Raw genomic sequence first — 57671 nt, forward strand, 5'->3', positions numbered from 1 at the left:
CAAGAATTAGCATCGGTTACCGTTACTGTGTAAGTTCCAGCACTAAGTCCTGTTGCTGTTGCAGCAGTTCCGCCAGATGGTGACCATGAATAGGTATATGAACCAGTTCCACCTGTTGCACTTACTGTTGCAGAACCGTTTGAGCCTGAATTACAAGATACATTAGTTTGTGCAGCTGCCGAAGCAATAAGTGATGTTGGTTCTGTGATAGTAAAACTTTGTGTTGCTGTACAAGAATTAGCATCGGTTACCGTTACTGTGTAAGTTCCAGCAGTAAGTCCTGTTGCTGTTGCAGCAGTTCCGCCAGATGGCGACCATGAATAGGTATATGTACCAGTTCCACCTGTTGCACTAACTGTTGCAGAACCATTCGAACCTCCATTGCAGGAAACATTAGTTTGAGAAGCGGCACTTGCTACTAAAGCAGTCGGTTGAGTTACTGTAAAGTTTTGGGATGCAGTACATCCGTTTGCATCGCTAACTGTACACGTCCAGGTTCCGGCAGTCAAGCCACTAACCGAAGTCGTTCCGTCACCCACAGGATTTCCTGGAGTCCAATTATAAGTATAACCTCCGGCACCACCAGTAGCAACATTTACAGCTGCCGCACCATTTGATCCTCCATTACAAGCAATATTAGTCTGTGAGGAAGCTGTTAAGGCTAATGCTGAAGGCTGAGTTACTGTAAAATTAACAGAAGCCGTACATGCATTTGCATCCGTTACGGTACAAGTCCAGGTTCCAGCTGTTAAGCCTGTAACCGACGTGGTTCCGTCACCCACAGGATTTCCTGGCGTCCAGTTATAAGTATAACCTCCGGCACCACCAGTAGCAACATTTACAGCTGCCGCACCGTTTGCTCCTCCATTACAAGCAATATTAGTCTGTGAGGATGCGTTCAGTGTGAGTGCCGATGGTTGAGTAATTGCAAATGTTCGAGTGGCTGTACAACTATTTGCGTCTGTTACGGTACACGTCCATAATCCAGCTGTTAAACCTGAAACTGATGCTGTTCCATCACCGGTAGGATTACCTGGTGTCCAGTTATAGGTGTAGCTTCCTGCGCCACCATTTGCACTTACAGCTGCGGCACCGTTTGCTCCACCGAAACAACTTACAGTTGTTTGAGAAACTGCTGTTAAAGAAAGTGATGTTGGTTGAGTTATTGTAAAATTAACTGAAGTTGTACAAGCATTTGCATCGGTAACTGTACAAGTCCAGGTTCCAGCAGTCAAGCCACTAACCGAAGTCGTTCCGTCACCTACAGGATTTCCTGGCGTCCAGTTATAAGTATAACCTCCGGCACCACCAGTAGCAACATTTACAGCTGCAGCACCGTTTGTTCCTCCATTACAAGCAATATTAGTCTGTGAGGAAGCTGTTAAGGCTAATGCTGAAGGCTGAGTTACTGTAAAAGTAACAGACGCCGTACATGCATTTGCATCCGTTACGGTACAAGTCCAGGTTCCAGCTGTTAAACCACTAACCGACGTGGTTCCGTCACCCACAGGATTTCCTGGAGTCCAGTTATAAGTATAACCTCCGGCACCACCAGTAGCAACATTTACCGAAGCTGCTCCATTTGAACCTCCATTACAAGCAATATTAGTCTGTGAGGATGCTGTTAGAGAAAGTGCTGGTGGTTGAGTTATTGTGAAATCAACTGAAGTTGTACATGAATTTGCATCTGTAACAGTACATGTCCAGGTTCCGGCTGTTAAACCTGTAACCGAATTAGTTCCATCTCCCGTTGGGTTACCTGGTGTCCAGTCGTATGAGTATCCAGAAGTTCCTCCGCTCACACTAACAGAAGCAGCTCCTGTTGCACCACCACTACAGGCAACATTTGTTTGAGAGACTGCACTTGCTGCTAATGCTGTGGGCTGAGTAATCGTATAATTACGTGTAGCAATACAACCAATATTATCTGTTACTGTTACAGTATAAGTTCCAGCAGAAAGACCGGTTGCAATAGAACCTGTACCTCCTGAAGGTGACCAGCTATAAGTATAAGGTGAAATTCCTCCTGTAGGAGTTACTGCCGCAACTCCATTGGATCCTCCGAAACAAGAAACATTACTTTGAGCCCCGGTAGCTGTAGAAATAGAAGAAACAGTTAAAGTTCCTGAATTAGAATTGGTACTACAAGAACCGTCCTTAGCCACACAGCGGTATTGATACCCACTCATTCCTGCTGTAGCTCCAGTGATATTCAAAGTACTTGTTGTGGCATTAGAGTAAACACCTCCATTAGTAATATCAGTAAAACCGGAACCGGTATTTACTTGCCATTGAAAAACCGTGGCACCAGTCGCAGTGATACTAAAAGTTGTATTATTACCATTACAAATTGTTCTGTTAGGTGGATTAGAACTTACAGTAGGATTTGTACATGAAGGAGCTTCAAATAAACGGAAGTTGTCGATTGCAAATTCTTGGGCCGCTGAACCATCGGCACTCACTCTGAAACGTAAACTTAAAATTGTACCAGTTCCAGAAATATTCCAGTTGAATTCCTGAAAAGTTTTAGAGAGTTGAGTTCCATCACCGTAATTATCACCATCAGTATCTTCAGAAAGATAACCTGCATTTGTTGATGATGTATCTCCATTAAAACCTCCAACTCTTGTCCAGGCGCCACCATCAATACTATATTCTACAATCAAAAAATCATAAGTAGCTCCAAAAGTTGGATTTTGCCATCCTTGATTTCTATGTGCTGCAAAAAAACCTTTAAAAGTCAGCCCTGTTTTACCACTAATATTGATTCCAGTCCATGTAATATTTTGTATTTTATCGTTTGTATCATGAACTCCTGTTTTAGCTCTATCTGTATCTTCTCCTGCCCAAAATTTTACTCCTTGAACATTCTGGTATGTTGTAAAAGGATCACCCGGGAAAGGAGCTTGTAAATTAAGATTAGTCCCATCTGTTCTCATGAAATAGTAGGCATAAGGAACGGAAGGAAATCCGGTATCGGTTGAAGGCGTTCTGGTTCCACTACTTGGAGCTCCTGTATCCTCGAAGGTATCACTCCAAAATTGTGTTTGAGCTGTAGTATTTAATGAAAAAACACAAAGCAACCATATTAACATAAAAGTAAAGTTGTTTTTCATAAGCATTTTTAATTTGGGGGGTTTAAAATTGTTTCTTATTACGCAAGAACAAACTTATAAAAAAAATGTAAATTTTAACATTTATATCTTAAGTTTATCTAAAATTTAATTTTATTACTTTTGGTCTGCATCACAGATGAATTTAAAAATGGAATGTCTAAAAAAAAAAATTACTTAATAGAAAAAGCATTACCATAATAACTATTTTTCTCCTAATATTTTATTTTTTTATATGAAAAAACTCTCCGTCATAATTCCTTGTTACAATGAGGAGAAAACAATAATCCAACTTTTGTCAAAAATCGAAACTGTTAATTTAGCTGAGAATACCAGTAAAGAAATTATAATTATTAATGATTGTTCTACTGATTCATCAGAAAAATTAATTCGAAATTTTATAGCACTGCATTCTGAACTTTCTATAAAATATTTTAAAACTGATAACAATAAAGGTAAAGGAGCTTCTATTCAAATGGGGATTGCTAATGCAACAGGAGATTTTGTAATCATTCAAGATGCTGATTTAGAATATGACCCTGAAGAATACAATCTCTTATTGAAACCCATTTTAGATGGTTTTGCGGATGTAGTTTATGGATCCAGGTTCATGGGAAGCAAACCGCACCGCATTTTATTTTTTTGGCATACTATAGGCAATAAGTTCTTGACGTTTTTATCCAATATGGTTACGAACCTAAATTTGACTGATATGGAAACATGTTACAAAATGTTTAATTCTTCGATTATCAAAAATATTTCTTTAAAAGAGAAAAGGTTTGGTTTTGAACCCGAAGTTACTGCTAAAATGGTTCGGTTTCCTAATATAAGAATTTATGAAGTTGGAATTTCCTACTATGGAAGAACCTATGCGGACGGCAAAAAAATTAGTTGGAAAGACGGTTTTCACGCTATTTTTTGCATTATCAAATACGGACTTTTTAAAGCTAAATAATTTTTCAAACAGTAAACAAAAACTGTTAAAAAACAAACCGATAAGTAGTAGTATGAGTAAAAAAAACATAACAATTGCAGATACATATCAAAAAGATAATTTAAATAAAGAACTTATTTTCCAAAAAATGACTTGGTTTTTAGCCATTGTTTCATTTTTACTGTACGCTAATACTTTGAACCACGGATTTGTTTTAGATGACATTGCTGTAATCGAACAAAATAAGTTGGTACAAAAAGGCTTAGCGGGAATTCCCGAATTATTCTCTACACTTTATTGGCAGGGATACTGGGATTCAAATGCAGGATTATATCGACCAATGTCCTTGATAGCCTTTGCCATCGAATGGCAATTAGCTCCTAATAATCCTTTTATCCATCATTTTTTTAATGTATTGTACTATGCTTTAAGTATTGTTTTATTATTCAAAGTCTTATATTATTATCTAAAGGGATACAATGTTTGGATTCCCTTTTTTATCGTTTTACTGTTTGCGGTACATCCTATCCATACCGAAGTAGTAGCCAACATCAAGAGTCGGGATGAAATATTTTGCTTCCTTTTTTTCACACTAAGCATTTATTTGCTTTTAATCAAAGAACAGAAAATTTTTCAGATTTTCGGAATCGTTTCCTTCCTTTTATGCTTACTGTCTAAAGAAGCCGGGATCTTATTTTTACCCATACTTGTTTTTTTATTTTGGTTAAAATATAAAAAAGAAAAAACTATTTTATTTTCCAAAATAATCCCAATTATTTCTATTAGCGCATTGTGGCTGCTATTACATCGTTACATTATTTTAAGCTCGCCATTCAAAAGAATTGAGTATTCATATTTGGATAATTCATTATTTGGTTGCGATGATGTAATGACTAAAACAGCAACTGGGTTTACTATATTTGCCCGGTATATTATTAAGTCTATTTATCCATACACAATGAGTTATGATTATTCTTTTAATCAAATTCCTTGTGTTCCGTTAAGTTCTTTATCATTTATAATAAGCTCACTGCTTATTGGAATACTTTTCTTTTTAGCTTATTTTTTTAGAAAAAGAAATAGTATCATCAGTTTAGGAATACTATTTTTCTTTACTACCATTTTTCTTGCTAGTAATATCGTTGTTCTTATTGGAACGACAATGGGAGACCGCTTATTATACACTCCTGTTTTAGGAATGATCATTGCTGTTGTCTTTTTATTACTTTATTTTTCAGAAAACAAAACATTAAAAACTTTTTATCATCCATCAATTTATTTTCTATGCTTTGTTTTTCTGTTGTTTGCATTTAAAACTTATAATAGAAATAAAGTTTGGAAATCAAATGCCACTTTATTTACTGAGGATCTATTAAATGCGCCCAATAGCGCAAGAGTAAATTTTAATTATGCAACCGTGCTATTTAACCAATTACCATCAAATGTTGAACTTCAGCAACAACAATTGCCTTTAGTTATTGATGCTTATAAAAAGGCCTTAGCAATTGATCCCAAAGATAAAGGATCTCTAACCAATTTAGGCGTTTGTTATTATCGAATCAAAGACTACGAAAAATCGATAGAAACTACAAAAAAGGCTTTGGCATTAGCAAAAGAGGATTATTCCCTGAAAGCTAATTTAGCCGATGCTTATTTTAGAAACAATAATTTAGACAAAGCCATTGCTATTTATAAAGAATTGATACAAAATAATTACATATTAGAAAACACATACAATTATTATGGAGCAGCTTTATTTAGTAAAAAAGAATATACTCAATCCATTGCAGTATTTAAAGAAGGACTAAAAATGAATAAAAGTTCTGTTGAATTATGGATGAATTACGGAAATACCTTAGCAGCATCTGGAAACCTTAAGGGGGCTATCACTGCTTTTGAAAAAGCTTATGAATTAAATCCAAATGAAAAAAATGCATTAAAATTTTTAACTATGGCGCATCAACAATTAGGAAATACAGAAAAAGCAAATCACTATTATGCCGAGTTTATAAAAAAATAAAATTGGTTTTATTTAATTCTGCTTTTTGATTAATATATAATCCGGATTGGAATCATTGGGTTATGAAACTGTAATCGATGAGCAATACTGTTTCAAGCTGTTATCATTTAGAGTTTTTTAAACAGCCCCATAATACCGATCAGTCCAGTCCCTTTTCTTATTGGTACGTTTTGAAATTTTATTCCAAAATTTCTAAAATATCAGAAATATTCAATGAATGGATCGGATAAAAGATCAGACATTTATATTCCATTTACTTACTTTGAATTTCTATAATATAAGACTGGTCATCAATCAGTACTCCATTTTTAAATATAACGAACAAATGTACTAAATCCATGTTGATGGGCAGTATTATATCCTCTTCAGCCGGAATGCCGATGTGGTAATGACAGGCCTTCTGCGGTATTGCAAAAAAGAAGAAAAATCCTTATTTTCTCAAACATTCCTGCGGTAGTTTCAATTATTTAGCTCATTTCTCCTGAAATCTTTCATTTCTTACTCTTACTATTTGATAAGTAACCGAAAAAGTCGTAGCGAAATTTTGTTACAATTTGTAACTAAAAATACAACTGTAATTGTTACAATATGTACTAATTTTGCAAAATGTAAAATGAGATGATCATGGAAAGAGCAATTGTACATATCGACATGAATACGTTTTTTGTTTCCTGCGAAAGACTGAGTAATGCTGCATTAAATGGTATTCCACTAATTATTGGCGGTGGCGATCGGGGCGTTGTGGCTTCCTGCTCCTATGAAGCCCGCAAATTTGGCGTACGCTCTGCTATGCCTATTGCTATGGCACTTAGACTTTGTCCACAGGCCAAAGTAATAAAAGGTGATATGGAATTGTATTCTCAATTCTCGCATACTATTACCGAGATTATTCAACAAAATGCACCTGTGGTTGAAAAAGCCAGTATTGATGAATTTTATCTGGACATTAGCGGTATGGATCAATTTTACGGCTGCTACAAATGGGCAAATGAACTGGCTGCGACTATTACAAAAGAAACAGGTTTACCCCTAACCTTTGCTTTATCGGTTAACAAAACGGTTTCTAAAATTGGTACCGGTGAAGGAAAACAAAAGCAAAACCTGGAAATACCACAACATTTGGTACGGCCTTTTTTAAACCCCTTATCCATTCAGAAAATTCCAATGGTGGGTGATAAAACCTTTCAGCTCCTTTCCCGAATCGGCATCCGGACCATTCAAACGCTCTCTGAAATGCCCGCTGAAGTTTTGCAACAAATGATTGGAAAAAATGGTATAGAACTGTGGAAAAAAGCCAATGGAATCGACACCAATCCTGTGGAACCTTACTCTGAAAGAAAATCTATATCGACGGAGCATACTTTTACACAGGATACTATTGATATTCCAAAACTTAAAAGATTATTACTGGGGATGGTGGAAAAACTGGCTTTTCAGTTGCGCTCAGAAGAATGGCTTACCTCTACTGTAGTGATTAAAATTCGATATGCCAATTTTGATACGGAAACCAAACAATGCAGGGTACAATATACCTCTGCTGATCACATTTTGACGAAAATCGTTACGGATTTATTTGATAAATTATACCAACGCAGAATGCGGCTTCGACTCATTGGAATCCGATTTAGCGGACTCGTTCGGGGAACCTACCAAATTGATCTTTTTCAGGATACGGAGCAAATGCTGGCATTATACGCCGCTATGGATAAAATGAAAACACGCTACGGTTTTGATGCCGTGATGCGCTGTGCAGGAGCTTCTTTCAAACCCAACAATAAAAATGAAATTTTAAAGCGTAAATCCTAATTCCATGTACCTCAACTGTCATTCGTTCCATTCTTTACGTTATGGAACAATCCCTCTGGAGGAATTAATTACACAGGCAGTTAGCTGTGGGGTTACTGCTATGGCGTTAACCGATATCAATACTGTAACGGGAATTTACGATTTTATTAAAGGCTGTGATGCTGCAGGTATAAAGCCCCTTGTAGGTATGGAATTTCGCTCAGAACAACGATTAAGGTTCATCGGACTGGCTAAAAATACTAATGGACTGGCGGAAATGAACCGCTTCCTGACCCAACATAATTTTGACGGAACTTCATTGCCTTTGGCAGCACCCAATTTTGAATCTGTTTTTGTTATTTATCCATTAGAAAATGTCCCGCCGTTTTTAAAAGAGCATGAGTATATTGGTATTCGTCCTGAACAATTACAAAAACTTATTTTGTCAGAATGGAAAGACAAACAGCAAAAAATGGTCGTCCTGCAACCGGTAACCTTTCGAACAAAAAAAGAATTTGAATTGCATAAAATTCTTCGGGCTATTGATCTGAATTGCATCTTATCGAAACTAACTCCTTCTGATTATTGCAGGAATTCTGAAATTATGGTTTCCGTCGGGCGGATTTTGAAATGCTATGAGTATTATCCCAAAATCATCAAAAACACCGAGAAAATCATTCAGGATTGCAATTTTGTATTTGATTTTAGTACTCCTAAGAATAAAAAATTTTATACCAATGACAGCGCAAGTGATCTTGCGCTATTGTCTACTCTTGCTGAACAGGGGCTTGTATGGCGGTATGGTAAAGATCATGTTGAAGCAAAAGCACGCATTGCAAAAGAATTAAAAGTAATCGACCAATTGCAATTCAGTGGTTATTTTTTAATCACCTGGGATATTATCCGATATAGTAACAGCCAGGGATTTATGCATATTGGCCGCGGCAGTGGTGCCAACAGTATTGTGGCTTACTGTCTTGGAATCACCGATATCTGTCCCTTAGAACTGGATCTGTATTTTGAACGTTTTTTAAACCTGAATCGCAAAAGTCCACCCGATTTCGATATTGACTGGAGCTGGAAAGAAAGGGATTGCATTCTCCAATATATATTCTCCCGCTATGGTGCGGAACACGTTGCCTTTTGTGGTACCAATGTGGAGTTTAAATATAAATCGATCTTTCGGGAAGTAGGTAAAGTTTTTGGTTTACCTAAAGAAGAACTGGACATACTGGCTAAAAAACCCATGAATTTACACGCTGGTAATCAAATCGTGAAACAGGTTCAGCACTTTGGTATGCTGCTTGAAAAATACCCCAACCAAAGGAGTATGCATTCCTGTGGTATTCTGATTTCTGAACAGCCTATAACCAATTACACCCCATTAGAGATGCCGCCCAAAGGTTTCCCTATTGCTCTTTTTGATATGCATATTGCAGAGGATATCGGTTTGGAAAAATTTGATATTTTGAGCCAAAGAGGAATTGGTCATATAGATGATAGTGTCAAACTGATTAAAAAAAACCGGGGGATTAGTCTCAATATTCGTGATACTTCCCTTTCAAAGAATGAGCTACGCTGTAATGCATTTTTAGCTTTAGGAAAAACAATTGGCTGCTTTTATATTGAAAGTCCTGCCATGCGTGGTCTTTTACGCAGGTTAAAGTGTGACAATTATAAAACACTGGTCGCCGCTTCTTCAATCATTCGTCCCGGGGTAGCTCAGTCTGGGATGATGAAAGAATATATCTTTCGCCACAATAACCCTACCGAATTCGAATATTTTCACCCGGTGTTTGAGCAGCAACTGGGCGAAACCTACGGCATTATGGTGTATCAGGAAGATGTAATCAAAATTGCTTTGCATTATGGAGGATTAGCTGCTGCAGATGGGGATATTTTACGTCGGGCAATGTCTGGTAAAGGACGATCTAAAGAGGCCTTACAGAAAGTAAAGGATAATTTCTTTAGCTGTTGTACCCAGAAAGGGCATCCATTAAAACTTTCTGAAGAAATATACCGTCAGATTGAATCTTTTGCCGGCTATTCTTTTTGCAAAGCACATTCTGCTTCTTATGCTGTAGAAAGCTATCAGAGTTTGTACCTCAAAGTATATTATCCGATTGAATTCATGGTGGCGGTAATTAATAATCAGGGCGGTTTTTACAGAACTGAAGTCTATGTTCATGAGGCAAAAATGTCGGGAGCTACAATACACAATCCTTGTGTCAATAAGAGTGAATTTGAAACCGTTCTCTATGGTACGGACGTCTATTTAGGGTTGATGCTGTTGCAGGGACTGGAATCGAAAACAGCTTTGCAAATACAACAAGAACGGGAGAAAAATGGTGTTTTTAAATCGTTAGAAGATTTTATTAATCGCATTCCAATTGGTATTGAAGGCATTCAGATTTTGATTTTTATTGGTGCTTTCCGTTTTACAGGAAAAACCAAAAATCAGTTATTAATAATTGCCCGATTGATACTGGTTAATTTTAAACCTGAAAACAGAAACCTGATGCTGATTCAGGAAGCGGTCAGAGAATATCAGCTGCCTGTATTAGAACGCTCGTTCTTTGAGGACGCTTTTGATGAGATTGAACTATTAAGTTTTCCCGTATCCTGCTCGCCCTTTGATCTGCTTAAAACCAAATTTCGAGGGGATGTGATGGCAAAAGAATTAGCGAATTTTCATAAAAAAACGGTTCGTATGCTGGCTTACTTAGTGTCCAGAAAACATGTTCCTACTAAAATGGGTGCGATGTATTTTGGTACCTGGATTGATGCTGAAGGTTCCTTTTTCGACACGGCGCATTTCACAGACAGCCTGAAAGAATATCCGTTTCAGGGCGGTGGCTGTTACTTGCTTATGGGACGTGTAGAAGTGGATTATCATTTTCCTACCATAACTATTTCTAAAATGACCAAAATGCCTTTTGTTGCTGATCCCAGATATTCCAATACAACGGACAGAGCCTACAAAGTACACCAACAACTGCGTGAAGATATAAGTATGACCCATCGGGCTCCTTATCCGCAGGAAAACGAAATCCATTTGCCACGCCATAAAATGACAAATAGTAATCCATAAAAGTGAAATGAAATTAGCAATCATTTGATAATTTTGTAATCTGGTGACTGAAATGAAAAAACTCGAATATGCCATAGTAGATATCGAAACCACAGGCGGAAATGCCAGTGGAAGTCGTATTACTGAAATTGCTATTATCATTCATGACGGAACAACGGTACTCGAACGCTTTGAAACACTGATAAACCCACAAAAAGAGATACCGCTTGCTATTTTTGCCTTAACAGGTATTACAAATGAAATGGTAGCCGATGCACCCATTTTTGACGAGGTGGCGGAGAAAATAAAACTCCTGCTTAGTGACCGTGTCTTTGTCGCCCATAACGTAAACTTCGACTACTCGTTTGTTCGTCATGAATTGGAGAAATCGGGATTTAAATGGACTGCCCGGAAACTTTGTACGGTGAGAGCAGCCAGAAAAATCAAACCCGGATTGGGGTCCTATAGTCTAGGAAAACTCTGTACGGCTCTGAACATTCCTTTAGAGAACAGACATCGTGCAGGTGGTGATGCGGATGCTACGGCTATTCTTTTTACACTATTACAGCAATGGGATTCTGAAAATGTAATTCCAACGATGCTTAAAAGTACCTCTCAGGATCAACGTTTACCTCCTAACGTTCCACCACAAGATTTTGAACAATTACCCGATAAACCCGGCATTTATTACTTCTATAATCAAAACAAAAAAGTAATCTATGTGGGTAAGGCTGTGAATATAAAAAAAAGAGTAGCTTCTCATTTTAGTGGTCATAAAGTTAATTCGCAAAGACAACACTTTCTGCGCGAGATTTATGCTATTTCTTTTGAAACCTGTGCTACTGAACTCATGGCTTTGATTTTAGAGTGTCATGAGATTCAAAAGCACTGGCCTCTATACAATCGCGCTTTAAAACGCTTTGAACCTCAATTTGGTCTCTATCATTATGAAGCCCGTAACGGTTATCAATATCTGGCTATTGGAAAACGAAACACATTATATGCCTGTTTAGAAACTTTTAATAGTCGCTATGAAGCAATTAACAAGCTCCGAAATCTCGCTGAGCAGTTTGAAATTGATCAAAAGTTTTGTCACTATGCAACGATTAATGAAGGGGCTGCTGTACGTCCCAATAGGCTGTTGGAGCTTCCCGATGTTAACCAACACAACCGGCAGATTGAAAATGCTATTGCTTTTTTGCGTAATAGTAAAAAAAGTTTTGCTATAATAGATAATGGGCGTTCTGAAGACGAGCGTAGTTGTCTCTGGATCGAAAAGGGACACTTTTATGGCATGGGCTATATATCTTTAGATACTGTTCTTACCGGTATTTCAGAAATAAAAGAAGTGGTTACTCCTTCTCGAAGTAATCATTACATCATGCAGTTAATTAATAGCTTCATAAAAAAATATCCCTCAAAAGTTTTCTTCCAATAACTTTTTTAAATTAAATATCCCAAAATACATGGATTCAAATAAATTAACTCGTTTTCTGGAAGCGCAAAACCAGGTGTATTTAAAAGCTCTTTCAGAAATCAAAAAAGGACAGAAAGAAACGCACTGGATGTGGTTTGTTTTTCCTCAACTCAAAGGTTTGGGCTTGAGCAAGACTTCTGTATTTTATGGAATTAACGATTTAAACGAAGCTCAACGCTATCTCTCTCATCCTGTACTGGGAAAACATCTGATTGAAATTTCTACAGCATTATCAGCCTTAAAAGATAAAACTGCTACAGCGGTTTTTGGTTCTCCTGACAATTTAAAACTCCACTCTTCGATGACATTATTTGCTGCTGTCCCTAATGCAAATCCGGTTTTTGCACAGGTACTGGATACCTACTTTGATGGAGTTCCTGACAACCGTACACTGGAATTATTACAAAAAAAATAATTTTTTTCTTATTACTCCTCAACAATACCAGACTGTTTAGTCATGGCATTGCTACTTAACTCTTGTTATGGGTGCTACTTTTGGGTTACTGTAGAACGATAGCTTATTCAAATATTTTTTTAAAGTCTGGTTTTCATGCTGAAACGGACTAAAAGGGCAGCTAAGATAGTAACGCCCCACTACCTCGTGCGCATAATGAGCTGCACTGCATTGGCTCACCCTTTGGGACTTATAGCCCGATGTACCGGATGCGCTACTTGAATCTGGCTTTCTTTTTTTCCGTTTTTTCTTTTGAAAACTTTTTTTGGTAACGGTTAAAGAGAAACAAAAATAGTAGTAACTCTTAATTCTCAAAGCTATGGAAATCATTGGACGATTAACCGCAGACGCCACTATTCATAAGGTGGGCAACAACAAAGAAGTAGTCAATTTTAGTATCGCTGTAAATGACCATTACAAACCTAAAGGCAGTACTGAAACCAAAGAAATTGTAACCTATATCGAATGTTCGTACTGGCTCAACACCAAGCTTGCCCAATGGCTTAAAAAAGGGACTCTGGTAGCACTCTTCGGACGTATCGGTCTGAGTGTGTACTTAAGCAATAAGGGCGAGGCTAAAGGAAGCCTGAACTTTCATACCAATACTATCAAATTTCTTGTCTTTTCCAAAAAGCAACAGCAAACCAATCTTAATGAGGTTTCGATAAATCCCCATAATGAAAAAGAACCGGATGACCTGCCTTTTTAATAGCTGTTAACCAACATGTATAAGCCTAAAAAATCAAGTTATGAAAGCCTTTAACAAAACCTCTTATCGAATCTATGAAGTAAGCAGCGTATTCAATAAAATTATTCTATCTCATATGGAAAGCTATGACGGCTCTAAAAAACAAAAACTTAAAGCTTTTTTGAATGACCTTAAACAGGCTGGCTGTATCAGCGGAATGATTGGAGAATTCATCTATCACAGCGATTGTAAAGCCTTTTACATCGCTCATCTGGAGGATTTGGAAAGTATTAAAACGGATGTAGAAGCCTCAGTGGGCGACTCTATTGCAAACCGATACGAATTGCCTCATTACACTTTTATGTGTTGGCTTTGCTTTGAAGAATATTGTTTTGACCTCTATGTAAACATCTTCGAATAATGCTACTGAAAATTTAATCTCATTATCATGAAAGTATCTGAAAACTTTAAAGCTATCATAGATAATTATCTTCAGCAAAAGGCAACTACTGATGTTGTCTTTGCTCCTGCTTTGGAAAAAACATCCAAAAGCCTGGACGATTGTATCCATTACATCCTAACTGAAGTCAAAAAAACAGGTTTATGTGCCTTTGCTGACAACGAAATATTTGGTCTGGCTGTCCAATACTACAACGATGACACTATAATCCCAACGGAAAACAAACACAATGTCAACATACAACACACGGCAACGCCTGATTTGTTTACGACTCCTATTGCAGCTACTCCAAAAACAACAGAAAAAAGGACTGTCCTTCCAACCCCTCAATCGAATCAAACCACCTTAACACTTTTTGACTGATGATACCTAAAACCAAAATCGAAAAAGAAATTACGGCATTAAGTGCTTCACTAACTCCTATCAATACCGAGATGAAAAAATGGGCAGAACAAAATATCTTTCTCAAATGGGCGGCTCTATCAAGAGGCAAATTTCACTGTCTGGAATGTGCACATTCCTGGAAACCTGACACTAAAAACACAGCTTGCCAAAATTTCACAAAGTGTACTGCCTGTAACTGTAAACTGAAAATGTTCCAATACAATCAGGTGCATTTTCACGAAATCGAATATTCAGCTGTTTTAGACACCAAAGCGAACTTTCAAGTGGTACGTATCATTTGTTCTTATAAAGAAATGAAAAAAAATTGTATGCCTACTTACACCCACAAAGAAGTGATGCAGCATTGGATTAATGCAAAAGGTGAAACACGTAGTTTATCACTTAGTACTAACCTATTTTCACAGGCATATGATGCCTGGAAACTGCATTCTACACTTGAAATTCGTCCAAAGAGTTTTCTAGACACTCCTAAGTACACTATCAATCCCTACAAGGTTTTTCCTAAAATGAAAATCCTGCCCATCCTAAAACGAAACGGATTTAAATCTTCTTGTTACAAAATAGCACCCCAACTTTTGTTTGTTGCTATTTTAAGTGATTCCATTGCCGAAACGCTTTTAAAATCGGGACAAACGGCTATGCTCTACTATTATATCCAAACCTCTAGACAACGTATCAAAGAAAATTGGAAAGCGGTTAAAACCTATTTGAAGCACCATTATATTATTGAAGATTATGATTTATGGTTTGATTATATCGAACTGCTGCATTGGTTTAAAAAAGACCTTTGTAATCCTGCTTTAGTTTGTCCTGAAAACCTCCATCAGTTACATGATAAATTGGTTTTGAAAAAAAGAACCATACAACATAAACAATACCTTGAAAAAATGCGTGCCGAAATTGCAAAGGCGCAAGCTTCATATACAGAGGAGAAAAAAACTTTTTTTGGATTAACTTTTTCAAATGAAAATCTCAAAATCGCTGTATTAGAAAACGTTCAGGATTTTTTAAAAGAGGGAGACGCTTTACATCATTGCCTTTTTACTAATGAATATTTCAAGAAAAAAGATTCGTTAATCTTCTCTGCCCGAATGGATGACACCCCCATAGAAACCATAGAAGTTTCTCTTTCTAAAATGAAAATTGTTCAATGCAGAGGACTGAAAAACAAAAACTCAAAACAGCATAAAATGATTCTGAATCTGATGAAAAAAAATCTGTATCAGATACGTAACCGAATTAAAAAGAATAAAACAGTAAAGTAATAATTTTTAATAAAAAAAGCCCGTGAAAAAGGGCTGAAAAATTTCGCCCCGTAATTGCTCTTACTTTCGTAAGCAATTACGGGGCGTCTTGATAATAACAAAAATCCTTTTAATTTATAACAATACAATTAGATTAATGTATTGGGCATAACAAAGATCTTTCGTATTCATTTCTTAAACTATTTAAACTTTTAAAGATCAAAGTTATTTGTTGATACTACAGAACCTTGAGACAGCAGTTTTACATTCGTTGAAAGCATATTGAAATCATTTAAGTATTTTATCGTTTATTTTTCTCCCAATTCCAATTCCAATATTTTTCCCACCTGCATCCATTTCTCTCCTGACTTTGCAAAAAGAAAAGCCTGCTGAAACTTCCAAATCAATTCTGCCCATTCCTGAAATTTAGGATTATTAGCATCTATAGTTGATTCATTTTCAAAATAAAGGCTACCATTCCCTTCAATTATCATAAACATACGATTACCTATAACATATATATCCAGAATCTCAATCGCAGAATCATTGATGTTTTTTGTAATTTCCGGTCAAACTTTTTTAGGGTGTGCTTTATATACTGCAATCAATTGTTAATCCTCTTTTAAATGGATATGCAAACAAAACTGCACTATAAAATAAGCCACATTTTTTTTGTAATTAATTTGATTATTATTTAGACTCCCATTTTCCATACTTTAAGACTTGTTTGTTCTGTGCTCATTTCATCACTTAAACTCCAGCCAATAATTCTTCTGTCATACCAAACCATAATATTCATCATTTATAGAAACCCTTCTTCGAATTGCATATAACTTGTTAAATGGTCGGGTCAGATTAAAACAGCAGAGGTAAAAAATGATCTGGTATCGAACCTTGATTTTGCCTAAAGGTTCTTAGATCTTGCTCAAATAACAATTCCTTCTGATATATAGGGAAGAAGTATCGTTACTATTTTACAAGGCAATACCCTTCTGGCGTAAAGCCCTTTACTATCATTATTACGAGCATTCTTCGGAGCATGACGTAAGTCGTCATTACGTTATCACTACCGTCAGGTACAAATTAATATATTGTACCCTTCCTTTTAATTCAATGATTATTTATATTCAATAGGTGAAATATTTGTTTTGACTTTGAATACTTTTAGTTCAGTTAGTATTAATCAAAAATATGGCTTTTCAATGATGCCTTTTTGATTCGTTTAACAGTGATTACTGCTAAAATAGCATCCAAAGGATATTAGCTTAAAGTTAAATGGATTTTGATTTTATTCGGAATTTTTTTGCGGTTGGAACTTTTATTAATTTTTAGGTTGTTTATGATTTCAATCATAAAAAAGAGTGTCCTGACAGCTTTAAATTTGTGAGTGTAGCAAACAAAGCGCTTTGAATAAATGCACTACAAATATTTACGAAATCCTATAGATTAAAAAAAATGACTCAAAATCAAAAAGTGCTCATAGGAGCCACAGTGCCCATTCTCCGCCAGAGCGGTGAAGTGCTGACAGACTATTTTTATGAAAGAATGTTTAGGCATCATCCTGAACTTAAAAGTATGTTTAACATGGGTAACCAAGCCAATGGTAGACAGAAATCAGCTTTAGCAAATGCTGTTCTTGCCTATGCCGAGAATATTGATAATCCTGCTGTACTGATTGACGTTCTGAAAGGAATTGGCTCAAAACACACAAGCTTGAACATCCAGCCTGAACAATACAAAATAGTCGGTACACATCTTATTGCTTCAATTAGAGAAGTAATCGGAGAACCTGCTACTGACGAAATTCTTGAAGCCTGGACCACGGCATTTTATCAACTGGCCGATATTATGATTAAAATAGAAAAAGAATTATATGCTGATAATTTAATAAAAGAAGGAGGTTGGAACGGCTGGAGAGATTTTGTAATCAAAAAAATCGACCAGGAATCAGCAGAAATTAAATCCTTTTATCTCTATCCAAAAGACGGTAAAGCCATTGCAGATTTCCATCCCGGTCAGTTTATCAGTATTCAGATCTTTATTAGGGAATTAAACCTACTTCAGCCAAGACAATACAGTCTCTCCAACTCTTATAATGCTGAATATTACAGAATCTCGGTAAAAAAAGAGTCCGGAATGCATTCAAATCCGGCAGGTACAGTATCCAACGCTTTGCATGCGAAGTCCGAGGGAGACATTGTTTCAATCTCGGCACCTTCAGGTTTATTTCATCTGGAAAAAGACTCAAAGAGTCCATTAGTGCTGATTAGCGGCGGTGTAGGGTTAACTCCTATGGTCAGTATGCTGGAAGCCAACATGAAATCGCTGCAGCACAAAAAGACAGTCTGGATCCACGGCTGCAGAAATGAATCGGTTCATGCATTTAAAAACCATATCGAGCATTTGAAACAAAATACTCAATGGCTTGAGACCTATACTTTTTATGATTCGGCAAAGAACCTTCAAAATCTTCCCGCAGATACTTTCATTGGAAGAGTTAATCTGGAAAAATGTCTTCATGCCGTACAGCTGCAGGATGCCAGGTTTTATATCTGCGGTCCGGAAATTTTCATCAAAGTACAGTATGAAAGCCTGATTAATTTAAATGTAAATGCTGAAAATATATTTTATGAAGAATTCGGCCCCCAGCTGATCAACTTAAATTAAATGAAAGTAAAGGATGGTTCTGCACGCAAAGTAATTCTGAAAATTTTAAAAAATCTTACTACAGCCTTCTTAATAACATTAATATTAGCGTTTATTAATTACAGCGATAACACTGATTTTATATTTTCATGGATGCGCTCCTGGGTAGTAGCATCATTAATTTCAAATTTTTTAACTTTTTTTATTTTCTCAGATAAAAAAGAAACCGTCTAAAAACGTAATCGAGACGGTTTCCTTTTTTGTTTAAATATTTTATTTTCTATTCAAGCAGGTTTCTACTTCTTCATAACAGCTGGCAATATGTTCCGCTATATATCTGGCATCTTGTGCAACATGAGAAAACCTTCCGGATCCCCAGGTGTGCAACCACGGTAAACCTAAAAAGTATAAACCAGGTTCTTTAGTAATACCGCGGTCATAGGTAGGAAAGCCTCGTTGGTCAAATACCTCAGGGAAATCAATCCAGTCATATTTTACTTTATAACCCGTACTCCAAATAACGGATGTAATAGAATCTTTTATACAATCTAAATCGGTTTTATTTTCTGCTGTAGGTTTCCACATAGCTTCATATCGGCGTCCTTCGGGAGCATCAATATTGTTTTTGCTTATATAGTTGTCAATATTGTCTAGAATTCTATTATAGGTTTTATCTGCTTCATCAAGATTGTATTCTAAATCATCTTGAAACATGATGGTAGTGTCTTTAACCTGATTAATTTGACCACGCAAGATAACGCCTTCGGAAGCTAATTTTCGTAAATCAATATCACGCCCACCATCTCTTCCTGTCAAATAATGATTGGTTTTATGTCTGGCTTCTTCCGGATCAGGATGCAATTCAATCGGTTGGTCATAATACCCCATTTCTTCTAACCATTCTACAGCATCTTTTCCTCGATATACTCTTGGTGCTCTTGGAGCCGTTCCAACACTAAGAATAACTTTCTTTCCAGCCAAGTGTAAATCCTCAGTAATTTGTGCGCCCGACTGACCTGATCCAACCACCAGAGTAATTCCGTCTGGAACTTGTTCTGGATTTTTATAATTATCAGAGTGTATTTGCACAACATGATCTGGAAAATCCTTTGATATGGGTAACATATTCGGAATATGATAGGCTCCTGTTGCTATAATCACTTTATCGGCAGTGTAGTTGCCTATTGAAGTTTCTATATTGAAAATAGATTCGTTTTCCTTTTTGTAAACATTATATACTTCTACCTTTTCTTTTATTGGTGGGTTAAAGGATTGTGCATAACGTTTTACATAGTCTACAATTTCATCTTTCAACATAAATCCTTTAGGATCATTTCCATCATAATCAAAACCAGGTAATCTGCATTGCCAGTTGGGGGTAACTAAACAGAAAGAATCCCAACGGTGGTTTTTCCAGGTATCTCCAATTTGGCCTCGGTCAAAAATTAAATGGTTTATATTATCTTCTTTTAAACAATAGCTTGCGGAAAGACCTGCCTGACCTCCTCCAACAATTATAACTTGATAGTGATTCATCTTCTTTTATTTTATTGATATTATTTTTACAATTTTTGAAACCTCATAATCTTCACATTTCAATTTTATTCTATAGGATTCAGCTTCTGCAGAGGTACAAGCATAACCAAATTTTTTTCGTACTCTTTCACTAGCTTCATTTAAGCTACTGTTGCATCGTTCTAAAAAAGTATCTATTCTAAGCGTTTCTCCCACTTTAAAATAGTCTTCAATGACACTGGATGGGGAATAAACCTGATCGGTTTGATTATCGGGCCATTCGATTTGGACGTATGTTATAGGCATGATTTTTAAAATTTAAGTTGATGTTCTTTATAATTTATAAATAAATCGGGTTGTTGATTAATACTCCCAATATGATCACAGTTGATACCGTTTTCTGTAAATAAAGATTGGATATTTTTTACGTGCTCTGGAGAACAGCTAAACAAAAAACCATAGCTAGGAAAACTGGAAAGCCATTTTTTCCAAGTTGTATCTTCGGGTTTTGTAATCGATTCGATATTAATTTCGGCACCCACTTTGGACGTATTTAAGAGCATTAATAATGTACCAATGATTCCTCCCATGCTAATATCTTTGGCTACTTTACTCCATTTGTTATTTGCAATTTCATAGGGCAATTGAGCCATCTTTTGTAATTTCTCACTGCTGGTTGTCGTGCTAGCATTCCAAAAAGGATATTCTTTATAATAACTTCCTTTTAAATCGATAGCCAATAACAAAGCATCATTTGGCTGAGCATCAAAACTGCTTAATAAATTATGTGTTGCTTTTCCTAAAATGGAAACACTCAGAGCATTAATATTAGAATGGTAGCAGCTATGTCCGCCCACAATGGGTACGCCATAGGCTTTTGAAGCAGCTGACATTCCTTCCCAAATGGCTTCATTATCTTTTGCTTCAAATGAATAAATAGTATCAGTAACAGCAATAGGCAAGCCTCCCATGGCACAAATATCACTGATGTTTACCATTACAGCAGAATAACCTGCAAACCAAGGATCTGATTTTAAAAAATGATTCACAATACCTTCTGCTGCTAATAACAGATGACTTCCATCTTTTTGCGGTATAGCAGCGGTATCATCACCAAGCAAAATGGTTGCATTATCATCTGGAAAAAAAACACTACTTTTTGTTTCGTTACCAATAGCCTTATAGGTTTGCTGAATCGTTCTTTTATCTGTGATATCGGTGTGATTCCTCAAACTGGCAATACTTGCAAGCATATCCTCTGTGCATTCTTTCATTTTAAGCTACTTTAGAAAATGATACAATCGAATCTGAACTCGCATAGACCGGCACTGCTGGATATGCCTCTAAATTAGCATTCATCAGAAAGTGTTTTATGCCATGCAAATCAATATCCGCTTCGATATTCCAATGCAAGCGTTGAAAAAGTTTTACATTTTGCTCCTGAACATAGGCTGAAAATTTATCGCAACCCATATAATTAGCCAATGAAACCGCTCTATATATTAAACCTGCAGCAACCGACATTTGGTACAAAGCAGAAACATCTTTTTCTTTAAATAAATTGGGGCAAATAAATTTTGAAAAAGAACGGTAATCTTTTATTACTCCTAATCGACCACCAAACCATTCTCTTTTATTTTCTTCATAAATTCGAACCACACCTACCACACTATCAGGAGTTCCCAGATAATGATTTACAGCAATTATAGGTATGGCATGCACATCTTTTTCATCATAATCTGAAACTTGAAAAAGACCTTGTTCTTCACAAAAAATTGTTTTTCGAGTTTCGAAGTAGGCTACTAGTTGTGCCTTATCACTAGGGATATTGATGTCTATGAAATCTAATCCGGTGAATTTTTTGTCTTTTTCAAAATAAATCATAGCGCATATTTTTTTTCAAATGAAGAGAGGGTAGAGCAGGCCCCACACTTGGCGCAACCTGATTCTAAAGTGTCAGAAGTCATTCCTGCATTGACTAATTCACGAGCTAGTGGCTCTAATATATCATGCATAAAATCCTTATTTGGCGAAGCATGGTTTTGCAAAGGTGTGTTTCCTACCGGAACAAAAGGAACCACAAATGGATATACTCCAATAGCAATTAATTCTTTAGACATTTCTAAAATTTCCTCTTTGGTATCACCTAATCCTGCAAGTATATAGGTACTTACGTTTCCTTTTCCAAATACTTTTACTGCAGCTTCAAAAGCTTTAAAATAAAAAGCGATGGAGACTTCGGCTTTGCCAGGCATAATTTTATTTCGAACCCGATTAGAAACGGCTTCTAAATGCATTCCTATAGAACTTGCGCCGGCATTTTTAAGTTTGTCAAACCATTCAAAATCATCTGGCGGTTCACATTGCACTTGGATGGGTATGGTTACCGCTGCTGAAACTGCTGAAACACTTTCGTATAATATTTTAGCACCACGATCTGAACTTGCCGGTGTACCAGTTGTCATTATAAATTGAGAAATACCGTCTAATTCTACTGCTCGTTTAGCTACTTCTGCTAGATGTTGTGGTTTTTTATAGGCTATCGTAGTATCATATTTTAAAGATTCTCCAATAGCGCAAAATTGACAGGATGTTTCTTTTTCTTTATAGCGAATACAATTTTGAAGTACAGTTGTCGCTAATACATCTTTGCTATGTAAACGTGCGATTTTCCAAAAAGGAATACCATCTGAGGTTTGTTCTTTGTAAAATTTTGGTTCACCAACAAAACGAATTGTGGTGATGATTTTACCGTTTTTCTTCAGTGAAGCCATTCCCATTTTGGTTGGGGTTGTTGCTTCAAAAGAAGATTGTTTTGCTGCAGAACTAAATACAGGAATCATTAAAGTGGTATTGAAAATAGTAATCGCTTTATGATCTGTAGGTCCTGCACCTCCTTTACGAATGGTCAAATCAGCTGTGTTTTCTATACGAATACCTTCTGTTTGAATTTCATTCAGTAACGTATGATTGCTCTCTAGTGTTAGTGTGCTGTTCATGATCTTTTTCGTTGAATAGTGATTTTGATTCATGCATTAGGTTTTTCGGATTTTTATCGATTTTTAGCGATAATAATTCGGGTCTTGAATAATGTCCTACCGAATCCATCATTCGTTTTCTTTTTGTAATAAGACTCATGTCCATATCGGCATAGACAATTCCTTCCCCATCCGTCAAAACATCTGAAATAATGACGCCTTCCGGCGAAATAATAGCTGTAAAACAGCCTTTCTCCAATATTTTTTGCATGGAGGGATCTCCTGTTATTTCTTGAACTTGCTCCGGATATAAATATCCTGTCGAATTAATTACAAAACATCCCGATTCTAGTGCATGATGTCTCATGGTTACTTCCATTTGGTCTGCAAAAATTTGTCCAACCATTGAACCTGGAAATTGACTGCAATGAATTTCTTCATGATCATTCATCAGTGCAAACCTAGCTAGTGGATTGTAATGTTCCCAACAAGCTAGGGCACCAATTTTTCCAATTGATGTATGTACTGCTTTCAATCCGCTGCCATCTCCTTGTCCCCAAATCATTCGTTCGTGATAAGTAGGTGTTATTTTTCGACGTTTTAAAACCAGTTCTCCTGTTGTATCAAATACAAGTTGTGTATTGTACAGCGTTCCACCATCACGTTCGTTAACACCTAAAACCACTACTATGTTATTTTTTTTTGCTAAACTCCCTATAAAATCAGTATCTTCACTTGGAACAACCACCGCTTCATCATATAATTTTAGATGATCTTTTTTTATATTTACCGCTGGTTTTATAAATGAGAAATAAGGATAATTAGGGACTAAAGTTTCTGGAAAAACGATAATATCAGCATCATTAGCGCTAGCTTTTACAATAGCATCTGCTACCTTAGCTAAGGTACCTGACTTGCTTTCTAATACGGGAGCAATTTGAACTGCTGCGGCTCTTACAATAGATTTTTTATACATCATAATTGTTTTTTATTTTACAGGGTCCAAGTGTGAACTATAAATGCATTTTCATTGCGATGAACCAATTGGATATCCAAAACATCTAATGGATTGATAGGAATAATACCTGGAAGTAATGATGGTTCTCCATGTCCGTATAATGCTTGAAGCGCAAAACGACAGGCGTAAACTTTACCACCTTCTTCCATAAATTTGCTTAAACGAGCGCCATAATTTAAATGTCCAGGAAAAGCTTCGCTTCCAAGTGTTGGAAATCCTCTTTGGATTCCTAAAGTCACTCCGGGTCCATATAACAAAATGGAAGTTTCGAAACCTTTTCTTTGTAACCTTGTTGCAGTTAAAATGTTTACTAATCCGATTGAACCTTCAAAGGCTACAGTATGAAAAGTTACTAAAGCTTTTTCTCCCGATTTAGCTTTTACATCTTCAAATACTTTGTCTTCATAATCCACAAAAAAGTCTCCGTCTTTGTGCATTGCTTTTTCTACTTTTGGCATAATTTTAATGTTTTAGATTTATTTTACAAATGTAGACTAGCTAAGTATTTTATACGTAGCACAAAAACAACAAAGTATAGTACTTATTAAACTTTATTCATCATTTTGCCTTTTTTGATAAAAAATATTTTTCCAAAACAATAAATATCAGATTATAATTCAAAAAAAATTCTTTTTCACTGATAATAGTGTTATATTTGAAAATAAGTATTTAAACCAATTTTAGTTCTTTTTTATGCTGTATTGATAGTATTCGTAAAAACTAACTAAGTATTTTGTTTGATTCTTATTTATGCCTATTACGAATTATCAATTCTATTGTTTTTTGATTTACCTATTTAAAATAGTAATCTTATGTGTACGGAGTCTAAAAGTAAATTACCTGTATATGATATTTCAAATTTTGATGATTATAATGAAAGTTTAAAATTTGAAAGTAATTTTTATATCAGAAAATTTTGTGAACACGTTCATGAGAATGTATTTATTGAAAAACCTCATGGACATAATTTTTATCTGATATTATTAATAACAAAAGGAAGCGGAACACACACAATTGACTTTTTAGAATATGATGTTTTCCCAGGTGCCATGTTTATAATTTCTCCCGGTCAAATCCATCATTGGAATTTATCCAAAGATATTGATGGATATATCCTGTTTTTTACAAAAGGGTTTTTCTTATTGGATTTTAGTACGGAGAAACTAACTCGTTTCCCCTTTTTTAATTCTACTTTTAGTTTGCCTTTTATGAATTTAAATAAAGAAGTTCAAGAGGATATAGTATCAAAATATCTTCTTGTTTTTAAGGAATACAAGCAACGATCTTCGGGTTATCAAGAAATGATTCGTATCTATTTGAATGCCATGTTTATAGAATTATCAAGAGTCTATGTGGAAAATTTTGAAAAGGAACATATTTATAATTACGATTTATCGCAATTAAATCGTTTTGAAGCTTTAGTAGATAAATACTTTAGGATGCACAGACCCATCACCTGTTACTCTAAGAAGATGAATATAACAGATAGACAATTGAGTTACTTGTGTAAAAAAACAGTGAATAAGAAACCTACTGAGATTCTTACTGACCGTATTATTTTAGAAGCTAAAAGGCTTATTATACATTCTGATTTGTCTATTTCTTCCATTGCTGCCAATTTGAATTTTAACGATGATTCTTATTTTATTAGACTTTTTAAAAAAATAACATTTCAAACTCCGGAACAATTCAGAAATAGTCAATTTAAAAATTTATAATAAATCCTGATATAATGTTATTAATAATACACTGAACGATACTACAATTTATTCCAAATTTAACTCACTTGGTGCTATACCAAATTGCTTTTTGAAAGCAAAGGAAAAATGAGATAGATCTTCAAAACCTACATTCAAATAAACTTCAGTAGGTTTTTGTTTTTCATTTTTTAAAAGAAAATAAGCTTCATCCAACCGTTTTTTAGTTAACCATTGACCTGGATTAAATGAAAATACTTTTTGAAAATCTCTTTTAAACGTGGATAAGCTCCTCCCCGTTAAAAAAGCAAAACGTTCCATACTTATATTGAATCTAAAATTACGATTCATAAACTCTTCTAAATCTATTTTTTGAGGTACTGCAAAATTGAAAAAAACGGCAGTTAATTTAGGATTGTTTCTCAGCAAAATTAATAATAACTCTTCTCTCTTTACATAAGAGAATTGATCATCGATTTGTTCATTTGTATTATAATAAGGACCCAATGAAAGAATAAAATTATTAATCAACTTATCTTCCTCTATAAATAAAAAAGAATTATCTACAGCCCAAGACTGCATAACTGGTGTATTTCTATCTATAAATTTCCTTAAAAAAGGTTCGTCAAAAACAATGATAATTTTCTCAAATAAACCTTCATTCTTGAATTTAGTATAGCGAACCAAATGGTTTTTTCGTGCAATACAATAATCACCAGCTTTCAGTTGATAATTTTTGTTTCCGTCAAAAGCAATCATTTCTCCTTTTATTAAAAACAAAAAAAAATGCTCCGGAATAAATTGTTCTGGAGAAATATCAGGGCCTAAATGACAAGAATGAATGTTATTTACTTTCAAAGTATTTTAATTTATTAATGGTAAATTTAATTACTTATTTAGAGAATCTACACTTGCTAATAATGCTTCTTCTTTACTTCTAGGATTCCAACCTAAAAATGTTCTTGCTTTTTGGTTACTCATCTCTTTGTAAAACTCCTTAGCCGTTGGAGCAATTTCTGCAACGTTAATCGCTAATTCTGGACGTTTGCTTTTAAACAATTGGGCTACATCTGCAAAGCTCATAACCCCATCAGCATTTGCCAAGAATCGTTGCCCCATTGAATTAGGATTTTCCATAGCTCTGATATGCAAATCTGCTACGTCACGTACATCAACGACGCCCATTGTGAAATTTCCTCCTTGATTAGTTGTTCCATTCAGTATACCTATAACAGCAATATCTAAAGAAGCCGATGTTATATTTCCTATTGCTGGGCCAAAAATACCAACTGGATTAATAACTACTAATTCTAATCCGAGGCCTTCTTTATTAACAAAGTCCCAAGCTGCTTTTTCGGCAATAGTTTTAGATTTTATGTACGCAGGAAGAGAATCAGTAATATCTGTCCAATCTTCCTCAGTAAAAATGTGGTTAGGAATATTGATACTATATCCTACTGCGGCAAATGAAGAAGTCAATACTACTCGTTTTACGCCTGCCTTTTTTGAAGCTTTCAAAACCCTTAATGCACCATCACGAGCGGGAATAATTAAATCATCTTCATTTTTTGGATCTTGAGCTGGGAACGGAGAAGCCACATGCAAAACATAATCACAGTCCTTTACTGCTGTATCCCAACCTTCATCAGCAATAAGATTGGCTTCATAAAAATGTAATTTTTCTAAATTGGTTATTCCGTTTTCAATCAAGGCATTACTAATTTCTTCTCGTTTGCTTAAGGACCGAATTGTAGTTGCAACGCTATAATCTTGCTTTAATAATTGTAGAATAGTATGAATACCAACAAAACCTGAACCTCCTGTAACTAAAACTCTTTTATTTTTCATTTTTTATGATTTTATATAAATTAATAAAGTAAAATTAAGTTTTATAAAAGGGAACTATTTTGTTTAAAAGTTCAAAATAATTTTGTTCAAAAGTTCAAAACGATAACTCATTTTGTTCAATAAGTTAAAACCTTTTGAAAAAATAAAATATTTTTAAATTAAATAAGACAAAACTATCCGACATAAAATTGATGGTTGATACTTTTTATGATTCCGTTAAAAAAAATACTTTACTAAAACATATTTTTAATCAATTTATCAAAGATAATTGGCCTGAGCATTTAGAAATCATGTATCGCTTTTGGCAAGCTATCCTACTCCACTAGTTTGCATACAAAGGGTCTTTAATAATTCCGTACTTCAAATTAACTATTGAAAATCAATATTTTGATCGTTGGTTACTAGTGTTTAACGACTCAATGGGTAAAATTTCTCATCCCAATAGAATATCATTCATTTAATTTTTAAATATTGGTAATATATTTTTTTATTATTTTTTTATCAGCATCTGTATGAGCCAATGCATAAGCTTGTTCGAAATATTGCAATGCTTTTTGATTATCAATATCCAAATGTAGGTTGCCTAACAGTGAAAAATAAAAGTGATTATCTAACAACTGTAACATTTCTGTTTCTATTATTCCAGCTTTATTACCCTCTATTTTAGAAATTACAAAAGCCCTATTCAACGCTACAATTGGAGAATAATCTATGACTAACAAATTATTGTATAATTCGAGTATGTTTTTCCATTTATCCTGGGTATTCTTTTTTTGGGTATGCCAATAGGCAATTCCAGCTTCAAGATGATATTTAGAAAGGGTATCTCCCACAGAAGCTTTCCCTAAGTAATAAGCTCCCCTACTTACTAGTTCTTGATTCCATAGTTCTTCATCCTGATCTTGATAAAGAACTATATCCCCATTTTCATTCGTTCGAGTATCGAATCGAGAGGTATGAAAACACATTAATGCCATCAAGGCATTTACATTTGGAAGATTAGTTGTAGCGTTTTCTAATAACAAATAAGTTAACCTCATTGCCTCTGTACAAAAATCTTTGCGTAAAACTGTATTTTCTATTGAGGAGTAATAGCCTTCTGAAAAAAGCAAATAAATCGTTTTTAGAACATTTTCTTGTCGTAGTTTCATTTGTTCTATTGTAGGACCATTGATTTGAATATTCTTATCCTTCAGTTTTTGTTTTGCCCTGTTTATCCTTTTGTAAATAACCTCTTTATTAGTCATAAAAGCATCAGCAATCTCATGAGTACCAAAACCACAGAGCAAGTTCAACGCTAGTGCAATTTGGGCCTCACTAGGATTACAAGGATCACATATGGTAAAAATCATCGCCAATTGACTATCCGCAATATTTTTTTCTGAAAGATCTAGTTTTACTTCATTAGTCTGGACAGTAGAATTGTATTTAATCTCAGGGGATATCTTTTGTTCATAGAGAGAAGTTCTTTTAAAGTAATTCTTCGTTTTGTTTTTAGCCACTGTGTACAACCAGGCAGTTGGATTTTCAGGTATTCCTTTCATACTCCAAACCTCAGTTGCAGCCAAAAATGTGTCACTTACAATATCTTCTGCAATTTCAATATGCTTTATACCAAACAAATTAATTAATACCGAAACTATTTTTCGGTATTCAATTCTAAATAAATTAGGAATAAGTTCTTTGTCTTCCATACTTAAAATTTAATATTACATTAATTTTTTAAACGTAAAATTGATATAAATTATTTGTTTTTAAGCCAACCACATATTGGGATATACAATTGACGAAAAAGCAAAATAGGTATAATAAATATTTCCAATATCATAAACTTCGCTTCTATAGGTACCTTTATTAATGATGGTTTCCTGATTTTGATCATAATAACTTTTGGTAATCAACAAATACGTTTTGGAGTTAATATGATTTTTAAGTAATCTATGAGCCTCAATAAGTGGCTTCCCATATAGTTTGTAATAGCCTCCTACTTTAAAACCAGACATTTCACCATAATGAACAACCACTTTTATAGTCAAAGCACTTATTTCTGGAAATTCTTTCTTTAATAAATCAATTTCTGAATGAAAAGAAAGTACCATTTTGTTAAATTGTTCGAAAATCGTTTCAATAGAAAATGCATCACCCATTTTATAAAATAAAATGGCATCGCCTTCAATTTCAGCTACGTGCAAGGAATAATAATTTGCTCGCAAAATAGAGTCAAAAAGTGAGGGCATAATCATAGCTCCTTCTTCTGTTGAAATATTCTTTACAAAACTGGAAAACCCACTAATATCAACAATAAATATGGTTCCAAAAGCTGATCGATTTCTCATAACTAATTTTTAAGTGGCTTTCCTATTTTTTAACTTGCTGCCATTCTAATTTCTACATTGCCTCCAAATTCTAATATTGGGCAACCTGCTGCAATTTTTGCTGCTTCTTCATAATCGTTTGCCTTAATCAAAAGCATTCCTCCAATAGATTCTTTTACTTCTACATATGGACCATTTGTTGTTCCTTTAGTATTGACTATAACTCCTTCTCTATCCCAGCGTTTAAGAGGAGCAGCGAGTTGATCCTGTTCTTTTAACGTTCCAAACCATTCTTGCCAGTGTTGTAAATGCTTTTGTAATTCATCTGGAGAAGGTTGAACCTCCTTATTCATAAAATCTCTTCTGAAAATCAATAAAAACTCATTCATAATTTAAGTTCTAGTTAGTTGTTAATAATTTTAAAAAATATAAACTTTCTTAAAATTACTGAAAAATACTAATCAGCAGTATACTTTAAAGCAACTAACTAATAGTATTATTTTTAAAAAGCTGCTAAACCCAAATTTTTGTTTGTAAAATCTAACAGCTTTAATATCTTTAATCTCTTTTAAGATTAACCGAATTGTCCAACTCTATAACTTCCAATTGGGTTATAAAAAGAAGTATTCAATCGGTTCCAGGTATTGATTGCTGTAACAGCTAACGTTAAGTCAACCAATTCTTCTTCAGTAAATGCAGCAATTGCTCTCTCATAAATAGTATCTGGTACGGTTGAAGCAGTAACTGCTTCAGCCCATTCAAAAGCTGCTTTTTCTCTATTACTGTAAAAAGGAGATTCCCTCCAAGCGCTTATTCCAAAAATTCTTTGTTCTGTTTCTCCAAGAGCTCTAAGTTCTTTAGAGTGCATGTCTAGACAATACGCACAGTTATTGATTTGTGATACTCTAAAATCAACAAGCTCTAAAAGTTGTTTTTCAATTGATGATTTTTTTAAATAAACATTTGTTCCAAACAGTGTTGAAATTGCTTTTTGACCTTTTTCGAATAAATTAATTCTTGTTTCCATGATCTATAAATTTTTATTGTTATATCCTGATAACAATCGAACTTTTGATATTGGACAAAAAGTTTAAAAAATTAATTAAAAAAAATCAAGCGAATTATTTTATTAATGATTAACCATCCTAATCTATTATTTTTACTAATGAATATCACAGTCACTTACTCCACAGTGTTTACTTCCTGACTTTTTCTTTTTAAAAAAGATTTTACCAATTAAAGAGTAATAGCTATTAATAAAGCTAAGAACAAAACTATTTCTTAAAAGATAATTCCTAGTGATTTATTTTAATATCTTAAGGTTCCTAATTTTACAACTTTGCATTGTAACCATCACTTCTATTATTGATTTGAATTTGGCAATTCTTCATAGGTTAAATTTTCATAATCACCCTCGTTTAGATACTGATTATCCCACAAATAAATAGCCGAAAGTACTGAATTCCAAAACGAATTTGTCATTTTAGATTCTTCTCTTTGTTTTAGCATGTCTTTTTTTATATCATCTAAATCACCTCCAACTGGTGGATTATTTTTCAATTGATTTAATTCCTTCCATACAATTTCTATCAGTTTTTCTTTTTTTTCCGGTTTACAGTCAAAATTCAAAACTATATCGAAACGTGAAGATGGTAATTTTTGTAAACTTCCATTTATCTGAACACCATAACTTTCCCCCTCTTCTTCACGAATAGTTTGCAAAAATCGCTTTGAAAGTAATTCACCAATCATATACATCTCATAAGCAGTTTGTTGCCAATATTTAACTGCTCCCGTTAAATGAACGTAAGCCGTCGTTTTCGGAATTTCCATCGAACGATTAAAATGAATTGTTGTATTTCCTTTTTTAGGTTCTATGTTATGGTTTACAAAAGTTTTTTTTTCCTTTTCTTCGGAAGCAATATTTCTTATGTATTTTTGAATATATAGGGAATTACTTTAAATAAAGCGTTATGTATTGCGATAAAAGTAGCAACATTACTTACCAGAATTCCTTCTTTGGATGGAATAGTTCCTTTTTTCAGTTCTTTTCCTGTTATGGACTTTATCAGTTGTAATTCGCCTCCTTGTGGATAAAAATCAGGCAATAATTTTATTTTTCCCTCGACATTAAAATGCTTGAACGCTTTTTCCAGTAAAGGTTTTAATGATTTGTGCATTCGCTCAATACCGAGAATGATCGTTTTTATCTTGTAGAGGTGCTGTATAAAATGGAGTGTTTGCGAAACCTCGTTGGCATAGCTTTTCATTAATGCATAGTCAGCTGAGAGATAGGGCTCGCATTCTGCGCCGTTAATAATAAGCGTGTCGATTTGACCTTCGTTCACGTTATACTTTGCCGCCGTAGGAAATCGGGCACCACCACTTCCTTCAATACCATTTTCTTGAAGTAGCTGTATAAAATCTGAAATTTGAGTTGGCAAGCTATGTTTTACATCAATCACCTCATCCAAAAAATCATTGAAAAGTTCAAGGAACGGCTCTCCATTTGCAACAATAAATTCTCCAATATGTCCTGAAACCGGTGCGTGAATATTTCCTCCGAAAAAGCCTTCTTTTTGTGCTAACTTTTGGTGTTTTAAAACACGTTCACCTTTCTGAACTATTACCTCCAAATCGCCACCAAATGCTGAAAGTGGGAGATGTAATGTTTTAGGGGGAGAAAAAGTTTCAATCTCTAAATCTTTGTAAATATTCTTTTTATCGGGTATATGTAACATAGGCTTGTACTATTTTTAGCATTCGATAAATGCAGGAATTCCAGCAGGTATCGCTTCATCAATTACATAATATTTCAGCTCATCCTTGAATGCTTGTTTTAAATTCTCATTCGCTTTTTTATCTGTTTCATTAGCCAATAATACTGTAGACAAAACATCTCCGTAGAAAGAAGAAGAGGTAAGCGCTACCGCCTGATAGTTTGAAGAAGGCCAACCTGTGGAAGCATTGATAATATGGCTATACTGCTTATCATCGATAGTTATAAAACTACTTTTTCTTCCTGATAAGGAAAGACATTCATTGCTTAGATTAATCTGAAACCACGAGTTATCTTCGGAAATGGGGTGTGGAATATTTATTTTCCAATACGGATGATCTTCATCATTCATTGCATAAATTGTACTCCCACCTGCATTGATAACTGCATCTGTAATGCCTTGCGCTTTCAGAAAAGCAACTACTTGGTCAACCGCATAAGCCTTAATAAAAGAACCAGTAATCAATTCGTTTTCTCTAGTAAGTTTTACCTGATTATCCTTTATAGACACCACATCACCTTTAAGTTGTTCTGTAAGCAAAGCTATTTGATCGAAAGGCGGTAGATTACAATTTCCATTCTGATAAAATCCCCAAAGTCTAATAATGGCATTACCGCTACATTGTATATTCCATTAGCAATTGACTTGATTTTATCAAGCTCATTTAACAACCAAATAGTGGTTTCATCAACCTCTACCCAGTTCCCGGCATTTTTATTTATTTTATCAAAGTAAGAGCCTTCGCTGTATGAATTATAGCGTTCATCAATACTTTTCAGCAAGTCAAAACATTCATCTATCAAAGTTTCCGCTCCGGGGTGAAATGGAATTTTTATCTTGATATGGCAATAGAAAACAAACCCGGTTTCAGTAAGGTATTGTTTAGTTGCTCTCTGATGCATTTTCTGCGTTATCTCCATCTTCTATTTTTACATTTCTTTTATAGCTCTTAAAATCAATATTACCCAGTCTCACGACTTCAAAATACAGGTTCGGATTTTTGAAACTTTTTTGAATGCTGTCATAGTCTAATCTTTGTTTTTCAAACCGTAATTCGTTTGGGCTTTGTGCTGTTGTTTGTGCGTCTTTTCTACGAATCCGCCAGTCATCAATAAATCCATACAGCAAATCCTTCCTGCTAACAACAAGCAAGAAGGTGGCAATAATAAAAAGGATTAAGCCGTTCAGTTTCGATTTCATAAACCCTTATTTTTTAGAATGTGCTTCGCCGAATCCGATGCAATTACCAATCCGCCAGCGAGCATGATAATATCTTTGATGACCAATCTTCCTGCACCCGACAAATAAGGAAATCCGTGTTCTGTACCTCCCAAATCAGGTACATACGCTTCAGGCGTTGTAATGAGAAAAGAAAGGGTGACTAAAGACATTCCAAATGTTAACAAACCGCCCGCCAAACCAATTTTTGGAAACCAAATGCCTAACAAAGTCAATAAACCGATAGTAACTATAACAGTTCCCAATCCGTACGAGAATATGTATGTTCCGTTTTCTGTATGCCATTTGATATTTTGGGGCACTACCTCGCCTTCTTTATTTTTATGCGCTTTGTATTCTTCAGGATGATTATAGAAAAAGCTCATTATAGGACTGTTGGCTACAAAGGGAACGATGCCTTCTGCTTCGTATTGAAAAGCTTTTAAGCCACCAATCCAAGCCATCACGATGAAGATGGCTATTCTGACGAGGTTAATAAATACTCTTTGGCTGTCGGCTATAATTTGGATAAAATTTTTCATCTTTTTAAATTTTAATTTTCAATACTCTAAAAGGCTTTTTAAATTGCGCAGCACCATTGTGAAACCAGGGCATCAGCTGAATTTGCGAATTTGAAATGTATAAATATCCATCTTCAGAAATACTGTAACTGTCCGGCCAAATCAATTTTTCACTGTCCTGAACAATTGTCTGCATTTTCAAATCCGGAGTGATTTTTACAATTGAATTCTGCTCCAAATCGCCAAAATAGAGATTGCCTTCTTTGTCGAAAATCATCCCGTCTGTCGTGACGAATTTCCCTAGATCTTCTATACTTTTGTTCAAAACAGCTTCAGTTGTCTTAAAATCTCTCAACAAATCGGTTTTAATTCTGTACAAACGATTATCCGTAAGCGGTTTGTAGTATACATATTGATTATCGGGAGTCAGCGCAATACCATCTGAATTCACTTTAAGTGAAGAACCGTCACCTTTTTTAAGCTCTGTTCCCAATGGAGAAAAATGATAATTCGGATCAGATTTTACAGAAGGGGAATTGGCTAAAACCAATCTTGATTCTCCTGTGTTAATATTCAAAACAATGATTCCACCTGTATTTGAATTGCTTAAGTAAGCAAAACCATTTTCATTATCCACCCGGATATCGTTGATGTAAACATCCTCACTCACCACATTATCGGGAAATCTGTAGATTTTCTCGATTTTATTAGTGGCTAAATTGATTTTCACCACTTTACTGCTGTGCTGATACACTTTTCCAAGCCCGATTCCCGCCGCATCTACTACCCAAAGAAATCCTTTATCATCGGTCACCACTGCTTGAACACATACAAATTTATTTTGGCCATCTTCACCTTTTGTAAAACTGTTCCATTCTGCATCGGGATAGGGAATCGGTTTTCCATTTTTCACTTCAACCACGGAATAGGAATACGAATCCAGCCAATAAGGATAATTCACAAAAACACGGTTGTCTTTTGCTACAGCAACACCTGTTAACTGATAAGTACTATCAGCAAAAACTTCTTCTAAAATTATTTCTTGTTCAGAAACCGGCTCTATTGAGTTCTCTTGAGCATCGACTTTCGTTGATGAATTATTGTTGCAGGCGGTAAACAATGTGACCGACATTGCAATAGCCGTTAAATATGTCAATTTCATAATTTTAAATTTTGATTTAAAGCGTTATCACTATTTTACCCACCGTTCTGCCAGTTTCCTGTTCCAGGTGTGCTTCCCTCATTTGTCCGAATGAAAATGTTTTTGAAACGTGAGGTTTTACAGCACCACTTTCCAATAAAGAAGCAACCTGTTTCATATCCTCACCGCTGGATTGTACAAGAATAAAATAACCTTTCACACCTTTAGAGTTTGCCTTTGAAGTGACCTCTTCATTCAATCCTGTCGGAATACTGATGATGGAACCGCCTTCTTTGGTCACTTCAAGAGAATGGTCGATATTATCTCCGCCAATCGTATCCAACACAAAATCAAAAGTTCTGCCCGCCGATTTCCAGTCGAAACCGTGATAATCGATATGTAAATCTGCACCCAGTCCCAATACAAAATCTTTATTTTTTGCAGAAGAAGTTCCCGTTACAGTTGCACCTAAATGTTTGGCAATCTGCACCGCTATGTGTCCCACTCCACCCGAAGCGGCGTGAACCAAAATATTTTGTCCTTTCTGAATATTTGCATTGTGAACCAAAGCCTGATACGCCGTAAGTGCCACCAAAGTAGAAGCTGCGGCATCTTCAAAAGAGATATTTTTTGGTTTTAATGCCAGTTGATTGGCCGGAGCGGCAACATATTCCGCATACGCCTTTCCGTGACCCGGAAAATTCATCATTCCGAAAACCTCGTCACCCACTTTAAAATCTGAACTTTTGGTTTCTTCCACAATTCCTGAAATATCCCAACCTAAAATCAATGGATTTTCGGTTTTTATTCTTCCGTAAACACCTTTTCCAGAACGGCTTTTAGTATCAACAGGATTAATACTGATAGCTTTTACTTTTATCAAAACTTCGCCCTCGCTGAATGTCGGTTTTGCCAATTCTACGTATTCCAAATTCTCTACGTTTCCAGCTTCTTTTAATATGATTGCTTTCATATTTTTTTTTAATGTTATATATGATGTTTAATTCTTTTATTTAGTTATTTACTGGTTTTGCATTGATTTTCATTTTATAAATCACGACAGGAAATTCCACTTTACTTATTCCCCTCTGAAATGCTGCCAAGCGATTGAGCTGACCTGTCGGTATCCACAGGTATCCATTGTCATCAATCCATAAAGCGTCTGCCCAAAGCAATCTTTTGTCCTTAATGACCACACTTTCTTTTCCTTCCTGTGATATTTTGATGATTTCACTTTTATTCACATCGCTTACATAAATATTTCCGTCTGCATTAATAGCTGTTCCCCCTGTTGATGGAGTTTTATAGAATAATTCCACTTTGGAAGCCAAATCTTCTTCGGATAGATTTTCATCATTCAAATATTGTGTTTCCACTCTCCAAAGCGGTCCGCTTGCAGGCTGGAAATACAGCCATTTTCCATCGGGAGAAATCTCCAGTTGATCTGCGTGGATTCTCACTTCATTTCCCTTTTTATCTTTCATAATTTTCCCTTCCGCTTTGATCGGTAAATTATCGGTGGTTGAAGGATGATTTTCTAAAACTCTTCTGCCTTTGCCTGTTGTTTTGTCCAAAATTATTAAAGCCGGTTCACCCGCATCAGTCAGATAAATCGTGTCTCCGAAAATCCTTAAATCATCAATAAAAGTCGATGGTTTTGAAATTCCAGAAAGGGGAATAACCTGATGAACTGTATTGTTCTTAATATCAATCGAAACCAATTTCAACGCATTTCCTGATAAAGGATTTTGTCCCATCGAAGGTGTTCCGGTATCCACAATCCAAAGCAAACCGTTTATGATGCGTATGGAATTAGTCCGTACAAATTTTTCATTAGTATCTTCACCAGGTTGCCAATTGTTCCAATCTTCATTTGGATAGGGAATGATTTTTCCGTCTTTTAAAACTTCGCCCACACTCATTCCTTTTTCACCTTCGATTTTTGGGAAGTTGACAAATATTCTTCCGTCTGAACTTGTTGTAACTCCGTTCCAAACTAAATTCGAAGTTGCTACCTCCTGCAATTGTGCATTGGCAAATCCGCATATAAGTAGCAGCGATAAAAGGCTTAATGTAATTTTCATCTTTATTTGATTTCAATAATTTTGATAGTACAAAGTTACCTTCAACTATACCTGAATAAATAGTACATTTCGAGGAATAAATAGCACAGATTTACATAAATGAAAAATCCTCCGCCTAGGAGGATTTCACTTTAAACTGTATAAAAAGCTTTCGGAATGTAGCGATATCCTTTTCCATTTTTTTCGATAAAGCCTAACCCGGGATATGGCAAATGGTCTCCAAAGAGAAGTTGCTTTGTCGATGCTAATTTTTCAAGAAGATCTTTGCGGGTTTTAACACCTAATTCGAAATCAGAATCAATTTGATTTCCCCATTCCGGATGTTCTACCAAAATAATATGCTGAAAAGTATCAGCTATATGTACTAATTCTTCTCCCTCAGATGCAATTGTAATAATCGTGTGTCCGGGTGTGTGTCCGGGAGCATTTTCCAATTTCAAAAATTCAAACAATTCGGCATCATCTTCGTAAAACTGAATAGTAGAATCAATTAATGAAAGATGATGTTTCGCAAACTGTATTTCAAAATCTGCAACAGCATCTTGTGTTCCCCTTGAAAAATCAGGTTTTTCGGCTGTCCAGAAAGCATATTCTTTTTTTGAAAGAAAAATTTTTGCATTTGGAAATAACAAAGAATCCTCTGCGTTTACAATTCCGCCAATGTGATCGGGATGGGTGTGAGTAAGTACAATGTCTGTAATGTTTTCAGGTTCGATTCCGGCAGAAATCAGATTTCCTAACAATTTTCCGCTGTTTGGACCCAATTTTTGCCCACATCCAGCGTCAATTAAAATAGTTTTATCTTCTGTCTTTATCACCAAAACATTACCGGCTAAAGTCAGTTTTCCGGGAGAAAGAAAATGTTGGCTCAGAAAATCTTTAATGGCTGATGGATTAATATTCGGAGCAAACATCGGCTGGATATTTTCCATTACTGATTCTCCGTCTGTAAAAACAAAAACCTGTAATGCCCCAATTGGAAACGTAAAAAATCCTGAATTTTTAATGCTGTTAAGTGTATTCATTTTTTTATAAATTTGTTGATACAAAATTAAAGCAAGTAACTATCCAAAATATATTACTATCCTTTTTGATAGCACTATAACTTAGGATATTAAATAAAATAGTATGGCTAAAGTCTCAGGAAATATTGAGAAAAAAGACTGTCAGGAAATTATGCTCCCTATACTGGATGCGCTGGAAATCCTGAAAGGAAAATGGAAACTTCCGATTATCGTTTCCCTGTCTTTTGGCAGTAAAAGATTTAAAGAAATTTCAAGGGAAATCTCCGGAATCACCGACCGGGTTTTATCTAAGGAATTAAAAGAACTGGAAATCAATTTTCTGATTACCAGAACCGTTTACGATACTTTTCCGCCAACGGTAGAATACGAAATCACTGAACACGGATTGTCTCTGGAAAAAGTAATTATGGCGATGAAAGACTGGGGACTAGAACACAGAAAAAAAGTCATAGCAAGTTGATTCTTACTATGACTTTTAACCAATTGTAATTTCAGTCTTAATTTTAATTCATCTGTGATTTTCGAAACTCTAAAGGTTTCATTCCGGTCTGTTTCTTGAATAACCTTGTGAAGTAAGAGGCATTTTCAAAGCCTAATTCATAAGCGATTTCAGCCACTCCTTTTTCCCCTAATCTCAACAGGTTTTTAGCTTCGGAAATCATAAAAATATGAATCAGTTCCATTGCGGTTTTTCCGGTTTCCTGTTTTAATAAGTCACTTAGGTATCTTGGGGAAACAAAAAGTTGATCGGCTAAAAAAGCAACATTCGGAAGCCCTTTTTTTTCTAATAAGCCTTCATCCAGATATTTTTTCAACGCATCGTTAAACTTGGAAGCTGTCTTTCCTGTTACCTGCGCTCTGTCGATAAACTGTCTTTTGTAATATCGCTGTGCATATTTTAAAATCGATGAAATATGGCTCAAGATAATCTCACGGCTGTATTCGTCGGGGTTATTAAAATACTCTCCCTGAATTTTCGAGTGAAGTTCCAGTATAATCTGTTCTTCTTTTGGCGAAAGATGCAGTGCTTCCGTTACTTCATAATCGAAGAAACTATACTTTTCAATTTCCTTGAAAAGCTCGTGACCATTTAGATAATCTTCGTGGATCATCAGCATATAACCTTTTTCTTCGAATTGGAGGTCCTTCAATTCTATGATCTGCCTTGGTTTTGCAAAGAACAAACAACCATTATCGTGGTCGTATTGCGTACGACCGTACATAAAAACTCCCGATTTTATTTTTTTGAAAGCTATCACATAACAATCTGTTGTAAACTCCCGGTTTCCCAAAGTACAGGCGGATTGGCATCCAATCATACTGAAAAGCGGATGTTCTGGAGCATCCCAATGATTCCCCAAATGCAGTTCGGTAAGGGTTTTATAATGTGTCATCACTGTTGAATTTGAACTACTAATTTACTGTTTTTTTAATGCCCGTGAGCAGCAACACTTACTTCTTTCCAGTTTTGGATATCTTCCAATCTCTTGGTGTAAACCTCGTTGACAACGTGATAAGCAATTTTACCAAACAATAATCTTTGTGGAGGATTTTGATTATCGATAAGATTTAAAACAGGTTCTACAGTCGCTTCCGGTTTCCCCCAAGTGTCAGGATTATCGCCTGTTTCTGCAAATGCTTCACGTACAGGATTGTAATCTGCAATCTCCGAAGAAGTCTGAACCGCCGAAGCTCCCGCCCAATCTGTTGCAAATCCGTTAGGTTCAATTAAAGTAGTTTTAATTCCCAAATGTGCTGTTTCCGAACCAATCGTTTCAATCAATCCTTCTACTGCAAATTTTGAAGCGTTATACAATCCTAAAAGTGGTAAAGTCGTTAATCCCAAAAAGCTTGAAATCTGAATGATATGTCCGCTTTTTTGTTTTCTCATCACCGGCAAAACAGCCTGTGCTACCCAAAGTGAACCGAAAAAGTTGGTTTCCATCTGTTCTCTTGCCTGTTGTTCCGTCGTTTCTTCCGTCGTTCCGAATAAACCAAAACCTGCATTGTTAATCAGAACATCAATTCTTCCGAAATGTTTTTCTACCTGTTCCGTTACTTCAAAAACTTCTGTACGGTTGTTTACATCAAGCTTTAAAGGCAAAATATTGTCGCCGTATTTATCTTTCAAATCCTGCAGTGCAGCAATATTTCTTGCTGTTGCCGCTACTTTATCTCCTCTTTCCAAAAGTGCTTCAGCCCATAATTTTCCGAATCCTTTTGATGCTCCTGTGATAAAAACTATTTTACTCATTGTTTTAATTTTTTTAGTGTTATTTAATAGTACAAAGTTACCGTCAAGCTTGATAATCAAATAACCCATTTCAGCGGATTAATGATACAAAAAGACGGATTTAATTCTTAATTAAAATCGTTTAGAAAGTCATTCGCCTGTTTTACAAACATTTCTGGATATTGAAAAAATGATCCGTGTGCAGCGTCAGGATAATAACTTAAAACAGCATTAGGAATAGCCTTGAATAACTCATAAGAAGTGTCAGAATCCATCATTTCATCATTACTTCCCTGGATAATAAGAACCGGCTGTTTGATTTCAGATATATTAATATCAGAAAGTGTCCCCCAATCTGTAATTGCCTTTGCCTGCGCATTAACAGATTTTTCAATCGTTTGCTGATCCCTGTCTTCAGTTCTTTCAAAAAGACGATTTAATGTCTCTTTCCCTTTATTTCGACTATTTTCTGATTGGGTAAAGAATATATATATAAACAGTTCGGCAGGATCCAAATCAGAGCCTTTAGCAATCAAATCATAAAAGCCTTCCAGCACTTTTGCTCCTTGCGGGGCCGTTCCGACCATAATGATTTTTCTGACCATTCCTTTATATAATGTTCCAAGATACTGCGCTATAAAACCTCCAAGAGAAAATCCCAGTACATCGAATTTTTCAATACCTAATGCTTTTATAAATTCTACCGCATCTTTCGTCATATCAAGTACATTATCCGGCGTTTCTCCTGTGCTGTTTCCAACACCTTTGTTATCGAAAATAATGACTTCACGCTCCTGAGCCAGACCGTTCACGATAGCAGGATCCCAATTATCGAGAGTTCCGGTAAAATGCTGAAATCCAATAACGGGTATATCTCTTTTATTTCCAAATCTGCGGTAGGCATATGTAATCCCATTGACAGTAATGTATTGTGTTGATGCATTTAATGCAAAGTTTTCTAATGTTTTCATAAAATTATTTTTAATTGTTTGAGTATTTTCTGTTATTTACTAAAGCAAAGTTAACAACGTCCAAAACTATTGAGTAGCCCATTTCAGCGGATCAATAGCACAGAATTACGAATACTTATTTTTTCCATATAAAAAAATAGAAAGCCTTCTGAAGATATATCCAAAAGGCTTCCCCTTAAAACTAAACACTTATATTAAAACACTTCTTAAATAGCCTGTGCCAAAGGAAAATCAATCGGAATCTGTGTATTGGCAAATACATAGTTTGTAAAACTTCTCAAAGCTATCAAAGCGGTCAATTCAATCAAAGCTTTTTCGTCGTATCCAGTATTGAAGAAATTTTCTAAAGCTCCATTTCCTGCATTTCCTTTGTGGCCTGCAATAGACTGAGCCAATTTGATTATCGCATTCAATTTAGGATCGTCAGAATTTCCCTTTCTGATTTCAATCGTTTCGTCTTCTGTAAAACCTCTCATTTTAGCCAAAGTCGTATGCGCCGCCAAACAGTAGTCACATTGGTTAACCTGAGAAACAATAAGATTGATGGCTTCTCTTTCTTTTGCTGTAAAGGATGAGTCGTGCGAAAGTGCAGCTTCCGTTTCCAACATTGACTTTAATGCGGACGAAGAATAACCGATGGTTGCATACAAATTGGGAATTTTTCCCATTTTTTTCTCAACAGATTCTAAAATGCTCTGTGCACCAAAACTTAGCTGTTCTTTTTCGGGTACTGAAATTGTTTTCATTTTTTTTATGATTTTTAAATGTTATTTATAATTAATTATTTTTCGAATTTCACATCTTTGATATCGATAGATACCAAGACGAAATCTTTGTTGTAAGTGTTATCTTCATCATTCAGGACATAGATATTTCTTTTTGTCCCTGTTTTTATACCTTCAAATTCCTTGTAGTCTTCAATAATTTGTGTTGCAGAAGAACCACCCAAAACTTCAGGCCAATAGTCGTGACGTTTCAAAAGTCCGTCTTCATTAAAATAAAATATCTGTCTTTTACTATGCGTGGCGAAACCATCAGGATAAATTACTTCCAATCTGTCTAAAATTTCACCGTTTTCTTTCCAAGATTCAAGCTGATTAATTTCTACGCCGGGAACCAGAAAATTAAAAGGTGCTGTTGCGTAATTCCACGTTGCATAGCTGGAGAAATAGATTAGCTGAGCTCTTGTCCAAGGAGTTTCTACAGTATGATCTTTAAAAGATTCTCTCGGATTTTCCAGAGATTCTATAAGTTGTCCGTTTTCGTCAAATAACTGAACTTTTCCGGGTTCAAAAGATGAAGTATAATTTTCTTTAAAAATATTTTCCCAAATACTTTTCTGCTCTTTGAGAGAACCGACAAACTGTACATCACTTAAGGCGTTTTCCTGCCCTTTCATTCCCCACACTGCCCCACCAATTTGGGTAGCAATTTTTACAGTCTGAAATTCTGCAGCACTATTGATTCCGTGAGCGGCTAAAACTTTGTTTACTAATTTTTGAGTTGAAGTTTCCATTTTTTTAATTTTTAAATGTTATTAAATTGTTTCGTTTTGTTGATACAAAATTAGCTCTGCCCAAAGTCAAAAGTGTAGCCCATTTCAGCGGAAGAATAGCACAGAATTACCTTTTGGTCAAAATCGTAGAAATGTATAGTACATTCCGTAAAATCGACAAGTCATTGGTTTCCACTTATCGGAACTTTGCCTGAAATTTTAAACAAATTCATTATGAAAAATACAGTATTCATCACCGGTGCATCATCGGGATTGGGAAAAGCAAGTGCAAAATTATTTCAGCAAAACGGATGGAACGTTATCGCAGCAATGCGTTCACCGGAAAACGAAAACGAGCTGAATCTCCTTGAAAATGTCCTTTTGGTAAAACTTGACGTGACAGATCCACAGCAAATTCAGGAAGCCATAACAAAAGGAACAGAAACATTCGGTTCGATTGATGTTTTGTCAAACAGCGCAGGCTACGGATTGATGGGCGTTTTTGAATCTTCAAGCCCTGAACAAATTCAGAAGCAATTTGAAGTAAATGTTTTTGGTTTAATGAATGCTACCAAAGCCGTATTACAGATAATGAGAGCTCAGAAAAAAGGAACAATCATTAATATTTCTTCGTTTGGAGGAATTACAGCTGGGCCTTTTGCCAGTTTATACAACAGCTCGAAATTTGCCGTAGAAGGGTTTCCGAAGCTTTACATTTTGAAGTTTCTTCATTTGGAATTGACGTAAAAATCGTAGAACCAGGAAGTATCGCCACCAATTTCAGAAGCGGAATCGAAATGATTCAGAACACGATTGAAGAATACAATGTGGAATTGGCAGCATTTATCCCAAAATTCACCAAACGTACAGAACATCTTCCAAAAGCGAGTGCAGAAGAAGTTGCAGAAACTATTTTCGGTGCTGCAACGGATAGAATTTCCAAATTAAGATATGTGATTGGCGAAGATGCGCAGTTCTATATTGATTTGAAAAACAAAAATTCTGAGGAAGATTTTCTGAGATCGATGTAAAAATAATCAGCATACTACAATAAGTTTAATTAAATCAAATAAATGTCAGAACCTTTTATTTCCATCAAATCCGTTGCAGACCTTCATCGCTTTTATAATAGTGGAAGTCCTAAACATCCTTTGATCACGGTAATTGATCTGAAAAACGTAAGCCGTTCCGATGAAAATTTTGGAGACTATCTCTACACCCTTGATTTATACACCGTTGTTTACAAAAAATTTAAGGGAAGCTTAAAATATGGACGCTCAAGTTATGATTTTCAGGAAGGAACTTTGATGTTTACTGCTCCCAATCAAGTAATGAGCCCCAGTGCAGATACAGAGATTGAGGAAGGCTGGTTTCTGGCATTTCACCCTGATTTTATATATGGTTCAACTTTAGCAAAGAAAATTCAGAAATACAGCTTTTTCCAATACGAAAGCAACGAGGCACTTCATATTTCGGAAGATGAAAAAAATTCGTTTGCTGAAGTTATTTTCAGAATTAAAAAAGAATACTCCCAGAATGTCGACCGTCACACGCAATGCTTGATTTTAAATCTGATTGAAACGCTGTTGAATTACTCAGAGCGATTTTATGACCGGCAGTTTTTTACCCGAAATAAAACGGGAAACGATGTTATCCAACGTTTTGAAAGTGTTCTTAATGAATACTTTACTGATGAACAATTGATTGAAAAAGGAATTCCCGAAGTAAAATATTTTGCCGACAAACTGAACCTTTCTTCCAACTACCTATCCGATTTACTTACTAAATTCACTGGCAAAACCACGATAGAACATATTCATCTAAAATTAGTTGACAAAGCAAAAAGCATTCTTTTGGGAACCACAAAATCAATAAGCGAAATTGCTTACGAACTGGGATTTGAGCATCCTTCTCATTTTACGAAAGTTTTTAAGACCAGAGCAGGAGTTTCCCCTCTGCATTTCAGAAAACAGTTTCCTGATCAGAACTAAACACATTTAAGATTACATTACATAATAGTTTCCTTTTTATACTGAACAGGCGTTACGCCAACCACTTTTTTAAATAGTCTTGTGAAATAAGATGGACTTTCAAAACCAAGATCATAGGCAATCCCTGCAACATTGCTCTCTGAACTCAACAATAAATTTTTAGCTTCGCCAATCAGATAAATATGAAGGTGCTCTAAGGCGGTTTTTCCTGTTTCTTGTTTCAGAATATCGCTAAGGTAACGCGGGGAAACCGCTAATTTATTAGCCATAAAATTAACACTAGGTAAACCTTCATTAAGGTGTTTTTCCTCTTTGAAATAATCATTCAAAACTGTCAGGAATTTTTTAACCATTGTGCCCGAAATATTTGTACTTCGGTCGACGAACTGTCTTTTGTAAAAACGGTCAGAATATTTTAAAATAGAATCGATATGCGACAGGATAATTTCACGACTGAATTCATCAAAATTTTCATCGTATTCTTTTCTGATCTTCTCATAAAGCTCCCACATAATCACTTCTTCTGATGGGGAAATATGGAGTGCTTCATTGATTTCATATTCAAAATAACCATACTTTTTGATTTGCTCATTCAGCAAATGTCCTGACAAATAATCTTCGTGGAAAAACATTACAAAACCTTTTTCGGCAAATTGTACATTTCGAACTTCAATAATTTGCCTTGGCTTCATAAAAACCGCCGAGCCATTACTATGGTCATACTTAGTCTTGCCATACAAAATATGACCAAATTTGATTTTCTTTAAGGCAATCATATAAAAATCTCCCGTAAAACGGTCTTGTCCTACAGAATAAGTCATTAGTTCTTTGCAGGTCATCAAACTTAAAAGTGGATTTTTCGGAGGGTCGAAACCACTTTTTTCGTGCAACTCTACTATACTTTTGTAATGACTGATTTTTTCCATGGTGGTTATTGGTTAGGAGTCTTTAAGTCTTGACAAATTTAGTAAAATACAAAACAGAAACTACCGAAGCTTCTGTTTTGTATAGCAACTAAGTTTTATGCGCGCTTGCATCCAATTTTTTATACATTGATGCCTGTCTGAACAGTAAAATAGTAACGAATAATGTCGCTACAATAATAAAATTAACCAAAGCAAATATCTGAATATCTTTAATTTCAAATAAATGAATTAATCCATAGCCCACAACTGAACTCACAACATACACGCCACCGCCAGTCAAACCGCTAGCAATACCTGCATTTGTAGTGAATCGCTGCAAACTGAACGCATAAAAATTGTTGAAAATGAACCCCGATAAAAGATGCAGCAACAACGTAAAAATCAGTAAAAATGCTAATCCGTCATACTTCATAGTGACTACAAACATTGCAAAAACGACAATCAACTGTAAAATAATAGCAGCATTTATTTTCGAAAAAAAGTCTTTTTTAATAAATAATTTAGATATAATTCCACCACTCATCAAAGCAATTCCCGAAGCTAATGAACTGTAACCTGTAACCACTGGTGAAAAGGCATATACTTTTTCGATGATAAAGGGGCTAATCATCCCGTAAATTACAAGAAGCGAATAACTTAAACCTATAATAATTAATGCCAAATAAAAATCAGGTGTTCCAAGCATCTTTTTATAAATTGCAGCCATTTCTTTTCTTTTAAATACCTGAAAATCCTGTAAAGATTCTCCTGTAAACCGAAGTTCTAATATCAAAATAATGGCAGTAAGGATACCCAAAAGATAAAAGTTGGACTGCCATCCGAAAAGGACCTGTAAATATCCTCCAACAAAAGGAGCAACAATCGGTGCAGTTGCCCAGACAATTGAAAAAAGACTGGTGTAATGTTTTAGCTTCTCACCTTTGTAAAGGTCAACAAAAAAAGCTCTTTTACCAACAATAATCAGTGAAACGGTAATTCCCTGAATGATTCTCATTAAATAAATCACATAAATCTGCGGCACCAAAGCAATTATGAAACTTGCGAAAGAAAATGCGATTAGTGCAAAAATATTGATTTTGTACCGGCCAAAACTATCCAGAATGCTACCAATGAAGAGTTGACTGAATCCCGAACTTACCATAAATAAAAGCAGTGAAACCTGTATTTTTTCAATGGGAAGATTTAGCTCTTCTGCCATTGCTGGAAGTGAGGGTATGTAGATGTCAGTCGTTAAACCACCAAGCGGAATAAGTATAAACGCAAGTAATGTACTGATGTGTAAATATTTTGTGTCTTGGAATTTCATGTTAAAAGGATTAAAGAAAGAAAAGCCTTGCTCTTTTAATAGTGTGCAAGGCTTTCTAAAATAATTAGTGCCCGTGAGCAGCTTCAGAAACTTCTTTCCAATCATTCCAGGTTTTTAATTTTTCGGCATACACTCTTTCAGTTTTTCTCAATCCTACTTTTCCTAAGAATAAACGAAGTGGTGGATTTTCGCTGTCGATTAATTTTAAAATTGCGGGAACCGTTGCTTCAGGTTTGCCATAATCTTCCGGTTGTAAGCCTTCAGCTTGTCCCAAGCTCGACTTCAAAGTATTGTAAGCAGGAATAGTATCTCCATGAACGGCTGAACTTCCACCAAAATCGGTTGTGTAGCCGTTAGGCTCAATCATTGTAACGTTTATGCCAAAATCTTTTACTTCACTAGCCAAAGCCTCACTGAAGCCTTCCACCGCAAATTTTGTAGCATTGTAAATTCCTAAAGTTGGCAAACTCCAAACACCTAAAACACTTGATAACTGAATCACGTGACCACTTCCCTGCGTTCTGAAAATAGGTAAAGCAGCCTGTGTAACCCAAAGTGTTCCATACACATTGGCTTCAAAAACGTCTTTAGTTACTTTTTCTCCTACTTCTTCTACTGCTCCGAAAACGCCATAACCAGCGTTATTAATCACTACATCTAGATTACCGAAATGATCTTTAGCTTTATTTACTGCTTCAAAAACTGCTTCTCTATTAGTGATGTCTAATGAAATTGGAAGAAAAGTGTCTGGATATTGTTTAGCCAGGTCTTTATAGGCTTCAATATTTCTAGATGTTGCGGCTACTTTGTCACCTCTCTTAAGTAAAGCTTCTGTCCAAAGTTTCCCAAATCCTCTTGATGCTCCAGTGATGAAAATTGTCTTACTCATCGTCTTAATTTTTAATTATTATTTTTTTTAATTTTGATAAAACAAAGATATCTCGGATCACAGCAACACTCATTGTCCATTTCAGCGAAAGAATAGCACAGAATTACGGAAATTTTTTTACAAACTAAACGAATCTACCTAGACGATGAGTCCTTTACTAAGTTATTTTGCAAGTTCAAAAGGTATCAAAAAATAGCCTATTATTTACAGCATATCTATTTATTACTTCATATGATAATTTCTTAACTAAACTAGAACATGAGACTATCTTTATAAATTAAGACATAATATATTTATGTTCGCCCCTAATTATCTAGGCGATTTTTAGTTGTAATTCTTATATTTGAGTTATGTCAACACAATTATTTCAATCCAATTACCAACGTTTAGGGTTTATTCCTTTCGATTCAGACTCGTTAGCATTGTTAAACAGTCATCAGTTCGATGGGTATATTAAAATTGTCTATGTCCCTAAAGGGGTACGATTAAATGTGGATTTTAATGATTACGATACGGATGCACCTACACTTTTTTTTATCAATAGCAACCAGTATGTGCAGTTCTTCGACTTAGGTAAATCGGATGGTTATTTCATTTATTACAACCGAGATTTTTATTGTGTGCAAATACACGATGTCGAGGTAGCTTGTGATGGATTGTTATTTAATAATATCTATCAAATGCCTAAAACTGTATTGAATGTAAAAGAAGATACGATTATAAGAACCATTTTGGAACAAATGCAAGAAGAGTTTGAGTTGGGAGCCTCTACTCAAGAAGAAATGTTACGCATTTACCTAAAACAAATTATTATAAGAGCTACTCGAATTTGGAAGAAACAACAATTAGGCGCTTTAGAAAGTCAACCGCATCACGAAATCGAATTTTTTAGAGAGTTTAGCCGTTTGGTAGAAATCCATTACAGGTCTAAACATTTAGTAGCAGATTATGCCGACTTATTAGGAGTGGCTCCAAAAACCTTAACCCATAAGTTTAAGAAATTTGAATTACCTGCTCCCAACGATGTATTGAAAGACAGAATATTATTAGAAGCGAAACGCTTATTAATACATACCACTTTAAGTGCCAAGGAAATTGCCTATGATTTAGGGTATGAAGATCCTGCTTATTTTAACCGACTTTTTAGTAGGAAAATAGGGGATGCGCCCAATGTTTTTCGTAAAAAATACTTGCAAGGGAAAAATGTACAATTATAATAGAAGTATATCCATTTTTAATGGCTTAACGCGGTTATATCTTTGAACTATCAAATTAACAGATGGTTTAATTAAAAAATAAAAAGATATGAAACGTAAAGCACAAGCCGTTTGGAGCGGTAACATTAAAGAAGGAAGCGGACATTTAACTACAGGAAGTACCGTTTTAAACCAAACCCAATATTCATTCAATAGCCGATTTGCAGATGGTATTGGTACCAATCCGGAAGAATTATTAGCGGCAGCACATGCCGGCTGTTTTACCATGAAATTAAGTTTAGATCTTACCGAAGCAGGGTATGAAGTAACTGAACTTAAAACCAATTCCACCATTACTTTAGACGGTGCCAAAATAACCCATTCTCTATTAGATTTAGTAGCCACCGTACCGGGAATTGATGAGACTACTTTTCAACAAATAGCCAAAAATGCAGAAGCTACTTGTCCGGTTAGTGGCGCTTTCAACTTTGAAATAACCCTTAATGCACAGTTAAAAAACTAATAAAAACTCTATAAAACAGAATATCATGAAAACAATATATCATACTTTCAAAATGCTGTTAGCAGCTTTCGTATTCACTTTAACAACAAATGTTATGGCACAATTAGAACCACGCCCATACCGTGGGCAAGAAGATCCTCAAATAAGTATAGGCATTCGTGAATTTTTAAATGCATTAAATACCAGTGGCGGAAAACCATTGGAAACCTTAGCTCCAAAAGAAGCAAGATTGGTTTTGGTAGGAGCTCAAAAATCTGTAAACTACGATTATTCTGATATCGAAGAATCTGAAAAAACCATTAGACAAGATGGGCAAACGGTAAAAATCCACATCGTAAAACCAAAAGGCGCAAAGCCCGGACTTCCTGTATTTATGTTTTTTCACGGTGGGGGATGGGTTTTAGGAGATTATCCTACACACAAAAGATTGGTTCGTGATTTGGTTGTAAACAGTGGTGCAGTTGCAGTTTTCCCAGATTACACGCCATCTCCAGAAGCGAGATTTCCGATTGCCATCAATCAGGCTTACGCAGCAACAAAATGGGTTTCAGAAAACGGAAAAGAAATTGGCGTTGACGGCACCAGACTTGCCGTTGCAGGAAACAGTGTAGGCGGAAATATGGCAGCTGTTATTGCATTAATGGCGAAAGACAAAAATGGGCCTAAGTTAAAACAACAAGTGCTTTTATGGCCGGTTACAGACTCCGATTTCAGCAGGGCTTCTTACACAAAATATGCTCAGGAAAGATTTTTAACAACCCCATTAATGAAATGGATGTGGGATAATTATTTGCCTGATTTAAAAGAACGCAACAACAAGTATGCTTCACCACTGAAAGCTTCTTTGGAAGAATTGAAAGATTTACCACCAGCATTGGTTCAGGTTGCTGAAAACGATATTTTGCACGATGAAGGTTTAGCTTACGGAAGAAAGCTGGATGATGCAGGCGTTCCAACAACCATCACAGAATACAAAGGTTTTATCCACGATTACGGAATGCTGAATCCGTTGGCTCATATTCCTGCTGTGCAACAATCAGTTTTGGATGCGGCGACAGCTTTAAGAGTAGCATTATTTTAAAATAATGCTAATAAACCGATTCTCAAGTCAAATAAAAAAAATTAAAGAAAATCCTGCCTGGTATTTTAGGCAGGATTTATTGTTCTTGGCAATTCTTTAAATTGTGATTATCCATTGCTTGAAATAATATTATTTGGACTGTATCCGAAATGCTTTTTAAAAAAAATAAGAAAAATGAGATAAATCCTCAAAGCCCAAATCAACATAAATTTCTGAAGGCGATTTTTTCTGTTCTTTTATTAAATAATGAGCATCATCTAAGCGTTTCTGTAAAATCCATTTATGAGGCGATATATAAAAAACCTTCTCAAAATCCCGTTTAAAGGTCGTTAAACTTCTCCCGGTGAGGTAAGCAAAACGCTCCAGATTGACGTTGTACATATAATTTTTTATCATAAAAGATTCCAAATCAATTTTAAAAGGCTCTGAAAAATCGAAAAAAATATTTTTGAGTTCAGGCTGCGCTTCTATTAAAATAAATAAGAGTTCCTTTATTTTGAGGTCGATAAAATTTTTGGTAAGCAGTTTCGGATTTTCAAGGATGGTTTTTAATGATGTGATGTAATTTTGAAGCACATCGTTCACTTCAATGGCAATCATTGGCAAAGAGACCTCAGATTGAACGGATGATAAATGATATTCCTTCGCCATCGTTCTCAAAATTTCGTCACTCAGATTCCTGACAATCCTCACAGCTTCGGTTACGTTGGTATCTTGCAGCAAAGATGATGAACTCGAAATACAGAATGATTTTCCTTTCGAGGTCAATGTAATGCCAGTGCCTAAAGACGTTGCCAACGGGCAGACAGTAGAAATACGCATTACCATACAGCGTACAGGCAATTACAGCAACATGCAGTATTTCCTCCGTTACTTTCAGTTCGACGGGCTAGGAACATTGCGGTACTATGATGAACCGCCGTACCTTCCCAATGACCTGTACCAATTGCCAACGGAGCAGTTCCGATTGTACTACACTTCAACGTCTTCCGTTTCACAATCTTTTGATGTTTGGATTTCGGACAGCTTTGGAAATGAAAAGCAGATAAGTTTTCAATTTAATAGTAGTGATTAGAATAGTAGCAAAAAGAAGTCCTGCCACAAAGCAGGATTTCTTTTTTGGAGTGATCGAAGCTAAATTTTTGTAAATTTATAAGATGGATTTTACGTGATTTGTTATGGTTGCATCATTGGTTATCGGTATCATATTTTTGGTTGCTGGCTTGGGACTTCGTTATTGGATTAACCGAAGAAAGTTTTACAGGCGTAGCCCTATGGGAGCAGAGGGCTTTTCTTCTTATGAAAGTTCAGTTTTCATCAAACTTGTTGAGAAAGTTGGTAAATGTGTTGCTTATACACTGATTATCTTCGGGTTATTGTCATTATGGGTTTATTCTCGTGAGAAAAAGGAAAAACAGCAGTCAGAAGTAACAACTGAACAACCTGCCCAACTCAGATAATTATTACAACCTACATTTTTAAAGCAAATCGGATAATCCAAAAGTTATCCGATTTTTTTATTATACGGTTAATAAAAGTATTTGTTGACGGTTTTTTATTTAATTTTCCGCTTATAATGCAGTTGTGCCAATCCCGCATCGAATGTTTTAGCTTCTATAAATTCAAGTGCTTGCTCGGGTCTTCCGTCTTTAAAAAGTTTTGTTCCATCACCTAATATAACTGGGATAATCGAAATTATAAACTCGTCTATTAAGTTATGTTTCAATAGTTCATTTATTACTTCAGCACCACCGTCACAATAGATGTTCATGCCATTTTCAGACTTTAACCGCTCAACCAATTCGTTTAAGTTTCCTGTATAGAAAGTGGTTCTGCCGACTTTTGGTCTTTCAGTTCTCGTAATGACATAAATATCTCGTTGTCCGTTGTCGTAATGAGATGTGCCGATTTCTTTAATTACATAGTCATAGGTTTTTCTACCAATAATTATGGTGTCGATTTTGGATGTAAATTCCGCATAGCCATAATCTTCCCCTTCTTTTTCCACAATCTTTAAGAAGCTTAAGTCATCATCTGGTTTTGCAATATAACCGTCTAAACTCATTGCAATGAAAAGTGATATTTTTCGCATCTGTTTTAAATTTTAATGTTTATGCAAATTTACTTTTAGATCAACAATCACACTTTGTAAAAATGCGACAAACTAAAGTAATGATGGAGAAAGTCCTGTATTTCGCTTGATTTCATTGGTGAGATGTGAATGGTCATAATAACCACACTCAAAAGCAATATCCAATAAGCTCCGGTTTTGATTTGAATTTTTGATTATACTCAAAGCATTCTGAAAGCGAATAATATTTGAATATTCTTTTGGTGATAATCCAATATACTTTTTAAAATTTCGCTCCAGTTGTCTTACAGTTGTGAAGTTTCTTTTTGATAGTTCAACAATACTAATTTGTCCGTTTGTTGAATGTATATCATTGACAACTGATTGTAGCTGATTGTTTCTGCTTTTTATTCTCTCTAAAAAGAAATAGTCAAAATAATTAAAAGAGTTGACTAATGTTTTATCAACGTTAAAGGAATTGGATTTTTCAAATTCAATAGTTTCGTTCGTAAGCTCATTTTGCGTAGCATAACTATAAAAATTTGCAAAAGTTGCAGGCTTTAGGCACACGCCAAGCAAATGTGTATCATTGTCTATAAAGCTGTCTTTGAAAGAATTCATTGCACCAACTACATAAGTTTTTCCAAACTCCATAGAAACCGCCCCGTTGTCTGTCAGACAGGTACCTCCCAAATTTGTTACTATACCAGCACAACCATCCGGAAAAACTCGTTCCCATTGACTTTCGAGTTCGTGTCCTTTAAGTTCCCAGTAGAAATGAATAAAGGGTTCTAATTCTTTGCAAGGTTTTATTTTTTTGTAATTCATCGGTTTCTGTGGCATCGTTCGCTAAAAAGCCATCTAATTAAAAACAATGTGTATTACATTATGGCTAATACTCAGTAATTCTTTTTTTCAAATTTACAAAATAAACTACTTTGAAATTTACCCAGTAAAGACAAATACGCTCTATCAACACCTAAAAAGCTTAAACTTTTACTATCATAAAAACGCCAAAAGAGATTGAAATTTATTCAATCTCTTTTGGTTTAATCTTAATTATTTATCTATTATAGATAGGGAGCGATCTAAAAAAAATTGTTAGCATAAATAAGTTTGAGCTGTTGGCGTATTCTTTTACCAAGGAATTTCTCCTGTTGCCGGATTGGTTTCTTCACTAAAAAATTTACCGGTCGGGCCATCATTATCAATCAGGACATATTTGATTACTCTATTGGCAGCAACACTGACTTCTCCACCATTAAAAAATGTTAAGTCGGTTTTCGTAAGTCCAGGACAAACGGCATTTACTTTAAAATTTGTATCACGCAGCTCATAGGCTAACTGGATTGTGTACATATTTAGAGCCGCTTTTGATATTGCGTAAACTCCGTATTTAGCATAGCTGTAGGCAGGCCATTCCGGATTACTTTGCAATGAAAGAGACCCTACGCTGGTACTCAAGTTGACTATTCTTGGTTCTGAGGATTTTTTGAGCAGATCTATAAAAGCTTGTGTAACATTCGCTGTACCTACCAAGTTTGTTTTAAATGCATTCAGGTATTGGTCAATTGCGGCTTCCAATACGGTGTAGAGATCGCTTCCTCCGTTGATGCCTGCGTTATTGATGAGTACATCCAAAATCGAAATCTTTTTGCCTATTTCTTCCCGTGCCGTCTGTACCGATATTGGGTCAGTAACATCCAGTTCTACGGCTTCTACATTTGAAAATCCTTCTGCATTAAGTTTCTGAACTGGCTGCAAACCGTTCTCGATATTACGGCTTCCAATGAATACGAAAAATCCCTTGTCTAAAAGTTGTCTGGCAGTTTCAAAACCGATTCCTTTGTTTGCTCCTGTAATTAATACTGTTTTCATATTTTGTAATTTTAAAATTTTCAATACAAAATTCAGGTATTAGACAGTGGCATCATTTACCAAATGGTAAAAAGTACATCAGCGGATGTTTTTCCGGATTCTGCTAAGAGATTGTTGTGTTACTCCTAGATAGGAGGCTATGTATGATAATGGAACACGGTTGGTCAAAGAATAATTTTCAGTTGACAGAACCTGTTCATTTTTTTATAAAACAATTCGTATCTCCAAAAAATATATTATTAAAATTAAAGATAAAAAACTCATACTTATTAGTAGAAAAAGAATTTGACATACGACAGAAAAAAAATTAATTTCCCCAATAATTACAGCAGCCTATTTCCCTAAGTTATCCAAGAACATTGATAGAGATGGAAGGTATTCGATTTTAAACCTATCAACTCCGCATAAACTTGTAATTTTACAGACTTTATTACTAATACTAGTAAGATCAGTTACTTGTATTTTTAATTTTCAAACTAGCAACTTGAATGATTCAATTATTTGCACTGGATTACAATTTTCTACCAAAACACAGAATATAAGGCTACTAATATTCCGCATATAATCATTGCTCCTACTGCAAAACCTCTGCTAACATTAAACATTTTACTATCAATTTCTAAACCTTTGGCTTTAGATCCATTTTTTTCATCTATTAGACTTATCAAAATCATGAGTAATACACAGATTACGAATACGAATCCCATTCTGTCCAAAAATGGAATTTCATAAACCATAGATTTATCCTCTTGCTCTACTAATGTTGCAAAACCACTACTACTTAAAAATTCCAAATTCATAATATTAGGTAGGAATTTAAAAATTACTGAAAGCACAAAACCTCCAATAGTCGCAAACATAGCAGCATTGGAACTTGTTTTTTTCCAGAAGAAGCCTAAAATAAACATGGCAAAAATTCCAGGACTTACAAATCCGGTATATTCCTGAATAAATTCAAAACCTCCTTTTTTATCTATCCCTAACATTGGCGCTATTAGCACCGCAATAAACATTGATACTAAAACTGTTAATTTACCAATCTGAACCAATTTCTTTTCGGTAGCATCTACATTTAATTTGTTTTTATAGATATCCAATGTAAAAATGGTTGAAATACTATTCACTTTACCAGCTAATGAAGCGACAACTGCTGCAGTTAAGGCTGCAAAAGACAATCCCTTTAAACCTACTGGTAATAAGTTTAATAATACAGGATAAGATCTGTCCGGATTCATTACTCCATCAGGGCCTAACATTTCTGTTTGCAAACCTCCTTTTGAATAAATTACAAAAGCAGCGATACCCGGCAATACTACAATAACAGGCATTAATAATTTTAAAAAGGCTGCAAATAAAATTCCGCTTCGGGCCGTTTTCAAATCCGCCCCTAAAGCTCTTTGTGTGATGTACTGATTGCATCCCCAATAATTTAGATTTACAATCCACATTCCTCCTAACAGCACAGTCAATCCTGGCAAACTAGGAAAATTAGGATTGTCTTTTTTGAAAATCATATGAAAATGATCGCCAGATTGATTCATCATATAATTGAAACCTTGAACTACTCCGCTTTGTCCGTTTAGTTCAGCAACCTTGTCTAAGGCTAAATAGGTGGTAACTAATCCTCCAAAAATTAGGAACACTACCTGAACCACATCGGTATATCCAATTACTTTCATCCCTCCTAAAGCAATAACAATAGCAAAAAAAGCGAGCCCATACATGCAAAGAGTAAGATCGATACCCGAAATACCATTAATGGCCAATGCCCCCAAATAAAGTATAGACGTTAAATTCACAATAACATAGAGTAACAACCAAAACACAGCCATAATCATAGCTACATTTTCATTGTATCTTTCACTTAAAAACTGAGGCATAGTATAAATTTTATTCTTTAAATAAACAGGGATAAAAAATACCGCTACAATAATTAATGTGAGTGCTGCCATCCATTCATAAGTAGCAATGGCTAAACCCATTTTAAAACCATTACCTGACATGGCTATAAATTGCTCCGAAGAAATATTGGAAGCAATCAAGGAAGTACCTATAGCCCACCAAGTCAAAGATCCTTCTGCCAAAAAGTAATCATGAGACGCCGAAATTGATTGTTTTTTTTTACGTATATATACTGAATAACCATATCCCGCTACAATAAAAAAGTAAACAAGAAATACCATGTAATCGGCTAATTGAAGTGAATTCATAAAATTGTTGTATTAAATTATTTTAATTGTTAATGATTTGTTTTTTTGATAAAAAAAGGTATCAGCAATAGTATTTACTGATACCTTTCCGGAACTTTTAGTTGATAATATTACTAAACTTAATTAGTGAGTTATGTATACCGACGTTAAGGCACAAGTAGTTCATACTTCGGAATTATGCTTTTCAAAATAGCGCATTTTATTCAAACAGAACCATGTGTGTTTTTACGACTCTTTCTTTTGAGTTCACTCTCTTAGCGGTATATTCTACACCCTCATACATTTTTACATTTCCGGTATATTCCATTGTAAATTCAACATTATCCTGAGTTGCTGTTAGAACTCCGTTTGAAAATGTACTAGCTGTACCTTTACCGGAAAAATTCACTTGGTATTGCTTTCCGTTTTCAGTTACTGTAAAAACACCTTCAGTGGGTTTTATACTTAGACCATTGGCAACACGCA

The 57671-nt window shown here is 35.2% G+C and carries 59 protein-coding genes and 3 pseudogenes (1 of these 62 running past the window's edge); 23 read left to right on the plus strand and 39 right to left on the minus strand.

Going from position 1 to position 57671, the window contains the following annotated elements:
• Positions 1-3116, minus strand: a pseudogene (locus ABS764_RS12475) (hypothetical protein); the annotation flags it as partial.
• A 232-nt stretch (positions 3117-3348) separates the two neighbouring features.
• On the opposite strand from ABS764_RS12475, the gene ABS764_RS12480 reads away from it, so the two are divergent.
• The 10 genes from ABS764_RS12480 (at position 3349) to ABS764_RS12525 (ending at position 15671) form a co-directional block, all read left to right on the plus strand.
• A complete protein-coding gene (locus ABS764_RS12480) occupies positions 3349-4068 on the plus strand; it encodes a glycosyltransferase family 2 protein (RefSeq protein ID WP_408082137.1) in 720 nt (239 codons plus the stop codon).
• Between the two features lie 52 nt (positions 4069-4120).
• Positions 4121-6067, plus strand: a complete 1947-nt coding sequence (locus ABS764_RS12485; protein ID WP_408082138.1) for a tetratricopeptide repeat protein — start codon at positions 4121-4123, stop codon at positions 6065-6067.
• A 624-nt stretch (positions 6068-6691) separates the two neighbouring features.
• On the plus strand, positions 6692-7873 hold the full coding sequence (gene dinB / locus ABS764_RS12490) for a DNA polymerase IV (RefSeq protein WP_408082139.1): 1182 nt from the start codon (positions 6692-6694) through the stop codon (positions 7871-7873).
• Positions 7874-7877: 4 nt separating this feature from the next.
• Positions 7878-10943, plus strand: coding sequence for a DNA polymerase III subunit alpha (locus tag ABS764_RS12495; RefSeq protein ID WP_408082140.1), 3066 nt, complete (start codon positions 7878-7880; stop codon positions 10941-10943).
• A gap of 52 nt (positions 10944-10995) precedes the next feature.
• Positions 10996-12360 (plus strand): exonuclease domain-containing protein, encoded by a 1365-nt coding sequence (locus ABS764_RS12500; protein ID WP_408082141.1) that lies wholly within the window; start codon positions 10996-10998, stop codon positions 12358-12360.
• Between the two features lie 28 nt (positions 12361-12388).
• Positions 12389-12814, plus strand: a complete 426-nt coding sequence (locus ABS764_RS12505) for a DUF1810 domain-containing protein (RefSeq protein WP_408082142.1) — start codon at positions 12389-12391, stop codon at positions 12812-12814.
• 358 nt (positions 12815-13172) lie between these two features.
• Positions 13173-13562, plus strand: a complete 390-nt coding sequence (locus ABS764_RS12510) for a single-stranded DNA-binding protein (protein WP_408082143.1) — start codon at positions 13173-13175, stop codon at positions 13560-13562.
• 40 nt (positions 13563-13602) lie between these two features.
• Positions 13603-13962 (plus strand): DUF7222 domain-containing protein, encoded by a 360-nt coding sequence (locus ABS764_RS12515; protein ID WP_408082144.1) that lies wholly within the window; start codon positions 13603-13605, stop codon positions 13960-13962.
• A gap of 27 nt (positions 13963-13989) precedes the next feature.
• Positions 13990-14364 carry a PcfK-like family protein gene (locus ABS764_RS12520; protein ID WP_408082145.1) on the plus strand — a complete coding sequence of 125 codons (375 nt, stop codon included), beginning with the start codon at positions 13990-13992 and terminating at the stop codon, positions 14362-14364.
• Positions 14364-15671 carry a PcfJ domain-containing protein gene (locus tag ABS764_RS12525; RefSeq protein WP_408082146.1) on the plus strand — a complete coding sequence of 436 codons (1308 nt, stop codon included), beginning with the start codon at positions 14364-14366 and terminating at the stop codon, positions 15669-15671. The genes ABS764_RS12520 and ABS764_RS12525 overlap by 1 nt, the downstream gene beginning before the upstream one ends.
• 287 nt (positions 15672-15958) lie before the next feature.
• Here ABS764_RS12525 and ABS764_RS12530 read toward each other — a convergent pair whose 3' ends face one another.
• Positions 15959-16213, minus strand: a complete 255-nt coding sequence (locus ABS764_RS12530) for an L-rhamnose mutarotase (protein ID WP_408082301.1) — start codon at positions 16211-16213, stop codon at positions 15959-15961.
• 421 nt (positions 16214-16634) lie between these two features.
• On the opposite strand from ABS764_RS12530, the gene ABS764_RS12535 reads away from it, so the two are divergent.
• The 3 genes from ABS764_RS12535 (at position 16635) to ABS764_RS12545 (ending at position 18530) form a co-directional block, all read left to right on the plus strand.
• Positions 16635-16784: a sulfatase/phosphatase domain-containing protein gene (locus tag ABS764_RS12535; RefSeq protein ID WP_408082302.1), complete on the plus strand. Its 150-nt coding sequence runs from the start codon at positions 16635-16637 to the stop codon at positions 16782-16784.
• Between the two features lie 321 nt (positions 16785-17105).
• Complete coding sequence (gene hmpA / locus ABS764_RS12540; RefSeq protein ID WP_408082147.1) at positions 17106-18317, plus strand: NO-inducible flavohemoprotein; 1212 nt, start codon at positions 17106-17108, stop codon at positions 18315-18317.
• Complete coding sequence (locus ABS764_RS12545; protein ID WP_408082148.1) at positions 18318-18530, plus strand: DUF2798 domain-containing protein; 213 nt, start codon at positions 18318-18320, stop codon at positions 18528-18530.
• A gap of 39 nt (positions 18531-18569) precedes the next feature.
• Here the strand turns inward: ABS764_RS12545 and ABS764_RS12550 are convergent, their stop codons facing one another.
• The 7 genes from ABS764_RS12550 to ABS764_RS12580 are packed head-to-tail and all read right to left on the minus strand — an operon-like array spanning position 18570 to position 24265.
• Positions 18570-19832 carry an MSMEG_0569 family flavin-dependent oxidoreductase gene (locus tag ABS764_RS12550; RefSeq protein ID WP_408082149.1) on the minus strand — a complete coding sequence of 421 codons (1263 nt, stop codon included), beginning with the start codon at positions 19830-19832 and terminating at the stop codon, positions 18570-18572.
• 6 nt (positions 19833-19838) lie between these two features.
• Positions 19839-20117, minus strand: coding sequence for an MSMEG_0570 family nitrogen starvation response protein (locus tag ABS764_RS12555; RefSeq protein ID WP_408082150.1), 279 nt, complete (start codon positions 20115-20117; stop codon positions 19839-19841).
• Between the two features lie 5 nt (positions 20118-20122).
• Positions 20123-21085 carry a sll0787 family AIR synthase-like protein gene (locus ABS764_RS12560; RefSeq protein WP_408082151.1) on the minus strand — a complete coding sequence of 321 codons (963 nt, stop codon included), beginning with the start codon at positions 21083-21085 and terminating at the stop codon, positions 20123-20125.
• Between the two features lies 1 nt (position 21086).
• Positions 21087-21695 carry an MSMEG_0567/Sll0786 family nitrogen starvation N-acetyltransferase gene (locus ABS764_RS12565; RefSeq protein WP_408082152.1) on the minus strand — a complete coding sequence of 203 codons (609 nt, stop codon included), beginning with the start codon at positions 21693-21695 and terminating at the stop codon, positions 21087-21089.
• Complete coding sequence (locus ABS764_RS12570) at positions 21692-22810, minus strand: MSMEG_0568 family radical SAM protein (RefSeq protein ID WP_408082153.1); 1119 nt, start codon at positions 22808-22810, stop codon at positions 21692-21694. The genes ABS764_RS12565 and ABS764_RS12570 overlap by 4 nt, the downstream gene beginning before the upstream one ends.
• Positions 22764-23768, minus strand: coding sequence for a Nit6803 family nitrilase (locus tag ABS764_RS12575; RefSeq protein WP_408082154.1), 1005 nt, complete (start codon positions 23766-23768; stop codon positions 22764-22766). The genes ABS764_RS12570 and ABS764_RS12575 overlap by 47 nt, the downstream gene beginning before the upstream one ends.
• Positions 23769-23782: 14 nt before the next feature.
• Entirely contained in the window at positions 23783-24265 is a 483-nt protein-coding gene (locus ABS764_RS12580) for an MSMEG_0572/Sll0783 family nitrogen starvation response protein (RefSeq protein ID WP_408082155.1), read from the minus strand.
• Positions 24266-24619: 354 nt separating this feature from the next.
• Between ABS764_RS12580 and ABS764_RS12585 the strand changes: the two genes are divergently transcribed.
• The gene (locus ABS764_RS12585; protein ID WP_408082156.1) at positions 24620-25525 is read left to right on the plus strand and encodes an AraC family transcriptional regulator; all 906 of its coding nucleotides are present in this window, start codon (positions 24620-24622) and stop codon (positions 25523-25525) included.
• Between the two features lie 48 nt (positions 25526-25573).
• On the opposite strand, the gene ABS764_RS12590 is transcribed toward ABS764_RS12585, so the two are convergent.
• From ABS764_RS12590 to ABS764_RS12660, 15 genes and pseudogenes are all read right to left on the minus strand, one after another.
• Complete coding sequence (locus ABS764_RS12590; RefSeq protein WP_408082157.1) at positions 25574-26362, minus strand: AraC family transcriptional regulator; 789 nt, start codon at positions 26360-26362, stop codon at positions 25574-25576.
• 30 nt (positions 26363-26392) lie between these two features.
• Positions 26393-27352, minus strand: coding sequence for an SDR family oxidoreductase (locus tag ABS764_RS12595; RefSeq protein WP_408082158.1), 960 nt, complete (start codon positions 27350-27352; stop codon positions 26393-26395).
• Between the two features lie 464 nt (positions 27353-27816).
• Positions 27817-29046, minus strand: coding sequence for an RNA polymerase sigma factor (locus ABS764_RS12600; protein ID WP_408082159.1), 1230 nt, complete (start codon positions 29044-29046; stop codon positions 27817-27819).
• Positions 29047-29106: 60 nt separating this feature from the next.
• Positions 29107-29688: a DUF2652 domain-containing protein gene (locus tag ABS764_RS12605; RefSeq protein WP_408082160.1), complete on the minus strand. Its 582-nt coding sequence runs from the start codon at positions 29686-29688 to the stop codon at positions 29107-29109.
• A 29-nt stretch (positions 29689-29717) separates the two neighbouring features.
• Entirely contained in the window at positions 29718-30020 is a 303-nt protein-coding gene (locus ABS764_RS12610) for a YciI family protein (protein WP_408082161.1), read from the minus strand.
• A 221-nt stretch (positions 30021-30241) separates the two neighbouring features.
• On the minus strand, positions 30242-30694 hold the full coding sequence (locus ABS764_RS12615) for a carboxymuconolactone decarboxylase family protein (RefSeq protein ID WP_408082162.1): 453 nt from the start codon (positions 30692-30694) through the stop codon (positions 30242-30244).
• A 335-nt stretch (positions 30695-31029) separates the two neighbouring features.
• Positions 31030-31611 carry an insulinase family protein gene (locus tag ABS764_RS12620; protein ID WP_408082303.1) on the minus strand — a complete coding sequence of 194 codons (582 nt, stop codon included), beginning with the start codon at positions 31609-31611 and terminating at the stop codon, positions 31030-31032.
• Positions 31596-32408 carry a hypothetical protein gene (locus ABS764_RS12625; protein ID WP_408082163.1) on the minus strand — a complete coding sequence of 271 codons (813 nt, stop codon included), beginning with the start codon at positions 32406-32408 and terminating at the stop codon, positions 31596-31598. The genes ABS764_RS12620 and ABS764_RS12625 overlap by 16 nt, the downstream gene beginning before the upstream one ends.
• Before the next feature lie 15 nt (positions 32409-32423).
• Positions 32424-33367 (minus strand): annotated as a pseudogene (locus ABS764_RS12630) (FAD:protein FMN transferase).
• The gene (locus ABS764_RS12635) at positions 33330-33647 is read right to left on the minus strand and encodes a hypothetical protein (protein WP_408082164.1); all 318 of its coding nucleotides are present in this window, start codon (positions 33645-33647) and stop codon (positions 33330-33332) included. The pseudogene ABS764_RS12630 and the gene ABS764_RS12635 overlap by 38 nt, the downstream one beginning before the upstream one ends.
• Positions 33644-34207, minus strand: a complete 564-nt coding sequence (rclC, locus tag ABS764_RS12640; protein ID WP_408082165.1) for a reactive chlorine resistance membrane protein RclC — start codon at positions 34205-34207, stop codon at positions 33644-33646. Before rclC ends, ABS764_RS12635 begins: the two co-directional genes overlap by 4 nt.
• A 4-nt stretch (positions 34208-34211) precedes the next feature.
• Positions 34212-35348 carry an L-dopachrome tautomerase-related protein gene (locus ABS764_RS12645; protein WP_408082166.1) on the minus strand — a complete coding sequence of 379 codons (1137 nt, stop codon included), beginning with the start codon at positions 35346-35348 and terminating at the stop codon, positions 34212-34214.
• A gap of 16 nt (positions 35349-35364) precedes the next feature.
• Positions 35365-36300 carry an NADP-dependent oxidoreductase gene (locus tag ABS764_RS12650; protein ID WP_408082167.1) on the minus strand — a complete coding sequence of 312 codons (936 nt, stop codon included), beginning with the start codon at positions 36298-36300 and terminating at the stop codon, positions 35365-35367.
• A gap of 40 nt (positions 36301-36340) precedes the next feature.
• Complete coding sequence (locus tag ABS764_RS12655; protein ID WP_408082168.1) at positions 36341-37411, minus strand: L-dopachrome tautomerase-related protein; 1071 nt, start codon at positions 37409-37411, stop codon at positions 36341-36343.
• A 131-nt stretch (positions 37412-37542) separates the two neighbouring features.
• Entirely contained in the window at positions 37543-38436 is an 894-nt protein-coding gene (locus tag ABS764_RS12660) for an MBL fold metallo-hydrolase (protein WP_408082169.1), read from the minus strand.
• A gap of 103 nt (positions 38437-38539) precedes the next feature.
• On the opposite strand from ABS764_RS12660, the gene ABS764_RS12665 reads away from it, so the two are divergent.
• Complete coding sequence (locus ABS764_RS12665) at positions 38540-38896, plus strand: winged helix-turn-helix transcriptional regulator (RefSeq protein WP_408082170.1); 357 nt, start codon at positions 38540-38542, stop codon at positions 38894-38896.
• A 43-nt stretch (positions 38897-38939) separates the two neighbouring features.
• Here the strand turns inward: ABS764_RS12665 and ABS764_RS12670 are convergent, their stop codons facing one another.
• The 5 genes from ABS764_RS12670 to ABS764_RS12690 all read right to left on the minus strand — a co-directional run bounded on the left by ABS764_RS12670 (position 38940) and on the right by ABS764_RS12690 (position 43156).
• Positions 38940-39830 (minus strand): helix-turn-helix domain-containing protein, encoded by an 891-nt coding sequence (locus tag ABS764_RS12670; RefSeq protein WP_408082171.1) that lies wholly within the window; start codon positions 39828-39830, stop codon positions 38940-38942.
• Between the two features lie 35 nt (positions 39831-39865).
• The gene (locus ABS764_RS12675) at positions 39866-40690 is read right to left on the minus strand and encodes an SDR family NAD(P)-dependent oxidoreductase (RefSeq protein ID WP_408082172.1); all 825 of its coding nucleotides are present in this window, start codon (positions 40688-40690) and stop codon (positions 39866-39868) included.
• Positions 40691-40797: 107 nt separating this feature from the next.
• Positions 40798-41640, minus strand: coding sequence for an alpha/beta fold hydrolase (locus tag ABS764_RS12680; RefSeq protein WP_408082173.1), 843 nt, complete (start codon positions 41638-41640; stop codon positions 40798-40800).
• Between the two features lie 206 nt (positions 41641-41846).
• Positions 41847-42386, minus strand: coding sequence for a carboxymuconolactone decarboxylase family protein (locus tag ABS764_RS12685; protein WP_408082174.1), 540 nt, complete (start codon positions 42384-42386; stop codon positions 41847-41849).
• Between the two features lie 35 nt (positions 42387-42421).
• Positions 42422-43156: a hypothetical protein gene (locus ABS764_RS12690; protein ID WP_408082175.1), complete on the minus strand. Its 735-nt coding sequence runs from the start codon at positions 43154-43156 to the stop codon at positions 42422-42424.
• Positions 43157-43369: 213 nt separating this feature from the next.
• On the opposite strand from ABS764_RS12690, the gene ABS764_RS12695 reads away from it, so the two are divergent.
• From ABS764_RS12695 to ABS764_RS12705, 3 genes are read left to right on the plus strand one after another with little or no spacing between them, the layout of a single operon-like run.
• Entirely contained in the window at positions 43370-43882 is a 513-nt protein-coding gene (locus tag ABS764_RS12695) for an SDR family NAD(P)-dependent oxidoreductase (RefSeq protein WP_408082176.1), read from the plus strand.
• Between the two features lie 50 nt (positions 43883-43932).
• Positions 43933-44166 carry a hypothetical protein gene (locus ABS764_RS12700; RefSeq protein ID WP_408082177.1) on the plus strand — a complete coding sequence of 78 codons (234 nt, stop codon included), beginning with the start codon at positions 43933-43935 and terminating at the stop codon, positions 44164-44166.
• 42 nt (positions 44167-44208) lie between these two features.
• Positions 44209-45126, plus strand: coding sequence for a helix-turn-helix domain-containing protein (locus ABS764_RS12705; protein WP_408082178.1), 918 nt, complete (start codon positions 44209-44211; stop codon positions 45124-45126).
• A 17-nt stretch (positions 45127-45143) separates the two neighbouring features.
• Here ABS764_RS12705 and ABS764_RS12710 read toward each other — a convergent pair whose 3' ends face one another.
• The 3 genes from ABS764_RS12710 to ABS764_RS12720 all read right to left on the minus strand — a co-directional run bounded on the left by ABS764_RS12710 (position 45144) and on the right by ABS764_RS12720 (position 48247).
• Positions 45144-46052, minus strand: a complete 909-nt coding sequence (locus tag ABS764_RS12710) for a helix-turn-helix domain-containing protein (RefSeq protein ID WP_408082179.1) — start codon at positions 46050-46052, stop codon at positions 45144-45146.
• Between the two features lie 88 nt (positions 46053-46140).
• Complete coding sequence (locus ABS764_RS12715; protein WP_408082180.1) at positions 46141-47358, minus strand: MFS transporter; 1218 nt, start codon at positions 47356-47358, stop codon at positions 46141-46143.
• Positions 47359-47422: 64 nt separating this feature from the next.
• A complete protein-coding gene (locus ABS764_RS12720; protein WP_408082181.1) occupies positions 47423-48247 on the minus strand; it encodes an SDR family NAD(P)-dependent oxidoreductase in 825 nt (274 codons plus the stop codon).
• Between the two features lie 350 nt (positions 48248-48597).
• On the opposite strand from ABS764_RS12720, the gene ABS764_RS12725 reads away from it, so the two are divergent.
• The 3 genes from ABS764_RS12725 to ABS764_RS12735 all read left to right on the plus strand — a co-directional run bounded on the left by ABS764_RS12725 (position 48598) and on the right by ABS764_RS12735 (position 51047).
• Positions 48598-49464: an AraC family transcriptional regulator gene (locus ABS764_RS12725; protein WP_408082182.1), complete on the plus strand. Its 867-nt coding sequence runs from the start codon at positions 48598-48600 to the stop codon at positions 49462-49464.
• An 88-nt stretch (positions 49465-49552) separates the two neighbouring features.
• A complete protein-coding gene (locus tag ABS764_RS12730; protein WP_408082183.1) occupies positions 49553-49966 on the plus strand; it encodes an OsmC family protein in 414 nt (137 codons plus the stop codon).
• Positions 49967-49991: 25 nt separating this feature from the next.
• Positions 49992-51047 (plus strand): alpha/beta hydrolase, encoded by a 1056-nt coding sequence (locus ABS764_RS12735; RefSeq protein WP_408082184.1) that lies wholly within the window; start codon positions 49992-49994, stop codon positions 51045-51047.
• Positions 51048-51203: 156 nt separating this feature from the next.
• Here the strand turns inward: ABS764_RS12735 and ABS764_RS12740 are convergent, their stop codons facing one another.
• Positions 51204-51869: a helix-turn-helix domain-containing protein gene (locus ABS764_RS12740; RefSeq protein ID WP_408082185.1), complete on the minus strand. Its 666-nt coding sequence runs from the start codon at positions 51867-51869 to the stop codon at positions 51204-51206.
• Between ABS764_RS12740 and ABS764_RS12745 the strand changes: the two genes are divergently transcribed.
• On the plus strand, positions 51754-52122 hold the full coding sequence (locus ABS764_RS12745; RefSeq protein WP_408082186.1) for a DUF3872 domain-containing protein: 369 nt from the start codon (positions 51754-51756) through the stop codon (positions 52120-52122). The two genes, ABS764_RS12740 and ABS764_RS12745, sit on opposite strands and share 116 nt — an antisense overlap.
• Before the next feature lie 103 nt (positions 52123-52225).
• Positions 52226-52507, plus strand: coding sequence for a molybdenum ABC transporter permease (locus ABS764_RS12750; protein WP_408082187.1), 282 nt, complete (start codon positions 52226-52228; stop codon positions 52505-52507).
• 95 nt (positions 52508-52602) lie between these two features.
• On the opposite strand, the gene ABS764_RS12755 is transcribed toward ABS764_RS12750, so the two are convergent.
• The 6 genes and pseudogenes from ABS764_RS12755 to ABS764_RS12780 all read right to left on the minus strand — a co-directional run.
• Entirely contained in the window at positions 52603-53139 is a 537-nt protein-coding gene (locus tag ABS764_RS12755; protein ID WP_408082188.1) for a dihydrofolate reductase family protein, read from the minus strand.
• A gap of 72 nt (positions 53140-53211) precedes the next feature.
• A complete protein-coding gene (locus ABS764_RS12760; RefSeq protein WP_408082189.1) occupies positions 53212-53946 on the minus strand; it encodes a DUF6597 domain-containing transcriptional factor in 735 nt (244 codons plus the stop codon).
• 309 nt (positions 53947-54255) lie between these two features.
• Entirely contained in the window at positions 54256-54996 is a 741-nt protein-coding gene (locus ABS764_RS12765) for an SDR family NAD(P)-dependent oxidoreductase (protein WP_408082190.1), read from the minus strand.
• Positions 54997-55074: 78 nt separating this feature from the next.
• Positions 55075-55176 (minus strand): annotated as a pseudogene (locus tag ABS764_RS12770) (Crp/Fnr family transcriptional regulator); the annotation flags it as partial.
• Positions 55177-55517: 341 nt separating this feature from the next.
• Complete coding sequence (locus ABS764_RS12775; protein ID WP_408082191.1) at positions 55518-57206, minus strand: sodium/sugar symporter; 1689 nt, start codon at positions 57204-57206, stop codon at positions 55518-55520.
• Between the two features lie 199 nt (positions 57207-57405).
• Positions 57406-57671, minus strand: the 3' end of a protein-coding gene (locus tag ABS764_RS12780; protein ID WP_408082192.1) for a hypothetical protein. It continues 385 nt past the right edge of the window; 266 of the gene's 651 nt are visible here — the last part of the coding sequence; its start codon lies off the right edge, out of view; it ends in the stop codon at positions 57406-57408.

The sequence above is a fragment of the Flavobacterium plantiphilum genome (assembly GCF_046000495.1).
In the GTDB taxonomy this organism is placed as follows: domain Bacteria; phylum Bacteroidota; class Bacteroidia; order Flavobacteriales; family Flavobacteriaceae; genus Flavobacterium; species Flavobacterium plantiphilum.

Bases quoted from the DNA above. Each gene is read 5' to 3' on its own strand.
- ABS764_RS12485 (WP_408082138.1), top strand. From the start codon at position 4,121: ATGAGTAAAAAAAACATAACAATTGCAGATACATATCAAAAAGATAAT.
- ABS764_RS12740 (WP_408082185.1), bottom strand. From the start codon at position 51,869: ATGCGTATTTCTACTGTCTGCCCGTTGGCAACGTCTTTAGGCACTGGC.
- ABS764_RS12555 (WP_408082150.1), bottom strand. From the start codon at position 20,117: ATGCCTATAACATACGTCCAAATCGAATGGCCCGATAATCAAACCGAT.
- hmpA (WP_408082147.1), top strand. From the start codon at position 17,106: ATGACTCAAAATCAAAAAGTGCTCATAGGAGCCACAGTGCCCATTCTC.
- ABS764_RS12655 (WP_408082168.1), bottom strand. From the start codon at position 37,411: ATGAAAATTACATTAAGCCTTTTATCGCTGCTACTTATATGCGGATTT.
- ABS764_RS12650 (WP_408082167.1), bottom strand. From the start codon at position 36,300: ATGAAAGCAATCATATTAAAAGAAGCTGGAAACGTAGAGAATTTGGAA.
- ABS764_RS12720 (WP_408082181.1), bottom strand. From the start codon at position 48,247: ATGAGTAAGACAATTTTCATCACTGGAGCATCAAGAGGATTTGGGAAA.
- ABS764_RS12725 (WP_408082182.1), top strand. From the start codon at position 48,598: ATGTCAACACAATTATTTCAATCCAATTACCAACGTTTAGGGTTTATT.
- ABS764_RS12600 (WP_408082159.1), bottom strand. From the start codon at position 29,046: ATGGAAGACAAAGAACTTATTCCTAATTTATTTAGAATTGAATACCGA.
- ABS764_RS12565 (WP_408082152.1), bottom strand. From the start codon at position 21,695: ATGATTTATTTTGAAAAAGACAAAAAATTCACCGGATTAGATTTCATA.
- ABS764_RS12610 (WP_408082161.1), bottom strand. From the start codon at position 30,020: ATGAATAAGGAGGTTCAACCTTCTCCAGATGAATTACAAAAGCATTTA.
- ABS764_RS12570 (WP_408082153.1), bottom strand. From the start codon at position 22,810: ATGAACAGCACACTAACACTAGAGAGCAATCATACGTTACTGAATGAA.
- ABS764_RS12550 (WP_408082149.1), bottom strand. From the start codon at position 19,832: ATGAATCACTATCAAGTTATAATTGTTGGAGGAGGTCAGGCAGGTCTT.
- ABS764_RS12750 (WP_408082187.1), top strand. From the start codon at position 52,226: ATGGTTGCATCATTGGTTATCGGTATCATATTTTTGGTTGCTGGCTTG.
- ABS764_RS12580 (WP_408082155.1), bottom strand. From the start codon at position 24,265: ATGCCAAAAGTAGAAAAAGCAATGCACAAAGACGGAGACTTTTTTGTG.
- ABS764_RS12675 (WP_408082172.1), bottom strand. From the start codon at position 40,690: ATGAGTAAAATAGTTTTTATCACAGGAGCATCAAAAGGATTCGGAAAA.
- ABS764_RS12755 (WP_408082188.1), bottom strand. From the start codon at position 53,139: ATGCGAAAAATATCACTTTTCATTGCAATGAGTTTAGACGGTTATATT.
- ABS764_RS12635 (WP_408082164.1), bottom strand. From the start codon at position 33,647: ATGAAATCGAAACTGAACGGCTTAATCCTTTTTATTATTGCCACCTTC.
- ABS764_RS12520 (WP_408082145.1), top strand. From the start codon at position 13,990: ATGAAAGTATCTGAAAACTTTAAAGCTATCATAGATAATTATCTTCAG.
- ABS764_RS12690 (WP_408082175.1), bottom strand. From the start codon at position 43,156: ATGGAAACTTCAACTCAAAAATTAGTAAACAAAGTTTTAGCCGCTCAC.
- ABS764_RS12615 (WP_408082162.1), bottom strand. From the start codon at position 30,694: ATGGAAACAAGAATTAATTTATTCGAAAAAGGTCAAAAAGCAATTTCA.
- ABS764_RS12500 (WP_408082141.1), top strand. From the start codon at position 10,996: ATGAAAAAACTCGAATATGCCATAGTAGATATCGAAACCACAGGCGGA.
- ABS764_RS12685 (WP_408082174.1), bottom strand. From the start codon at position 42,386: ATGAAAACAATTTCAGTACCCGAAAAAGAACAGCTAAGTTTTGGTGCA.
- ABS764_RS12515 (WP_408082144.1), top strand. From the start codon at position 13,603: ATGAAAGCCTTTAACAAAACCTCTTATCGAATCTATGAAGTAAGCAGC.
- rclC (WP_408082165.1), bottom strand. From the start codon at position 34,207: ATGAAAAATTTTATCCAAATTATAGCCGACAGCCAAAGAGTATTTATT.
- ABS764_RS12660 (WP_408082169.1), bottom strand. From the start codon at position 38,436: ATGAATACACTTAACAGCATTAAAAATTCAGGATTTTTTACGTTTCCA.
- ABS764_RS12765 (WP_408082190.1), bottom strand. From the start codon at position 54,996: ATGAAAACAGTATTAATTACAGGAGCAAACAAAGGAATCGGTTTTGAA.
- ABS764_RS12695 (WP_408082176.1), top strand. From the start codon at position 43,370: ATGAAAAATACAGTATTCATCACCGGTGCATCATCGGGATTGGGAAAA.
- ABS764_RS12525 (WP_408082146.1), top strand. From the start codon at position 14,364: ATGATACCTAAAACCAAAATCGAAAAAGAAATTACGGCATTAAGTGCT.
- ABS764_RS12665 (WP_408082170.1), top strand. From the start codon at position 38,540: ATGGCTAAAGTCTCAGGAAATATTGAGAAAAAAGACTGTCAGGAAATT.
- ABS764_RS12775 (WP_408082191.1), bottom strand. From the start codon at position 57,206: ATGAATTCACTTCAATTAGCCGATTACATGGTATTTCTTGTTTACTTT.
- ABS764_RS12605 (WP_408082160.1), bottom strand. From the start codon at position 29,688: ATGAGAAATCGATCAGCTTTTGGAACCATATTTATTGTTGATATTAGT.
- ABS764_RS12575 (WP_408082154.1), bottom strand. From the start codon at position 23,768: ATGATGTATAAAAAATCTATTGTAAGAGCCGCAGCAGTTCAAATTGCT.
- ABS764_RS12735 (WP_408082184.1), top strand. From the start codon at position 49,992: ATGAAAACAATATATCATACTTTCAAAATGCTGTTAGCAGCTTTCGTA.
- ABS764_RS12715 (WP_408082180.1), bottom strand. From the start codon at position 47,358: ATGAAATTCCAAGACACAAAATATTTACACATCAGTACATTACTTGCG.
- ABS764_RS12495 (WP_408082140.1), top strand. From the start codon at position 7,878: ATGTACCTCAACTGTCATTCGTTCCATTCTTTACGTTATGGAACAATC.
- ABS764_RS12625 (WP_408082163.1), bottom strand. From the start codon at position 32,408: ATGTTACATATACCCGATAAAAAGAATATTTACAAAGATTTAGAGATT.
- ABS764_RS12545 (WP_408082148.1), top strand. From the start codon at position 18,318: ATGAAAGTAAAGGATGGTTCTGCACGCAAAGTAATTCTGAAAATTTTA.
- ABS764_RS12560 (WP_408082151.1), bottom strand. From the start codon at position 21,085: ATGAAAGAATGCACAGAGGATATGCTTGCAAGTATTGCCAGTTTGAGG.
- ABS764_RS12680 (WP_408082173.1), bottom strand. From the start codon at position 41,640: ATGAAAACATTAGAAAACTTTGCATTAAATGCATCAACACAATACATT.
- ABS764_RS12730 (WP_408082183.1), top strand. From the start codon at position 49,553: ATGAAACGTAAAGCACAAGCCGTTTGGAGCGGTAACATTAAAGAAGGA.
- ABS764_RS12705 (WP_408082178.1), top strand. From the start codon at position 44,209: ATGTCAGAACCTTTTATTTCCATCAAATCCGTTGCAGACCTTCATCGC.
- ABS764_RS12510 (WP_408082143.1), top strand. From the start codon at position 13,173: ATGGAAATCATTGGACGATTAACCGCAGACGCCACTATTCATAAGGTG.
- ABS764_RS12700 (WP_408082177.1), top strand. From the start codon at position 43,933: ATGATTCAGAACACGATTGAAGAATACAATGTGGAATTGGCAGCATTT.
- ABS764_RS12670 (WP_408082171.1), bottom strand. From the start codon at position 39,830: ATGACACATTATAAAACCCTTACCGAACTGCATTTGGGGAATCATTGG.
- dinB (WP_408082139.1), top strand. From the start codon at position 6,692: ATGGAAAGAGCAATTGTACATATCGACATGAATACGTTTTTTGTTTCC.
- ABS764_RS12595 (WP_408082158.1), bottom strand. From the start codon at position 27,352: ATGAAAAATAAAAGAGTTTTAGTTACAGGAGGTTCAGGTTTTGTTGGT.
- ABS764_RS12760 (WP_408082189.1), bottom strand. From the start codon at position 53,946: ATGAATTACAAAAAAATAAAACCTTGCAAAGAATTAGAACCCTTTATT.
- ABS764_RS12585 (WP_408082156.1), top strand. From the start codon at position 24,620: ATGTGTACGGAGTCTAAAAGTAAATTACCTGTATATGATATTTCAAAT.
- ABS764_RS12645 (WP_408082166.1), bottom strand. From the start codon at position 35,348: ATGAAATTGACATATTTAACGGCTATTGCAATGTCGGTCACATTGTTT.
- ABS764_RS12480 (WP_408082137.1), top strand. From the start codon at position 3,349: ATGAAAAAACTCTCCGTCATAATTCCTTGTTACAATGAGGAGAAAACA.
- ABS764_RS12505 (WP_408082142.1), top strand. From the start codon at position 12,389: ATGGATTCAAATAAATTAACTCGTTTTCTGGAAGCGCAAAACCAGGTG.
- ABS764_RS12710 (WP_408082179.1), bottom strand. From the start codon at position 46,052: ATGGAAAAAATCAGTCATTACAAAAGTATAGTAGAGTTGCACGAAAAA.